Source organism: Moraxella cuniculi DSM 21768 (assembly GCF_900156515.1).
Lineage (GTDB): Bacteria > Pseudomonadota > Gammaproteobacteria > Pseudomonadales > Moraxellaceae > Moraxella > Moraxella cuniculi.
Map to the genome: position 1 here is coordinate 1 of NZ_FTNU01000003.1, position 57,671 is coordinate 57,671.

General features: G+C 44.5%; 51 protein-coding genes, 1 tRNA gene and 1 pseudogene (1 of these 53 running past the window's edge). 26 read left to right on the top strand and 27 right to left on the bottom strand.

Annotated features, from left to right (window positions below; translation table 11 throughout):
* Positions 1–600: 600 nt before the first annotated feature.
* From BW928_RS02765 to BW928_RS02780, 3 genes are all read right to left on the bottom strand, one after another.
* Entirely contained in the window at positions 601–2,184 is a 1,584-nt protein-coding gene (locus BW928_RS02765) for a PepSY-associated TM helix domain-containing protein (protein ID WP_076554724.1), read from the bottom strand.
* A 621-nt stretch (positions 2,185–2,805) separates the two neighbouring features.
* Positions 2,806–3,597 carry a CDP-diacylglycerol--serine O-phosphatidyltransferase gene (gene pssA / locus BW928_RS02775; RefSeq protein WP_076554726.1) on the bottom strand — a complete coding sequence of 264 codons (792 nt, stop codon included), beginning with the start codon at positions 3,595–3,597 and terminating at the stop codon, positions 2,806–2,808.
* Between the two features lie 178 nt (positions 3,598–3,775).
* A complete protein-coding gene (locus BW928_RS02780) occupies positions 3,776–4,654 on the bottom strand; it encodes a 23S rRNA (adenine(2030)-N(6))-methyltransferase RlmJ (protein WP_076554727.1) in 879 nt (292 codons plus the stop codon).
* Between the two features lie 334 nt (positions 4,655–4,988).
* Between BW928_RS02780 and BW928_RS02785 the strand changes: the two genes are divergently transcribed.
* The 3 genes from BW928_RS02785 to dapE all read left to right on the top strand — a co-directional run bounded on the left by BW928_RS02785 (position 4,989) and on the right by dapE (position 7,785).
* On the top strand, positions 4,989–5,588 hold the full coding sequence (locus BW928_RS02785) for a 2OG-Fe(II) oxygenase (protein ID WP_076554728.1): 600 nt from the start codon (positions 4,989–4,991) through the stop codon (positions 5,586–5,588).
* A gap of 34 nt (positions 5,589–5,622) precedes the next feature.
* The gene (locus tag BW928_RS02790; RefSeq protein ID WP_076554729.1) at positions 5,623–6,486 is read left to right on the top strand and encodes a DUF4300 family protein; all 864 of its coding nucleotides are present in this window, start codon (positions 5,623–5,625) and stop codon (positions 6,484–6,486) included.
* A gap of 120 nt (positions 6,487–6,606) precedes the next feature.
* A complete protein-coding gene (gene dapE / locus BW928_RS02795) occupies positions 6,607–7,785 on the top strand; it encodes a succinyl-diaminopimelate desuccinylase (RefSeq protein ID WP_076554730.1) in 1,179 nt (392 codons plus the stop codon).
* Positions 7,786–7,927: 142 nt separating this feature from the next.
* Here the strand turns inward: dapE and BW928_RS02800 are convergent, their stop codons facing one another.
* The gene (locus BW928_RS02800; protein WP_076554731.1) at positions 7,928–8,923 is read right to left on the bottom strand and encodes a Fe(3+) ABC transporter substrate-binding protein; all 996 of its coding nucleotides are present in this window, start codon (positions 8,921–8,923) and stop codon (positions 7,928–7,930) included.
* A gap of 364 nt (positions 8,924–9,287) precedes the next feature.
* On the opposite strand from BW928_RS02800, the gene BW928_RS02805 reads away from it, so the two are divergent.
* Positions 9,288–10,889: an ABC transporter permease gene (locus BW928_RS02805; RefSeq protein WP_143821514.1), complete on the top strand. Its 1,602-nt coding sequence runs from the start codon at positions 9,288–9,290 to the stop codon at positions 10,887–10,889.
* Between the two features lie 105 nt (positions 10,890–10,994).
* The gene (locus tag BW928_RS02810; RefSeq protein ID WP_076554733.1) at positions 10,995–12,005 is read left to right on the top strand and encodes an ABC transporter ATP-binding protein; all 1,011 of its coding nucleotides are present in this window, start codon (positions 10,995–10,997) and stop codon (positions 12,003–12,005) included.
* 211 nt (positions 12,006–12,216) lie between these two features.
* Here BW928_RS02810 and iscX read toward each other — a convergent pair whose 3' ends face one another.
* Complete coding sequence (gene iscX / locus BW928_RS02815) at positions 12,217–12,414, bottom strand: Fe-S cluster assembly protein IscX (RefSeq protein ID WP_076554734.1); 198 nt, start codon at positions 12,412–12,414, stop codon at positions 12,217–12,219.
* A 177-nt stretch (positions 12,415–12,591) separates the two neighbouring features.
* A complete protein-coding gene (gene ahpF / locus BW928_RS02820; RefSeq protein ID WP_076554735.1) occupies positions 12,592–14,148 on the bottom strand; it encodes an alkyl hydroperoxide reductase subunit F in 1,557 nt (518 codons plus the stop codon).
* A 275-nt stretch (positions 14,149–14,423) separates the two neighbouring features.
* Between ahpF and BW928_RS02830 the strand changes: the two genes are divergently transcribed.
* From BW928_RS02830 to BW928_RS02885, 15 genes and pseudogenes are all read left to right on the top strand, one after another.
* Positions 14,424–14,648: an HP1242/YdcH family protein gene (locus tag BW928_RS02830; protein ID WP_076554737.1), complete on the top strand. Its 225-nt coding sequence runs from the start codon at positions 14,424–14,426 to the stop codon at positions 14,646–14,648.
* 267 nt (positions 14,649–14,915) lie between these two features.
* A complete protein-coding gene (locus tag BW928_RS11600) occupies positions 14,916–15,068 on the top strand; it encodes a hypothetical protein (RefSeq protein WP_158078448.1) in 153 nt (50 codons plus the stop codon).
* Between the two features lie 55 nt (positions 15,069–15,123).
* Positions 15,124–15,231: pseudogene (locus BW928_RS12210) on the top strand (hypothetical protein); the annotation flags it as partial.
* 86 nt (positions 15,232–15,317) lie between these two features.
* On the top strand, positions 15,318–16,208 hold the full coding sequence (locus BW928_RS02835) for a 2OG-Fe dioxygenase family protein (protein WP_076554738.1): 891 nt from the start codon (positions 15,318–15,320) through the stop codon (positions 16,206–16,208).
* Between the two features lie 56 nt (positions 16,209–16,264).
* The gene (locus BW928_RS02840) at positions 16,265–17,128 is read left to right on the top strand and encodes a DMT family transporter (protein ID WP_076554856.1); all 864 of its coding nucleotides are present in this window, start codon (positions 16,265–16,267) and stop codon (positions 17,126–17,128) included.
* An 82-nt stretch (positions 17,129–17,210) separates the two neighbouring features.
* Entirely contained in the window at positions 17,211–18,089 is an 879-nt protein-coding gene (gene prpB / locus BW928_RS02845) for a methylisocitrate lyase (protein ID WP_076554739.1), read from the top strand.
* A gap of 27 nt (positions 18,090–18,116) precedes the next feature.
* Complete coding sequence (locus BW928_RS02850) at positions 18,117–18,890, top strand: sulfite exporter TauE/SafE family protein (protein ID WP_076554740.1); 774 nt, start codon at positions 18,117–18,119, stop codon at positions 18,888–18,890.
* A 55-nt stretch (positions 18,891–18,945) separates the two neighbouring features.
* Complete coding sequence (gene prpC / locus BW928_RS02855) at positions 18,946–20,100, top strand: bifunctional 2-methylcitrate synthase/citrate synthase (protein WP_076554741.1); 1,155 nt, start codon at positions 18,946–18,948, stop codon at positions 20,098–20,100.
* 74 nt (positions 20,101–20,174) lie between these two features.
* The gene (locus BW928_RS02860) at positions 20,175–20,582 is read left to right on the top strand and encodes a surface-adhesin E family protein (protein ID WP_076554742.1); all 408 of its coding nucleotides are present in this window, start codon (positions 20,175–20,177) and stop codon (positions 20,580–20,582) included.
* Positions 20,583–20,731: 149 nt separating this feature from the next.
* Positions 20,732–23,308: a Fe/S-dependent 2-methylisocitrate dehydratase AcnD gene (gene acnD, locus BW928_RS02865; protein ID WP_076554743.1), complete on the top strand. Its 2,577-nt coding sequence runs from the start codon at positions 20,732–20,734 to the stop codon at positions 23,306–23,308.
* A gap of 151 nt (positions 23,309–23,459) precedes the next feature.
* On the top strand, positions 23,460–24,443 hold the full coding sequence (locus BW928_RS02870; protein WP_076554744.1) for a hypothetical protein: 984 nt from the start codon (positions 23,460–23,462) through the stop codon (positions 24,441–24,443).
* Positions 24,436–25,317: a DNA-methyltransferase gene (locus tag BW928_RS02875; protein WP_076554745.1), complete on the top strand. Its 882-nt coding sequence runs from the start codon at positions 24,436–24,438 to the stop codon at positions 25,315–25,317. Before BW928_RS02870 ends, BW928_RS02875 begins: the two co-directional genes overlap by 8 nt.
* Before the next feature lie 22 nt (positions 25,318–25,339).
* The gene (gene prpF / locus BW928_RS02880; protein ID WP_076554746.1) at positions 25,340–26,512 is read left to right on the top strand and encodes a 2-methylaconitate cis-trans isomerase PrpF; all 1,173 of its coding nucleotides are present in this window, start codon (positions 25,340–25,342) and stop codon (positions 26,510–26,512) included.
* A 98-nt stretch (positions 26,513–26,610) separates the two neighbouring features.
* Positions 26,611–26,748 (top strand): hypothetical protein, encoded by a 138-nt coding sequence (locus BW928_RS11605; RefSeq protein WP_158078449.1) that lies wholly within the window; start codon positions 26,611–26,613, stop codon positions 26,746–26,748.
* 9 nt (positions 26,749–26,757) lie between these two features.
* Positions 26,758–27,099: a hypothetical protein gene (locus tag BW928_RS02885; protein WP_076554747.1), complete on the top strand. Its 342-nt coding sequence runs from the start codon at positions 26,758–26,760 to the stop codon at positions 27,097–27,099.
* Between the two features lie 145 nt (positions 27,100–27,244).
* Here the strand turns inward: BW928_RS02885 and ahpC are convergent, their stop codons facing one another.
* Entirely contained in the window at positions 27,245–27,811 is a 567-nt protein-coding gene (gene ahpC, locus BW928_RS02890) for an alkyl hydroperoxide reductase subunit C (RefSeq protein ID WP_076554748.1), read from the bottom strand.
* 237 nt (positions 27,812–28,048) lie between these two features.
* On the opposite strand from ahpC, the gene BW928_RS02895 reads away from it, so the two are divergent.
* A complete protein-coding gene (locus BW928_RS02895; protein ID WP_076554749.1) occupies positions 28,049–28,981 on the top strand; it encodes a hydrogen peroxide-inducible genes activator in 933 nt (310 codons plus the stop codon).
* Between the two features lie 16 nt (positions 28,982–28,997).
* Here BW928_RS02895 and BW928_RS02900 read toward each other — a convergent pair whose 3' ends face one another.
* From BW928_RS02900 to BW928_RS02945, 10 genes are all read right to left on the bottom strand, one after another.
* Complete coding sequence (locus BW928_RS02900) at positions 28,998–29,708, bottom strand: M48 family metallopeptidase (RefSeq protein ID WP_078310294.1); 711 nt, start codon at positions 29,706–29,708, stop codon at positions 28,998–29,000.
* On the bottom strand, positions 29,672–30,586 hold the full coding sequence (locus tag BW928_RS02905; RefSeq protein WP_076554750.1) for a D-alanine--D-alanine ligase: 915 nt from the start codon (positions 30,584–30,586) through the stop codon (positions 29,672–29,674). The genes BW928_RS02900 and BW928_RS02905 overlap by 37 nt, the downstream gene beginning before the upstream one ends.
* A 54-nt stretch (positions 30,587–30,640) precedes the next feature.
* Positions 30,641–32,095 (bottom strand): UDP-N-acetylmuramate--L-alanine ligase, encoded by a 1,455-nt coding sequence (gene murC / locus BW928_RS02910; RefSeq protein ID WP_076554751.1) that lies wholly within the window; start codon positions 32,093–32,095, stop codon positions 30,641–30,643.
* A gap of 87 nt (positions 32,096–32,182) precedes the next feature.
* Positions 32,183–33,271, bottom strand: a complete 1,089-nt coding sequence (murG, locus tag BW928_RS02915; protein ID WP_076554752.1) for an undecaprenyldiphospho-muramoylpentapeptide beta-N-acetylglucosaminyltransferase — start codon at positions 33,269–33,271, stop codon at positions 32,183–32,185.
* A 176-nt stretch (positions 33,272–33,447) separates the two neighbouring features.
* Positions 33,448–34,404 (bottom strand): glutathione synthase, encoded by a 957-nt coding sequence (gene gshB / locus BW928_RS02920; protein ID WP_076554858.1) that lies wholly within the window; start codon positions 34,402–34,404, stop codon positions 33,448–33,450.
* A gap of 16 nt (positions 34,405–34,420) precedes the next feature.
* Positions 34,421–35,068 (bottom strand): orotate phosphoribosyltransferase, encoded by a 648-nt coding sequence (pyrE, locus tag BW928_RS02925; RefSeq protein WP_076554753.1) that lies wholly within the window; start codon positions 35,066–35,068, stop codon positions 34,421–34,423.
* A 330-nt stretch (positions 35,069–35,398) separates the two neighbouring features.
* Complete coding sequence (gene tsf, locus BW928_RS02930; RefSeq protein ID WP_076554754.1) at positions 35,399–36,277, bottom strand: translation elongation factor Ts; 879 nt, start codon at positions 36,275–36,277, stop codon at positions 35,399–35,401.
* Positions 36,278–36,342: 65 nt separating this feature from the next.
* Complete coding sequence (gene rpsB, locus BW928_RS02935) at positions 36,343–37,158, bottom strand: 30S ribosomal protein S2 (protein WP_076554755.1); 816 nt, start codon at positions 37,156–37,158, stop codon at positions 36,343–36,345.
* A gap of 227 nt (positions 37,159–37,385) precedes the next feature.
* Positions 37,386–41,009: a chromosome segregation protein SMC gene (smc, locus tag BW928_RS02940; RefSeq protein ID WP_076554756.1), complete on the bottom strand. Its 3,624-nt coding sequence runs from the start codon at positions 41,007–41,009 to the stop codon at positions 37,386–37,388.
* A gap of 187 nt (positions 41,010–41,196) precedes the next feature.
* Positions 41,197–41,691, bottom strand: coding sequence for an RNA pyrophosphohydrolase (locus BW928_RS02945; RefSeq protein WP_076554757.1), 495 nt, complete (start codon positions 41,689–41,691; stop codon positions 41,197–41,199).
* A 259-nt stretch (positions 41,692–41,950) separates the two neighbouring features.
* On the opposite strand from BW928_RS02945, the gene BW928_RS02950 reads away from it, so the two are divergent.
* Positions 41,951–42,364 carry an OsmC family protein gene (locus BW928_RS02950; RefSeq protein ID WP_076554758.1) on the top strand — a complete coding sequence of 138 codons (414 nt, stop codon included), beginning with the start codon at positions 41,951–41,953 and terminating at the stop codon, positions 42,362–42,364.
* Entirely contained in the window at positions 42,361–42,783 is a 423-nt protein-coding gene (locus BW928_RS02955) for an MAPEG family protein (RefSeq protein ID WP_076554759.1), read from the top strand. The genes BW928_RS02950 and BW928_RS02955 overlap by 4 nt, the downstream gene beginning before the upstream one ends.
* Here BW928_RS02955 and BW928_RS02960 read toward each other — a convergent pair.
* Together BW928_RS02960 and BW928_RS02965 are read right to left on the bottom strand one after the other, a co-directional pair.
* Positions 42,780–43,535: a pantothenate kinase gene (locus BW928_RS02960; RefSeq protein WP_076554760.1), complete on the bottom strand. Its 756-nt coding sequence runs from the start codon at positions 43,533–43,535 to the stop codon at positions 42,780–42,782. The genes BW928_RS02955 and BW928_RS02960 overlap by 4 nt on opposite strands.
* Positions 43,536–43,541: 6 nt before the next feature.
* Complete coding sequence (locus BW928_RS02965) at positions 43,542–44,423, bottom strand: biotin--[acetyl-CoA-carboxylase] ligase (RefSeq protein ID WP_076554761.1); 882 nt, start codon at positions 44,421–44,423, stop codon at positions 43,542–43,544.
* A gap of 71 nt (positions 44,424–44,494) precedes the next feature.
* On the opposite strand from BW928_RS02965, the gene BW928_RS02970 reads away from it, so the two are divergent.
* Positions 44,495–45,295, top strand: coding sequence for a sulfite exporter TauE/SafE family protein (locus tag BW928_RS02970; RefSeq protein WP_076554762.1), 801 nt, complete (start codon positions 44,495–44,497; stop codon positions 45,293–45,295).
* 379 nt (positions 45,296–45,674) lie between these two features.
* On the opposite strand, the gene BW928_RS02975 is transcribed toward BW928_RS02970, so the two are convergent.
* Together BW928_RS02975 and BW928_RS02980 are read right to left on the bottom strand one after the other, a co-directional pair.
* Positions 45,675–45,750, bottom strand: a tRNA-Phe gene (locus tag BW928_RS02975).
* Between the two features lie 64 nt (positions 45,751–45,814).
* Positions 45,815–48,022: a carboxy terminal-processing peptidase gene (locus tag BW928_RS02980; protein ID WP_375537525.1), complete on the bottom strand. Its 2,208-nt coding sequence runs from the start codon at positions 48,020–48,022 to the stop codon at positions 45,815–45,817.
* Between the two features lie 305 nt (positions 48,023–48,327).
* On the opposite strand from BW928_RS02980, the gene nagZ reads away from it, so the two are divergent.
* The gene (gene nagZ, locus BW928_RS02985) at positions 48,328–49,404 is read left to right on the top strand and encodes a beta-N-acetylhexosaminidase (protein ID WP_076554763.1); all 1,077 of its coding nucleotides are present in this window, start codon (positions 48,328–48,330) and stop codon (positions 49,402–49,404) included.
* A 137-nt stretch (positions 49,405–49,541) separates the two neighbouring features.
* On the top strand, positions 49,542–50,498 hold the full coding sequence (locus tag BW928_RS02990; RefSeq protein ID WP_076554764.1) for an arginase family protein: 957 nt from the start codon (positions 49,542–49,544) through the stop codon (positions 50,496–50,498).
* Between the two features lie 106 nt (positions 50,499–50,604).
* Here the strand turns inward: BW928_RS02990 and BW928_RS02995 are convergent, their stop codons facing one another.
* The 6 genes from BW928_RS02995 to rpoC form a co-directional block, all read right to left on the bottom strand.
* A complete protein-coding gene (locus tag BW928_RS02995) occupies positions 50,605–50,949 on the bottom strand; it encodes an AzlD domain-containing protein (RefSeq protein ID WP_076554765.1) in 345 nt (114 codons plus the stop codon).
* The gene (locus tag BW928_RS03000) at positions 50,942–51,634 is read right to left on the bottom strand and encodes an AzlC family ABC transporter permease (protein WP_076554766.1); all 693 of its coding nucleotides are present in this window, start codon (positions 51,632–51,634) and stop codon (positions 50,942–50,944) included. Before BW928_RS03000 ends, BW928_RS02995 begins: the two co-directional genes overlap by 8 nt.
* Positions 51,631–52,608 (bottom strand): hypothetical protein, encoded by a 978-nt coding sequence (locus BW928_RS03005; RefSeq protein ID WP_076554767.1) that lies wholly within the window; start codon positions 52,606–52,608, stop codon positions 51,631–51,633. The genes BW928_RS03000 and BW928_RS03005 overlap by 4 nt, the downstream gene beginning before the upstream one ends.
* Positions 52,609–52,870: 262 nt before the next feature.
* The gene (gorA, locus tag BW928_RS03010) at positions 52,871–54,247 is read right to left on the bottom strand and encodes a glutathione-disulfide reductase (RefSeq protein WP_076554768.1); all 1,377 of its coding nucleotides are present in this window, start codon (positions 54,245–54,247) and stop codon (positions 52,871–52,873) included.
* A 161-nt stretch (positions 54,248–54,408) separates the two neighbouring features.
* The gene (gene serA, locus BW928_RS03015; protein ID WP_076554769.1) at positions 54,409–55,635 is read right to left on the bottom strand and encodes a phosphoglycerate dehydrogenase; all 1,227 of its coding nucleotides are present in this window, start codon (positions 55,633–55,635) and stop codon (positions 54,409–54,411) included.
* Positions 55,636–55,954: 319 nt separating this feature from the next.
* Positions 55,955–57,671, bottom strand: the final stretch of a protein-coding gene (gene rpoC / locus BW928_RS03020; RefSeq protein WP_076554770.1) for a DNA-directed RNA polymerase subunit beta'. The gene runs 2,507 nt beyond the window's last position; 1,717 of the gene's 4,224 nt are visible here — the last part of the coding sequence; its start codon lies beyond the right edge, outside the window — the gene reads right to left on this strand; its stop codon occupies positions 55,955–55,957.

Below are 57,671 nucleotides of genomic sequence, written 5' to 3' on the forward strand. Positions count from 1 at the left end.
GATAATAAATAAATGATTTATTTTTTAATTTATTTAAGTATCTTGTATTGACAAAAATCCACACAAGTTGTTCTTTAGTTTGGATTTTAAATAGTGTATAATACATCGTCTGTATTATTAATCAAGGCTGACTATTTTATCACAGGATTTTGTGTTGTCAAGACCTTTTTAATTTTTATTTCGACATTACGATTAAATTGTGTAACGCTGAAAACGAAATCTATTATAGCAGAAAAAAATTACCCGTCAATAACAAAATTCACAAATAATGTAAAAAATTATTCAACTTATTGATTTTTATATAAAAAATAAATCATGGTTTGATTTTAGTTCCATGATGATGGTCATAAATCACCAAACCAAGGTAGATTAATACGGCGGCCAAACTCAATAGCAAAAACCAAGCCATACCAAAATAAGCAGGTTGCTGCGTGATAAAAACGAAGCCAAAACTAACAACCATCATAATATAAGCCAATTTGCTTAATAATTGTGGCTTTGCTATGTGGAATTTTTTGGAATGTCGTTTGCTTATCATCATTAGTGCCAGCAAAGCCCAAAAATTTGCCATAAATATAACAAGATAAATCAGCCAATCACTCATAGCTGCTCCATTGCTGACCGTTTCTTTGGGCGTGTTGGTGGCTGATATTGCCAGATTTTGTGAGCGATATAACAAAACAACAAAGCAAATAGCACAAATAAAATATCTGCAATCACAAATAGCCAATCTTTGTTTATCCAGCTATCAACAAAACCCCTATCGGTCATCACCATGCTGACTACAGGCAGTAATAACAAAGCCAAAGCTGTGGCATAGCCCAAGAATGCCCATGCTAATTTTTTGGGCAAAATAAACGCCAACACCAAAGCGGCAGCCCATGTTATAAAAAATATCAAAATTTCGGCATTATCCCTGCCCAGATACTGGCTTGGTAAAATACGATTTGCCCACAAAAATACCACTGTTGCCAAGGGTAAGCCCATGATGGTTGCGATATTTAGTCCATCAACCAGCACAAAACCAAAACCTGCCTGCTGATGAGCTTTTAATTTTTCTTTTCTTTTTATTGTCCACAAAACAAGACCTGTGGCAATCATGCCAACGCCCAACGCCCCAAGTATAAATAAGATAACACGCAGCCAATAATCAGCAACCTTACCTTCATGCAAGCCAACCAATGCTGTCTGTGCCAGCACGCCAGATGGAATGGGTGGCGTCTGGCGAATCAAGGCAGACTGCTGATTATAAACATAAAAAGGACGAATGACTGAAAACTGCTTATCCACATCAGCTTCGATGGCAACAGTCATGTCGCTGGTATTGGGATAATTAATGCTGATTCTGGCAATTGCATAATCTGACTGGATTTTCCACGATTTTTTACTTTTGTCAATCAACTGATAAATATCAGGTGGCGGGCTAGGCTTGACACCCTCGCTGGGTTTTGCCCACCAATCAAACGCCAAAAATGGTGCTCTGGCATCACCAGATACGCCTGCAACTTTTTCTGAAAATGGCAAATACATACCAACCAGTGTAATAATCCCCGTAAAGGTGATAAAAAAATGAAACGGCAAAGGCAGAACCGACAAAGCATTGTGTGCATCAAGCCAAGAACGCTGACCTTTTTTGGCTCGAAAAGTGAAAAAATCAGCAAAAAACTTTTTGTGTATCACAACCCCTGTGATGATGGCAATCAGCATCATCATGGAGGCAAATCCCACCAAATATCTGGCATAACGAACAGGCATATAATGCAAATCAAAATGCAAACGGTAAAAAAATTCACCGCCCTGACTGTAATTGTCGGCACTGACAAACCTGCCGTCTTGACTGGCGACAAGTTGCAGCACATTGTTGCGATCATTGCTTGGTTGCACTCTGATTGTCAGCGGCGATCTGTCATCACCAGAATCAATAAACATCTGCTTGGCATCAGGATAGTTACGCACGGCATACTCGGCAGCGGCGGCCAATTGCCAATCCTGACTTTTGCCAATTTGCTGGTAAATGTGCGGCATTGACCAGATATTGATTTCATCTTTAAAATAACTTAAAGTCCCCATAAAAAATATCAAAAATAACAGCCAGCCCAAAATAAGCCCTGTCCATGTATGCACAGGGGCGAGAATCTGGCGAAAATTTGCCTTTTTGACAGCTTGTTTTGTCTTAGTATTCATCATAAATCCCACTCAAATCAAGCAAAAGCAGCAATGCTAAAGAAAATTGGGTATCATAAGCCAGCACAGCAAAAATAGCACAAAAATCATGGTCAAAATCATAAGCCACGCTTGGAACAAAGACCTAATCAAAAAAACCCAAAGCACAATCAAACAAGCAACCACAACAGCAATAATTCTCCCCCAAGTAATCGCAGATATCGTGGATATCGGTAACGCCAGTGGCAACAAAGCAATCAAACTTGCAATAATATAAGAGCCAACAATTGCAAGCAAGATACGGCTGGCAACTTTTAGATTTGTCCAGATTTTTTCACGCATAAACACGAGCATGACGGTCTACTCTGATGGGTTATTTATTGATTGATTTTGTTACATTATAATAAGTATTATTATCAAAATCAATTGATTATTATTTGATATATTAACTCATTTGATAATTATTATCATAATAAAAATGTGCTTTTATTCCATTTAAACAATTTTCCTTTATGGCTATAAAATTGGCACTGCAAATATTTGAGCAAAAACCGTGCGGAGTTACTTGATTGTTAGTAAAATAAAAACAGCTTTTTAATTTCTTAAAAAGCTGTGATTAATATTAATACAATGTATTTTTCGTTAAGATTTATAAAAAGTCGTTACCAGCCCTGATAACACATAGGCAACGCCAATCGCCAATAGCCCAACTGGCACATCATAAAGCACGATGCCAAAGAGCAATACAGCAAGCAATAACACCACAAATGGTACTTTTTGCTTATCAAATTCCTTAAAGGAATAGTATCTGATATTACTCACCATCAACAGACCGCAGGCAATCACCCAGCTGGCAAAAAACCAAGTGAGTGCATCGGCATGATGGTCGGCTTGCACATATTTTAACGACACCAACACCGCACAGGTCAAAAGCAAGGCAGCAAGCGGGCTGGCAAGTCCAATGAAGTATTTTTTGTCCACCGTGCCAATCTGCACATTAAAGCGTGCCAAGCGAAATGCTGCACACGCCACATAAACAAAAGCACACGCCACGCCAAACCGCCCCAAAGGCTGCAAAGCAAAACTATAAACCAGCATGGCTGGAGCCAGCCCGAATGCCACGCAGTCCGCCAAAGAGTCATACTGCTCGCCAAAGGGGCTTTGGGCGTTGAGCAAGCGTGCGGCACGGCCGTCCATACCGTCCAAAAATGCCGAAGCAAAAATCGCCAACGCTGCCCGATAAAACTCCCCATTGGCACTTAGGATAATCGAATAAAAACCTGCAAACAACGACAAGGTGGTGATAAGATTTGGAATCAAATACACCCCTTTGGTCAAGGTTGGTTTATCACCAGCAGGCTCAATCACCTCAAAGGTAATGCCGTCATGCTCTGGTGGGTTTTTTTGACTGTTTATGTGTTGGCGATCTGACATGATTTGCCTTTTTACTTTCAATAATCACAAAGCGGCAACTGCCGAAAAATAACAAGTCTGTGGCAAAAGCACTTCATCAAATTGCATACTGCATTTTGCTTTGTTGGCTGCATTACCCAAACAGCTGATGAATTTTGCCAAAAATTGTATAAATAATAACCAATTAATGCTTGCCAAGCTATTCGCCAACCAACCATTGAACCACTGCCATCTGCTCAATGGGCATTGCTGGAGCGTTGTCTGGCTGCAAAATCGGTGCCAAATACTGCAAAATCTCTTGGGCGTGTATATCAAACTGCCAAGGCGGATTGATAATGTGCAGTCCTGTGCCATTTAGCCCAACTGCGACATCATTGGGGTATAAATTCAACTCACAAATCAGCTGTTTTTTGATGCCTGTGCGTTTCATTTTTTTATAAAATAGCGTTACCGCTTCCAGATTTTTGATTGGATACCAAAGTACAAAAGTTCCTGTGGCAAACTTTTTGTGGCTGGCAACCAACAAATCCACCAAGCGACCAAAATCCTTATGCTCTTGCTCAAACGGCGGATCAAGCAAGACAATGCCTCGCTTTTCTTTGGGTGGCAAGACCGCAGGCACGCCCTCAAAAGCATCACGATGGTGGATACCGATTGGCAATTGGTACAACTGGTAATTAAGAGCATCGTACTCGTCTGCCACCGCCTCAAAGGCTTCGGCACGCACAGGAGCGTGTTCGCTGTGATTGCTGGCATGATTGGCAATCCACCACGGCGAACCGGGGTAAACATGCTTATCATAAATCTTGCGAGCGTGTGCCAAATCCATCAAATATTGACGCACCGCCTTTGGTGGGTTATCAGCACTTGCCCGCTCCAATGCTTTGATGCCCAGCTGTGCCTCGCCTGTCTTGGTCGCCTCAAGTGCCTCAAGCGAATACAATCCACGACCACCATAAGCATCAAGCACATAAAATGGCTTGCCTTTGGTGGAGAATTGAGCAAGCAACTGCAATAACAAAATATGCTTGGCAATATCAGCAAAGTTGCCAGCGTGGTAGGCGTGTTTATAGTTCATGATTTAACTGCTTAAAATAAATGCTATACTATCACAGATACGCTGGTTGTACAATTGACACGGTCAAATTAAAACGCATGGTCGTCAAGGATTAATATTGATTGGTTGATTATTATTTGTCATTACTATTAGCAATATCAAAAATCAACCAAATGATTTATAATAATGCCAGAGGTTAAGCGATAAGATTCTTGCTGTCTCTACGATATTTTTATGATGGCTTGGTGGTGGCAGTGCAGAATATAGCCATCACTTATTATCTGTTACTAATTTTTAACCAATAATTAATCCGTAATTACAACCAAACCCAAGATGATAATCACAAAGGAGCAATATGCCAGCATTTGATGTCAATTGGCAAAGCCTAATCGAGCCAAAACTTGACGACTTTATCAGCACAGGTGTTATGGTGCTTGATGAGGTATTTGACGAGGCTGATTTGGGCAAGTTGCAGGCAGAAAGTGGCTTTGTTGAGTATCGCGAGGCAACCTTGACACACGGTGAACGGCAGGCAAATATCCGTGGCGATAGCATTCGCTGGATTGATGACAACTGCCCTTTTGGCACGGCATATCTTGAATCAATCAATCAGCTGGGGCGATACTTTAACCAGACGCTCTATACAGGCATTCGCCGCAGCGAGGCTCATTATGCCTGCTATCCTGCTGGATTTGGTTATCAGTGGCATACCGACAATCCCAAAGGTCGTGATGAGCGAGTGATTTCGGCAGTTTTTTATCTAAATGACAATTGGCAGGCTTGTGATGGCGGTGCGATTTGTGTGATTGATAAGCAAGACAATACAGCCCAGCTGCTGCCACAACGCAATCGCCTAGTGCTGTTTGATAGCAATCTGTTGCACCAAGTCGCCATCACGCACCGCAGACGGTTTTCGATTGCAACTTGGTTGCGGCGTGATGAGCTGATTTGCTAATGTCCCACCAATTCACCACAACAGGTATCTGAATATGAAGCACGCCCTACTTGCCACCACCATCACCCTGATGCTGTTTGGTTGCACGCCTACCAAGATTGAATCTACCGACCAAACCACGAGCCAAGCCAGCACACAGCAGACCATCACGCTATCAAACCTAAGCGATGAAACAAGTCGCAAACAAATGCGTGATACGCTGGTGCAATACCTAGACCCAAGTTCGGTTGATACTGTCATGGCATGGATCCAAGACTATAACACCACCATCGAAAACACCAGCCTGACAGATGGCTTTGTCAATAGCGAGCAGCCTAACTATGATGTGGTGCAGATTGACAAGCTCTGGCAAGCAAAAAAGGGCTGGTTTATCGGCACCAACTGCCGCCTGAATACTTTTATGCTGCTAAAAAATACCATCAAAATCGGCACCAACACGCCAGCAGATGATCGCTTACTGTTCTTGGATCGTGAGGCTGTTGAGACTGGCAAGCTATTAAATGCCCAAGAATTACAACAGTTCAATCAACTATTTGCACGCGTGGCAACCGATGCCACCACCGATGTAACAGTACACGCCAAAAAAATGCAGGCACAATTTGCCAATATTCGCCTTGATGACACTGCCACCATGCTATCGGTAGTCATGCATGACAATCTGGACGGTGATTATCTATTTATCGGTCATGTTGGTGTCTTGGTGCCTGCCAAAACTGGCTATCTATTCCTTGAAAAACTCTCATTTCAAGAGCCCTATCAAGCGATACAGTTCGCCAGCAAAGACGCAGCCTATGACTATCTATTAAATAAATACGCCATCGATTATAATCAGCCCACCGCCCAGCCATTTATCATGGAAAATGACAAGCTGGTCAGATGGGTAAAAGACAGCACCTAGTCCGCCAGCTGTGCGACAACCAAGCCAATCAGCCTGCTGTATGAATCGTCAGCCTGTGGCGTGGCAATTGGTTACTTGGATTATTTATCAAAAATTTGTAAGAATTTATTGAGAGTTTTTATGACACCAACTTTACAATTAAGCATTGATTTGCTTCGTCTGCCGTCCATTACCCCTGATAACTCCAACTGCCTACAGCTGATTGCTGATTATTTGGACAAATTGGGTTTTGAATGCGAATTTATGCACTTTGGCGACCCAAGCGACACAGGCAAAAACGCACAGGTTAATAACCTATACGCCAAAAAAAGAGGAAGCAACCCCACCGCACCGCACCTATGCTTTGCAGGGCATACCGATGTCGTGCCTGTGGGAGATGAGAGCCTTTGGACTTATCCGCCCTTTTCGGCAACGATAGCAGATGGCAAGCTCTGGGGGCGTGGTGCCGCCGATATGAAAACCGCCATTGCCTGCTTTGTCGTGGCGTGCGAGCAGTTCATCGCCAAAAACCCCAATCACAAAGGGGATATTTCGCTGCTCATCACCGCTGACGAAGAAGGTGTGGCGATTAATGGCACACATAAGGTCGTACAAGCATTGGCACAGCGTGGCGAGCAAATGAATTATTGCTTGGTTGGCGAGCCATCAAGCACCAACACACTGGGCGATGTCATTAAAAATGGTCGCCGAGGCTCACTAAATGCCAAACTCACCGTTACTGGCAAACAAGGTCATATCGCCTATCCGCATTTGGCAATCAATCCCATGCACGCACTGGCACCTGCATTGGCAGAACTTGTGGCAACAGCATGGGATACGGGCAATGAATATTTCCCTGCCACCAGTATGCAAATCTCCAACATAAACAGCGGCACAGGTGCAACCAATGTCATCGCCCAAGATGCACAAGTCCTGTTTAACTTCCGCTATTGCACCGAAAATACCGCCGACAGCCTCAAGGCAAAGACCCATGAGATTTTTGACAAGCATTTCAATAACAGCAAAGCAAGCTATCAGATTGACTGGAGCCTCTCTGGTGAGCCATTTTTGACCAAAAAAGGTCAATTTGTCGATGCAGTGGTCTCCGCCATCAAGCAAGTAACAGGCACAACCGCCCAACTGTCCACTTCAGGTGGCACTTCTGATGGTCGTTTCATCGCCCCCATCATGAATGCCGAAGTGGTAGAACTGGGTGTAAAAAATGCCACCATTCATCAGATTGATGAATGTGTTGCGATTGATGATTTGGAAAATCTCACCAAAATTTATGAACAAATCCTAAGCCAGCTCATCGCCTGACAGGTTTGGTAAAGTAAAGCGGCACACCCTGCTTTTGTTCTTTTTATGCCTTGACAAGCAAGCACCGCTTCAATCAGCTCAAGCCACACCAAATAAAAACACCCTGAAAGCAGGGTGTTTTGTTTTCTCTAGGTTTGGCAGATTATTTATAACCTGCTTTTTTCATCAACATGATGGCTTTTTGTTGGTTTTTGCCAGCCACCGAGACATTGATAAAATCTTGCTTGAATGCACCCCAGCGAGCGACCGATGGAGCTGAGCCTACGCGTGGGCTTGCTGGATATTCAAAGTTGCGATCAGCATATAGGCGTTGGGCTTCGGCACTTGATAGCCACTCAATGAACTTTTGTGCCTCGACTGGATTGTCGCTATATTTTACCACGCCAGCACCAGAGACATTCACATGGGTGCCTTTGCCTTGTTGGTCAGGGAAGAAAATTTTGACCGTGTTTGCCAGTGCAGGTTTTTTGTCCAACAGGCGACCATAATAATAAGTGTTGGCAATGCCGACATCACAGCGACCAGCCTCAACCGCCTCAATCACCCCTGAGTCGTTAGCAATCGGTGCAGTTGCCAAATTATCCACCCAGCCTTTTAGGATTTTTTCGGTAGCGGCTTGACCGTTATTGGCAATCATTGTTGCTACCAGCGATTGGCTGTAGATATTGCTAGAGGTACGCAGACACAGTTTGCCTTTCCATTTTGGGCTGGCAAGGTCAGCATAGGTAGAAAGCTGGCTGGCATTGACTGTTTTTGGATTATAAAAAATCGTTCTTGCACGCACAGACAGACCAAACCATTGATTATTCGGGTCTCGTAGGTGCGATGGAATATTGGCTTTTAGCACGCTTGAGTTGATTGGGCGTAGCACGCCTGCTTGAGCTGCTTGCCACAGATTGCCACCATCAACGGTAATTAGCACATCGGCTTTGGTGTTTTTGCCTTCTGCTTTTAGTCTTTCGACCAGCGGCCCTGCTTTGTCGCTAACAACCGTTACTTTTACGCCTGTTTTGTTTTGATAGGCATCAACGATTGGCTTTAGCAATTCGTCAATGCGTGCCGAATAAACCACGATTTCGTTGGCAAATGCTGGCGTTGCCACCGCCAAAGCCAGTGATGCGGCAAATAACTTTTTCATAATCAATCCTTTTGTTGGTGAAAATTTGCAATTTTGTCATCATATCCACAAATGTGCGATATATTTCACAAAGATTGCATCATATTTGCAAGTTTTATAAAAATCCTGCCAATCTTGTGCTATTATAATAAAACAATTTTCAAATGAAAACAAGAATAATTGTCATTCAATCTTGATTGTTATACAAATTGCGTATTTGTATATTTTTGGTTATCATTTTATCAAGAATATCCAATCAAATGATGATGGCTTGTTGCCAAGGATTTTGCTGCATTTGTTAATCTTAATAAATAGCCAGCCAAGTCAATAAAGATAGCTTGCTGTTTATGATGGAAAATTAATCAAACTTATCATTTGGATTATGATGAATTTATCCTTATTTTTTGCTCGTATTTGGCTGATACTGTGTGCCTTGCTCGTTATCATTCCGCTTGCGGTGATTGCCGCTGCCTTGGGTGATTTTGATGCCGAGATTTGGCAATTTTTGTTGGAATATGAGCTGCCATTATTGCTAAAAAACACTCTGCTGCTGGTTGTTGGCGTGGGCATTGGCACGGCAATCTTGGGCACAACAGCTGCATGGCTTACGGCGATGACGCAATTTCCGCTTAGGCGATTTTTTGGCTGGGCAATGATGCTGCCATTGGCGGTGCCAGCTTATGTGCTTGCCTTTGTGCAACTTGGGATTTTTGATTATACAGGGCCGATTAGCAGCTACCTGCGTGCGGTTTGGGGCTTACAAAACGGACTTCCTGATGTCAGAAATGGTCTGGGATTGACGGTGGTGATGAGCTTGACGCTCTACCCTTATGTGTATCTGCTTGCCAAAAACGCCTTTGACAGCATGGGCAATCGTGCCTTAGAGGCAGGTGCGTCCTTGGGGCTGGGTTCTGCACAAGCCTTTGTCAAACTTGCCCTGCCAATGGCTCGCCCATGGATTGCAGGGGGTGTAATGCTGGCACTGATGGAGGTTTTGGCGGATTTTGGTGCGGTGAGTGTCTTTGGTTACGATACCTTTACCACGGCAATTTATCAGGCATGGTTTGGCTTTTTTTCTATTGACACTGCCAAGCAGCTGGCAAGCCTATTGATTGCCTTGGTGTTTATTTTTTTGGTGATGGAGCAATTAAGTCGTGGACGCCGCCGATTTGAGACGGCAGGACAGGCGAATTCCCATCGCCGTATCATATTGACAGGCAACAAAAAATGGCTCGCCAGTGCCTACTGTGGTGGTATTTTGCTGCTTGCCTTTGTCCTGCCTTTGGTGCAATTGACTATATGGGCGGTACAAAGCTGGCAAGAAGTGGTGGCAGCTGAGATATTTGCACAAATATGGCACTCGGTCAGTATTAGCCTGCTGACGGCAATCGCTGTTGCCATCATGGCATTGCTACTGTCAATCGCTGGACGCTCTGATGGCAGCCGCTTTGGTGTCATCGCCACAAAAATTTCAACACTTGGCTACACAATCCCCGGTGCGGTGCTGGCAGTTGGCGTATTTTTGCCTGTGGCGTGGCTTGATAATTGGCTCATCGACACTGTGCCTGCATTTGCCGAGAGCAATGCTATTTTTAAAGGTACAATTGCCGTGATGGTTGTTGCGTTGCTGATTCGTTTTTTGGCACTGGGCGTACAGTCAATTGACGCTGGCATGAAACGCATTAAGCACAGCCACATTGAAGCAGCTGCCTCACTGGGTGCCAAACCCATCCAAACCATCTGGCGGATATATCTGCCGCTGCTTAAAGGGTCGCTGGGCGTGGCACTGCTGATGGTGTTTGTTGATACCATGAAAGAGATGCCAATTACCTTAATGATGCGTCCATTTGACTGGGATACGCTGGCGGTGCGGATTTTTGCCTTTACCAGCGAAGGCTTGTATGACAAGGCTGCTCTGCCTGCACTGGCGATTGTACTGACAGGGCTGATTCCTGTGATACTATTTAGCAAAATTGGGCAAAAATAGCCAGCATACTTGATTTGACCTATGTCAATTAGAGTAAAACCCGCCCAGTTAAATGTGTATTATATTTAAAAAATATTAATTATTTAGCAAAACTTGAGAACAACCATGCTGCGTATTGATAATTTATCCATCAGCTTTGATAACAAGCCCATCTTGAATAATGTCAGTCTGCAATTACAAACTGGCGAAATCGCTTGTTTGCTCGGCAGGTCGGGCTGTGGCAAAACCACCCTGTTGCGTTGTATTGCAGGTTTTGAGAAGCCAGACAGTGGCAGCATCAGCATTCGTGGTGCAACTTTGTTTGATAAAAATACGCACACGCCTGCCCACAAGCGACAGATTGGCATGGTGTTTCAGGACTATGCTCTGTTTCCGCATTTGACTGTCGCGGATAATATCGCCTTTGGGCTAAAACTTGACAAAACCGCCACCAATCACCGCATTGACGAAATGCTGGAGCTTGTCAATATGCGTGAATATCGGCACAGCTATCCGCACGAATTATCAGGCGGTCAGCAGCAGCGTGTGGCACTGGTGCGAGCCTTGGCGTGTTCACCGAGTTTGATTTTGCTTGATGAGCCATTTTCCAATCTTGATGTTGAGCTGCGTGCCAGCCTGTCAAAAGAAGTGCGTCAGTTGCTCAAATCTCAGCAAGTCTGTGCCATCATGGTAACGCATGACCAAGCCGAGGCATTTGCCATGGCGGACAAGGTCGGTGTCATCAGCCAAGGCGTGCTACAACAATGGGATACCCCAGATGCTCTGTATCACACGCCTGCCAATCAAGCGGTGGCACAGTTTATTGGTGAAGGTGTGCTGATTGATATCCATCAGCTTGCAGCCCTGCCGCTTAATGAGCATCTAAAAGCAGCCCTCAATCCTGCCGTCAATACAGTGCTGGTTCGTCCACATGATGTCAGCCCAGCTAATACTGATGACAACCATACCATCAGCGGCACCATCTTGGACAAAGATTTTCGTGGTGGTTATTGGTTATACACACTCGGCACCCAGACAGGGCAGACGCTGCTGATGCAACTGTCATTGGCAGAGTCGCAATATGCACTTGGTGATACGCTGATGGTATCAATCAATAGATTCTGCACACTGTCGTAATTACCAAGACTGTCTCCATGTCGGGTCTCGCTCGCGTGAACTGCATGATGTCATGCCACCTGCGGTACGGCAGCTGGATATTGTAAAATTGCTAGATACTTGCTCTGTGCTGGGCTTTGATACTACCAAGCTCTTGGTGGCTTGGCAATCACCCAGTTAAAATAAGGCGGTCAGTCATCAATGAACCGCCTAAATTTATCACCTGCTAAGTTTACAACTCATCAAGCCATGCCATCTGAATGGCCTCCAAAATCCGCTCATTTGATTTGTTCGGATCGTCAGCGAAGCCTTCAAGCTGGCACACATAACTGTGCAAATCAGTAAAGCGAATGTACTGCACATCAACATCGGGATATTTCTCCGCCAAAGCAATGGCGATATCCAAAGTGTCTTGCCAAGTTAATTTCATTGTTGCCTCCTGTTTTATTTGTCTTATTGTAACAAAACCAAGACTTGTTTAGCAACTTAGCACAAGCCATCATACACCACCCAGCCCATTTAGCATTCAATCATCATCGACAGGTTGGCAAATCACCACTTACAATAAAATAAGCGTTCTGCCTAGACAAAACGCTTATATAAATCATTAACCATTCATCATCAGATATTCAAAGGCAGCCAGACCTGCTTTTGAGCCTTCGCCCATGGCGATATTAATCTGCTTATATGGCACAGTGGTTACATCACCACAAGCAAAAATCCCCTCACGGCTGGTGCGACATTTGGTATCAATCTCAATCTCGCCATGTGCTGTGGTTGCCACCAAGCCTTTGGCAAGCTCTGAATTTGGCACCAAGCCAATTTGTACAAATACCGCCGACAGTGGCAAAGTTTTGTTTTCACCAGAGGTTCTGTCCTGATAAATCAGACCATTGACCTTGCTGCCATCTGTGGTGATTTCGCTGGTGGCTGCTGATTTGATGATGGTGATATTCTCACGGCTTGTCGCCTTATCCACCAGCACCTGATCGGCACGCAAAGTATCGCCAAACTCCAGCACCGTTACATGGTTTACGATGCCTGCCAAGTCCAGTGCCGCTTCTACGCCAGAATTACCGCCACCGATGACAGCAACATCTTTGCCCTTAAAGAACGGACCATCACAATGTGGGCAATATGCCACGCCATTACCGATATTTTCATCCTCGCCCTTGACGCCAAGTTTTCGCCATTTGGCACCTGTTGCCAAAATAATAGTGCGTGATATCCAGCTTGCACCTGTGTTTAGCAAAACTTTATAACCACCCTCAACAGGCTCAATGGCAGAAACGCTGACATGCTCTTTGACTGTAATGTTATACTCTTTAATGTGCGTGGCAAGATTGGCTGCCAGCTGATTGCCATTGGTCAGCGGTGTTGAGATGAGATTCTCAATATCTTGCGTGTCTTTTACCTGACCGCCGATACGATCGGCAACGATCGCCACTGCCAAGCCCTTGCGAGCGGTATAAATCGCCGCTGCCGCCCCTGCAGGCCCACCCCCAATAACGGTAACATCTTGGGTATCAAGCATTGGTTCATCGGCAGCTGATAACAAATCAGGGTATTGCTCTTGTAGCTTTTCAATCAATTTGGCGGTGTCAATTTTGCCATTGGCAAATGGCTTACCATTTAAAAATACCGCAGGCACACCCTGCAAGCCTTTTTCGGCAACCAATTCAGGAAATACCCCGCCATCAATCATCTCGCTGTTAATATTATCATTAAGCAATGCAAACTGGTTTAATGCCTGCACCACATCAGGACAGTTGTGGCAAGACAGCGACACAAAGGTTTGGAACTGTAGCGGTGCTTGGATACGCTTAATCAGGCTTTGGATACCTTCATCAAGTTTTATCGTATGACCACCTGATTGTAGCACTGCCAGCACAAACGAGGTGAACTCATGACCCCCCGGCACACCACTAAACACAATGCCTGTATCACGCCCATTGGTTGTGATTTTAAAGCTCATCGGCGACAGTGTTGCATCGGTTTGGGTTGCATCAAAGTTGATTTTGTCGCTGGTTTGGGCGATTTTTTGCAAAAAATCCACCAGCTCGCCACGCTTATCATGCTCACCCTGACCGATAACCAGCTCTACAGGGCGGGTCATATTTTCGCTATAAGATTTGACAGCATCTAATAAATTTTGATCTAACATTTGCTCACCTTGTTATTTTAACAAAAATCATCATTGACAATCGCTTTGCAGCCTTGTTGTCAGTTGTGCCTATTATAGCCCAGTTACCGCACAAACCAAATTTTAGATTTTCAAACACCGTCATCACATTCACAAAACCATAAACAGCCACAATCTCGCCCCACCCAGCCGCCCGATTGACAACAATCATGGTTTGGCTTGATAATTGGCGACATTCTTGCTAATATAAGCACATAAACCATGCTGATTTTTCAGCCCAACCCAAGGAGAACCTCATGCTACCAGAATACAGAGAATTGATGAGTAAGCTAAAAGCCGAAGGCGATTTGCACTTTTTAAAACTGTTTGACGAGCATAATGAATTAGACACACAAATCGACAATCTAGAAAAAGACCCAGTTGCCTCTGTCAGTCGCAAAGCCGAAATTGACGAAATGAAGCACAAAAAACTTCACCTAAAAGACGAGCTGCGTGCCTATCTAGAAAGCCTAGAAAAATAAACCAGTTTATAAAAAAGCCAACATCTCTGCGTGTTGGCTTTTTTGTGGGCATTTATAAATGCAATATAGCCAAAATCACACCAAGATCCAAACACCGACCATGCAGTAAATTGTTTACAATGTTCGAAAAATAAGCAAAAATATCTTTTATTTTGCCTGTTTTTATGATAAATTGACAACAATGAATAAATATTGAGCAATTTTATACCCAGAAGGCACGATATTTATAAGCCAGTTTTTAAAATTCTTAATTATTAAAAGATGCTGATGCTTATTATCATTGCCATTGGTTTTTTGTTTGTTGGCATTTATTTACGCAACAAACTAAGCATTAGCACCTTTAAGGCACTGACTTATGGCGTGTTGCTATTGCTTGCCTTTAAAATCGGTCATGTTGGCATACAAGGATTATTCAGCTAACCCAACTGCTAAAATTGCAAAATTTTAGCCAACTTTGTCAAACAAGGAGTAGATTATGACAAATCAAGACAATCAAACCACCTTCAAAGCAAAAAAGAGCGTCGCCCTGTCAGGCGTGCCAGCTGGCAATACTGCTCTTTGTACGGTCGGTCGCAGTGGTAATGTTGTTACATGAAACCAGATACCTATTCATATTACAAAGACATTTAATCAATATCTTCACATAAAACAGTTTTTTGAGTTGATATTATGAATAACATCAAATTATTTCTAGGCGATATCAAACAAACCTATACCAAAAACAGATTTGTTTTTATAAATGGCAATGACATGGAATGTATTTTGCGATTTTTCGGTGCAACCAAAGATGATTTAGATTCCATAAAGATTGTTAGCAATTCTTTGGCAGATGATCCGACGCTACCTTTTAGAAAATCAAAAAATGGTAGATTTGAGATAAATTTTCAAGAAGATCAAGTTCACCGTTTAAAATTCCAGCCCTTTATTCTCTCCAAAGAGGAAGATTTTGTTCGCTATGACTCAGGAATGGTTAGAAAATTTCGTGGTATTGGAGATGACCTGCAACTAAATACCGCTTTTCAGGCTTTATTAAAGTTCAAATCCTTTATGATACAAGATGTATTGGTCAGGAAAAGACCAAATTTAGACTATTCAGCAAATCGCTACGTTTCCACTGTTTTTAATTTAAGAACAATCACAACGCCCAAATTATTAGGAGAGCCAGCCTTGGAAGGGGTGCATTCTGATGGTGTAGACCATACAATGACAGTATTACTTGATGCAAAAAACTTAACGCAAGATAGTGCGATAACTTTCGTGCACGACATCAGAGAACAAAATGGCTTACGCTATGATGAATGCAACCCAGATTATGTACTTAGCCAAGTTCGTCATACACACTTTTTGGATACATTATTGATTATAGACCACGAAAGAAAACATAGCCTATCGCCTGTTTTTCTAGAAAACGAAAATCATATTGCCACTAGAGATATGCTTATCTTTTTTACACGGAAGTCGACTTTATCAATGCACATATCCAACACTTATGATTCTTTTGATAAGCATCAAGAATTACCAATATCTTTTTTTCTACAAAATGAATTGGAGAAAAATTAATCATTGTAACAACAATGGGAAAATATTCCATTATTGTTTTTCATTGGTATAAAATCATGTCTAGCAAAAATTTATTTTTGACATCTGGTATCTTTGTATTTATCTGGTCATCTGGATTTATTGTGGGCAGATTGATTGTTGGTAGCGTATCGCCTAATATTTTTTTAGGCATTAGATTTTTTTGCACAGCCATTCTCTTTGCTTTTATAGCACATATGTTAAAAAAAACTTACCCAAAATATACAGAAATTCCAAAGCATATCATCATTGGCATTTTGTGTAATGGCATCTATTTAGGAGGAAGTTATTGGGCAATCAATAATGGCATGCCAGCAGGAATAATGGCTTTGCTTGGTGGTCTTCAGCCCTTATTCACCCTTATTTTTGCAAGTTTGTTCTTTGCAGAACCTTTTAGAATCAATTATACTTTTTGTATTATTCTTGGATTATTGGGCATTTATTTATCATTGCCTTTATCAATCAATAATAATTACAATTTTTTGGTTATTTTGATTTCTATACTCTCAATAATATCAATCACTCTTGGTTTATTGTTTCAAAAACACTACACTCAATCATCTGAACTCATACCATCACTGGTCATTCAAAATATATCAGGAGCTTTTATATCTTTATTGTTGGTAATATTTTTGCAAGAGAAAACTGTTATTTTAGGTTTTAACTTTTGGTTTTCATTATTTTGGGCTGTCATTGTTTTGTCAGGCTTAGGCATCTATCTTTTAATGAAATTAGCCCAAAATAATAATGCCGTAAAGGTAACTTCCTTAATGCTGCTATGCCCACCCTTGGCAGCCATACAAGCAAACTTGTTATTTAAAGAGCAATTGTCTTTGCTACAAATCTGTGGGTTTTTCCTTGCACTACTCGGAGTTGCCTTATGCCAAAAAGTCAAAACCTGATGTAAAAATTTACCATGTTGCACTTTGGGTAATTTTTTAATTTAACCATTTTTCACAACCAAACCAATCAACAGGAGTGCTTATGAATGCAGGATTAAAATTTCGCCAAGCCATCGCTGCCGAAAAACCCCTACAAGTGGTCGGCACCATCAATGCCAACCATGCCTTACTTGCCAAGCGAGCAGGCTTCAAGGCGATTTATTTGTCGGGTGGTGGCGTGGCGGCAGGCTCACTTGGACTGCCTGATTTGGGCATCAGCACGCTTGATGATGTGCTGACCGATGTACGGCGGATTACCGATGTCTGTGATTTGCCACTGCTTGTTGATGCCGATACAGGCTTTGGTTCATCGGCGTTTAACATCGCTCGCACCACCAAATCATTGAGCAAATTTGGGGCAGCTGCCATGCATATTGAGGATCAAATTGGTGCCAAACGCTGCGGTCATCGTCCCAACAAAGCCATCGTTTCCACCGCCGAAATGATTGACAGGATCAAAGCTGCCGTTGATGCCAGAGACAGTGATGACTTTGTGGTGATGGCTCGCACTGACGCATTGGCATCAGAAGGGTTGCAGGCGGCGATTGATCGTGCTTGTGCTTATGTTGAGGCTGGGGCAGATATGCTGTTTCCTGAGGCGATTACCGAACTTAATATGTATCGTGAATTTGCCGAAGCCACAGGCGTGCCAATTTTGGCAAATATCACCGAATTTGGGGCAACGCCTTTGTTTGACACCACCGAGCTTGCCTCTGCCGAAGTTAGCATTGCCCTGTATCCACTGTCGGCATTTCGTGCGATGAACAAAGCCGCCGAAAATGTATACCACGCCATTCGTACGGACGGCACACAAAAAAATGTCGTGGATATAATGCAAACTCGTGCCGAGCTGTATGAACGCATTAATTATCATCAATTTGAAGATTATTTGGATAAAACATTTAATAAATCCAAAACCTAGCCAAGCAGCAGTCAATAAGGAAAATCCATGCAAGAATTGCTACAGTCCATTGCCTTTGCCATCGCTGCCATCTTGCACGGCATTACTGGTATGGGCTTTCCCATGATTGGCACAACGGCACTGGCTTTTGTGATGCCGTTATCACAGGCGGTGGCAATGGTTGCCCTGCCCAGCCTTGTGATGAGCCTGTTTGTCATTATCGCCAACCGCAATCGATGGATAGCAAGTGAGATTTGGCATTATTGTTATACTTATCGTGTACTTGCCATCACAAGCATCATTGGCAGTATCATCGGCGTGGGGCTACTGATATCGCTGCCCAGCACGCTTTTGTATCTGATAATGGCGGCGGTTACGCTGTATTATGCCGCACAAGGCTTATTAAGCCTACAAGGCAAACTGCCCGAATTGCGTGTGCCGACAACAACGCTTAGCATGGCAATTTTTGGCTTGATGGCAGGCGTGGTTGGTGGGGCAACCAATGCCATGTCGCCAATTTTATTAATGTTTTTATTAAGTTATAGTAAAGATAAAAATGAAATCGCCAAAGCCAGCAATTTATGCTATCTGCTTGGCAAATTGGTACAGCTTATTTTGCTAAAAAATCAATTCATCGCCTTTGACCGTCAAGACTGGTTGATGATGCTGATGCTTATTATCATTGCCATTGGTTTTTTGTTTGTTGGCATTTATTTACGCAACAAACTAAGCATTAGCACCTTTAAGGCACTGACTTATGGCGTGTTGCTATTGCTTGCCTTTAAAATCGGTCATGTTGGCATACAAGGATTATTCAGCTAACCCAACTGCTAAAATTGCAAAATTTTAGCCAACTTTGTCAAACAAGGAGTAGATTATGACAAATCAAGACAATCAAACCACCTTCAAAGCAAAAAAGAGCGTCGCCCTGTCAGGCGTGCCAGCTGGCAATACTGCTCTTTGTACGGTCGGTCGCAGTGGTAATGATTTATCGTATCGCGGTTATGATATTTTGGATTTGGCGGATAAGTGCGAATTTGAGGAAGTGGCACATTTGCTCATTCATGGGCATTTGCCAGACTTTTTTGAATTAAAAGCCTACAAACAAAAGCTCAAGAGCTATCGCACCTTGCCCATGCGTGTCCGCCATGTATTAGAAAATCTGCCTGCTCACACGCACCCCATGGATGTGATGCGTACAGGTGTCTCGGCATTGGGCTGTACTTTGCCTGAGCGTGAAAGCCAACCAGCTTCGGAAGCTCGCGATATTGCCGATCGCTTACTTGCCTGCTTGGGTTCTATTTTGCTGTATTGGTATCAATACACTCAGCATGGCAAAGTGATTGATTTAGAAAATGACGAAGACAGCATCGGCGGACATTTTTTGCACCTATTATACGGCAAAGCCCCCACCAAAGAGCAAGTGCGTGCCATGCACATCTCGCTAATTTTGTATGCTGAACATGAATTTAATGCCTCTACCTTTACTGCTCGCGTCATCGCAGGCACAGGCTCGGATATTTATTCGTGCATTGCTGGAGCGATTGGTGCCTTAAAAGGTCCAAAGCATGGCGGTGCCAACGAAGTGGCTTATGATATCCAAAAACGCTATCGCAGTGCCGATGAAGCCGAAGCGGATATCCGTGAGCGTATCGCACGCAAGGAAATCATCATCGGCTTTGGTCATCCTGTTTATACCATTAGCGACCCACGCAATGCAATTATCAAAGAAGTGGCTCGCAAGCTGTCGCAAGAAAGTGGCGATATGTTGTTGTTTGATGTTGCCGAACGCCTAGAGACCCTCATGTGGCATGAGAAAAAAATGTTCCCAAACCTTGACTGGTTCTCTGCCGTTTCCTACCAAAAACTTGGCGTACCAACAGCAATGTTTACGCCGCTGTTTGTCATCGCTCGCACCACAGGTTGGTCGGCTCATATTTTGGAACAACGAGCGGACGGCAAAATTATCCGCCCAAGTGCCAATTACACAGGCCCTGAAAATTTGCCATTTGTGCCGATGGATGAGCGGTAATTAACATAACACAAGGCATATTTTTAATTGGGAAAATGTGCCTTGTTTTTAAGATTTTTTAATGAGGTATTTTTATGAAATTTCACAAAAAAATTGTCTTAATTTTATTCTTATTCCCTAATTTTGCCTTTTCTCAAAATTGGATGCAATTACCAGCGGAATATCCAGATGAAAAAGCAATTTATATTGATACAGACAATATTAAAAAGAGCAATCCAAATCAAGTAATTTATAATTTAAAAAGGGATTACAATAGCCCACAACAATTTGATGAACATCAGCAATACCATTCTCAAATTTTAACCATTAAAGTTAATTGCAAAACTAAAAAAATTGCCCCTTTACAAGTAAAATTCTACGATAAAAACAATTTGGTTATTTACCAACATCAAACCAAAAAAGCAGTATGGCAAGACATTGGCAAAGAACCCGCCATCAATGCACACTTTAATTTTGTTTGCAATTATGGCAAATCGTCGTAGGTTGAGTTAGCAATAGCGTAACCCAACATTTTAAATACGATATTAAATTTGTTGGGTTTCGCAGGCTCAACCTAACCTACGCCCCATTTTTCAATAAACCCATATTCACAACCCAAAATTTTTCACAGCCAAAGAAAGGAAACTTAGCAATGAAACACTATCAAAAACCCCTGCCAAGCACCAATCTGCATTATTTTGATGCAGAGCAGGCGATTAATGACATTCGCCCCAATGCCTATGAACGCTTGCCCTACACCACCAAAGTGCTTGCCGAGCAGTTAGTGCGAAACTGCCACGATGACCCACAATTGGGCGACTATTTGACACAACTCATTGATAACAAAAAAGAACTGGACTTTCCTTGGTACCCTGTCCGTGTGGTGTGCCATGATATTTTGGGTCAGACAGCATTGGTGGATTTGGCAGGACTGCGTGATGCGATTGCCAAGCAAGGCGGCGATCCCAGCCTTGTCAATCCTGTCGTACCGACACAGCTGATTGTCGATCATTCTTTGGCGGTGGAGCATGGCGGCGATGATTCTGATGCCTTTGCCAAAAACCGTGCCATCGAAGATCGCCGAAACGATGATCGTTTTGACTTTATTAACTGGACAAAAACCGCCTTTAAAAATGTCGAAGTCATCACAGCAGGCAACGGCATTATGCATCAAATCAATCTAGAAAAAATGTCGCCTGTGGTGCAGGTGCGTGATGGCGTGGCATTCCCTGATACCTGTGTTGGCACGGACAGCCACACGCCACACACTGATGCACTCGGTGTAATTTCGGTGGGTGTAGGCGGACTTGAAGCCGAATGTGTCATGCTGGGAATGCCATCAATGATGCGTACACCTGACATCGTGGGTGTGCATTTGACAGGTAAGCGACAGGCGGGCATTAGTGCGACCGATATTGTGCTGGCTTTGACCGAATTTTTACGCAATGAGCGAGTGGTCGGGGCATATTTGGAATTTTTTGGCGAAGGAGCAAATTCACTGTCGGTAGGCGACAGAGCAACCATTGCCAATATGACCCCTGAATATGGGGCAAGTGCAGGGCTGTTTTATATTGACCAAAACACACTGGATTATTTGACCTTAACAGGGCGAGAGCCAAGCCAAGTTAAATTGGTGGAAACTTATGCCAAAACCATTGGACTATGGGCGGATAAAATGACAAATGCCCATTATCCACGCGTTTTAGAATTTGACTTATCAAAGGTAACTCGCAACATCGCAGGCCCGAGCAATCCGCACGCACGAGTGGCAACGAGCGAACTTAAATCCAAGGGCATTGCAGGCATTGTAGAAAATCGCACAGACGGCTTGATGCCTGACGGAGCGGTGATTATCGCAGCGATAACCAGCTGTACCAATACCTCAAACCCAAGAAATACCGTAGCCGCTGGTCTTTTGGCAAAAAAGGCAAACGCACTTGGCTTGACTCGCAAACCATGGGTCAAATCGTCCTTTGCCCCAGGTTCTAAGGTTGCCCAATTATATTTAGCAGAGGCAGGACTGCTACATGAGCTGGAGAAATTGGGCTTTGGCATCGTTGGTTTTGCCTGCACCACTTGTAATGGCATGAGCGGTGCTTTACGACCAGAAATTGAACAAGAAATCATCAGTCGTGATTTATACACCACTGCCGTACTATCTGGCAATCGCAACTTTGACGGACGCATCCACCCCCATGCCAAGCAAGCATTTTTGGCAAGTCCGCCGCTGGTTGTGGCGTATGCCATCGCTGGGACGATTCGTTTTGACATTGAAAATGATCCGCTTGGCCATCATGATGGCAAGCCGATTTATCTAAAAGACATTTACCCCTCTGATGATGAAATTGATGAGATTGTCGCAAAATGCGTCAAGCCTTCCCAATTTCGTGAAATTTATATTCCAATGTTTGATTTGGACAAATCACAAACTGCCAAAAGCCCACTGTATGATTGGCGTGAAAAGTCCACTTATATCCGCCGTCCACCTTATTGGGAAGGAGCGTTGGCAAAGCCCTGTGAGCTTAAAAATTTACGACCACTTGCCATTTTGCCTGATAATATCACAACCGATCATTTATCGCCATCGAATGCAATTTTGGCAAACTCGGCGGCAGGTGAATATCTGCTCTCAATGGGCGTGCCTGAAGCGGATTTTAACAGCTATGCCACCCATCGAGGCGACCATTTGACCGCTCAACGAGCCACGCTTGCCAATCCCAAATTGTTTAATGAAATGGTATTAAATGATGATGGTTCGGTAAAACAAGGCTCGCTGGCTCGCATCGAGCCTGATGGGACAGTCGTACGAATGTGGGAAGCGATTGAGACTTATATGCAGCGTGGTCAGCCGTTAATCATCATTGCAGGGGCGGATTATGGACAAGGGTCAAGCCGAGACTGGGCAGCAAAAGGCGTGCGACTTGCTGGCGTGGAGGTGATTATTGCAGAAGGGTTTGAGCGTATTCACCGCACCAATCTTGTGGGCATGGGCGTGTTGCCACTGCAATTTATGAACGGTGAAAATCGTAAAACGCTGAATTTGGACGGTACAGAAATTTATTCGGTACAGGGGGAAATCTCGGCTCGCTGTACTTTGGATTTAATTATTGAACGCAAAAATGGCAATGTCCAAACCGTGCCTGTCTTATGTCGCCTAGACAGTGATAGTGATGTTAAGACCTATAAGGCAGGAGGCGTGTTAAGGGAGTTTGCAGGGAGGTTTTTTTAGGTGGGGGGGGTAGTTTCACCAAAACACACCAACATCACATTGGTGTGTTTTGTCAAGTAGTCAAATTACCAGAAGATCTGTGATGATATAATGACAATACTCTAGCTTATCTGTTATAATTCGAGAATTTTATTTGAATTTTAGGTGTGATATGCAAGACTATTTATTTTTGTATGATGTTGATTTTAATCATATTAGATTATTGGATTTAACCAAATTGGCGGATCAAGCTGAACCTTTTTATCAATGGGTAGAGAAAAAATTTCAAATCAATGCTCATAATGGTGGAAGTTTGGATTTTATCATCAAAAACTCGACTCAGCCTCAAATTGAGAAAGCCATTTTAAGTTGCTACCTTGATGACAATACTACTCAATTACCAAAATTATTTGATGGAGGTGGTATTCCATACAAACACAAAGATGCTTGTTATTTCTTCTTTGCTTGGCTTGCTAGAGATGCTGCTACACAGAGACTATCACCTTTAATTAGTAGTGCCTTTAAAAATACTAAAAATACAAATAATGGTTTAACCCGCATTGAGTTGGAAGCAGAAATCTTATCAAAAATTCTATTCGTTTATAGAGAAAATATAAAGTTTTTTGAATGGTCTGTTTTTAGAGAAGTTACTCTCAATAGATTAGAGGGCTCTCGAAGAGCCAAAAAAGGAAGTGCTATTGAAAATTTTATCAGAACAGCCTTGATTGAATCTTTTTCTTATTATTTTAAGACTAGAGGTAATTACGGTAAATACAAGGACTTTAAAATAATGGATAAGCCACTCAAGATTAAAAATAGAACTTATGATGTGGTTGCCATATTAAAAGATTTTAATAACAAGGAAGATATGGTTATTATTCCAGTTAAAACAAGAGAAACTCAAGGGGGCGGACATTCTCACCTATTTAGTAGAGATATTGAACAAGCAAATCAAGATATAAGGGAATATTATCCAAATGCTCATATTATTTCTGTTATTATAGCCCAGAATTGGTCTCAAACTGAAATTGACACTCATTCCAATAATTATGGGAATGTTTTTCATTTTAATACAAACCCAAATATGTTTAATGGATTTGATTATAAAAATCAAAGTAAATTAAACAAGGTGTTGGAGGAAATTTTGAATGGCTGAATACAGTGTAATTGTAGGAGATATTTTATCAAATGTAGATAAAATTAATGAAAATAGTATACAAGTTATTGTTACAAGCCCACCTTATTTTAAACTAAGAAAATATACCAACAATGAAAAATGTGAGATTGGTCAAGAGCAAAATATTGAATGCTATATTGAAAGATTGGTTTTAGTTTTTAATAAATTAAGAGATAAATTAAGAGATGATGGGGTTCTTTTTTTAAATCTAGGTGATACATATATCAACAATTCACTGATGGGGATTCCTTGGCGTGTTGCTTTAGCGTTAATAAATGATGGCTGGATTTTAAGGTCTGACATTATTTGGCATAAACCAAATGCAATGCCTTCTTCTGTTAAAAATAGACCTACAACAGATCACGAGTATGTTTTTATGTTTGTAAAAAATAAAAACTACAGTTATTATCAAGATGAAATCAGAGAACCTCATATTACCTTTAGTGAAAACTCTAAAATGAAAGGAGGGAGGAATCATTTCGGTAAAAGAAACGGTACGCCAGAGTTGGGGAAAAATGCAGGAAATAGCAATTTACATAATGGTAGATGGGATCAAGCTTTTCATCCTTTAGGTAGAAATAAGAGAACTGTTTGGAGTATCTCACTTGGAAAATATCGTGGAAATCATTTTGCTGTATTTCCAGAAAAATTAGTAGAAACCTGTATTAAAGCAGCAAGTCAAGTAGGCGACTTGGTATGTGATCCTTTTTTAGGCTCTGGCACATCTGGTGTTGTAGCGCTTAAATTGTCTCGTAATTTCATTGGTGTAGAGTTGGTGCCTGAGTATGCAGGTATCGCTATGGAGAGAATGGAGAAAATAGGTAGAGATAGCTCTCAAAATACATTATTTTAAAAATCAACAAGGAGCAACCCCAATGCAAATCCCCATCAAAGCCACTTATATGCGTGGCGGTACATCAAAAGGTGTGTTTTTTAAATTATCCGACCTGCCTATACCCTGCCAAGTGGCAGGTTCTGCTCGTGATAACTTTTTATTGCGTGTAGTGGGCAGTCCGGACCCTTACGGCAAGCAAATTGACGGACTGGGAGGCGGTTCATCAAGCACTTCCAAAGTTGCCATCATCTCACCTTGTACAGATGGCACGCATGATGTCAATTATCTGTTTGGGCAGGTGGCGATTGACAAGGCGATGATTGATTGGTCGGGCAACTGTGGCAATCTTACCGCAGCAGTGGGCAGTTTTGCGATTTTTAATGGTCTGATTAATAAAGACAAAATCCCCCAAAATGGCATTTGCACGGTCAAAATTTGGCAGCAAAATATTGGCAAAACCATCATCGCCCATGTACCGATGGTTGATGGTCAAGTGCAAGAAACAGGTGATTTTGAGCTTGATGGCGTAACATTTCCTGCCTCAGAAATTAAAATTGAATTTATTGACCCTGTGGACGATACAGGCGAAATGTTCCCAACGGGTAATTTAAAGGACAAATTAAGCGTGCCTGATGTGGGCGACTTTAGCGTTACGATGATCAACGCAGGCATTCCCACGATATTTTTACACGCTCATGAGCTTGGTTTTACAGGTACAGAAAGCCAAAAGGACATCAATGACAATGGTGAAATTTTGGCAAAACTTGAAAAAATCCGTAGCTTTGGTGCTGTCAAAATGGGGCTGATTGCCGATATTGCCGAGGCCAAAGCTCGCCAGCATACCCCAAAAATCGCTTGGGTTGCCAGCCCAACCGACTATATCGCCTCAAGTGGCAAGACAATCAAGACAAGCAAGATTGATTTGCTCGTTCGTGCCATGAGCATGGGGCAGCTACATCATGCGATGATGGGGACAGCATCAGTTGCCATTGCTACAGCAGCGACGATTGTCGGAACGGTGGTGAATGAAGCAGCAGGCGGTCAGGCACTGACAGAGGTTTGTTTTGGTCATCCATCAGGGACGCTGTTGGTGGGCGGTCAGTCCAAATTGGTTGATGGCAAATGGCTGGTTCATAAGGTAACAATGAGCCGCTCCGCTCGCCGTCTGATGACAGGTGAGGTGTGGGTGCCGCAGTTGGCACAACAAACATAACCGATGGTGTTACGCCATCAACATTGTACAATCAGGATTTCGGTTAAAGTTGGTAGGCTAATATGAGCACTATCGCACTTGCTCTTTTGGTTACCTGATTGGCAGGCTGTGTCAGTACACCGCCATCAGTCTTAACCCCTGCTTATATTGCCAAAAACGACACCCCTTTGGCGGACGAACAAGCAACCAAACTACTGCCATATGATGCCAATCCTTATCACATGGGCAGTCGATAGCTGTGGTATATGGTGCATTTTTGGGGCGAGGGTTGTATTTATCTTCTGCAAAAAAATAAGAAATACACCGCCTCTTTCCCAAAACTGCCAGAAGGTGGCGTATTATGGAATGAAAAGGACAATATTCTAACACTAAAAGATGCCGATGATTTGCCACAAGTGTTTGAATCTAAGATGGGCGATACCATTAGCACCAATGGGCATTACATCGATTACAATCCCGACATTACCTTCAATCAAGGCAACAGTATCAAAAAATGCCTCGCCAAAGACGGAGTTGCCTTTGTGGATGATGAGTATGCACAATCTAAGCAAAGAGCTTGCCGAAAGCCTAACCTACGGCGACTTTGACAATTCCCAAATAACAAACAGGATATCAAGCCCCAAAGCCAATAAATATTGGCAAATGATTAGCACTTCTTAAGCTGTTTATCAAACAACATAAAAAACCAAGCCCATCAGAGCTTGGTTTTTTGGTTTAAGGAGGTAGTTTGGCTTAGATTTTACCAACCAAATCTAGGCTTGGTTTTAGCGTTTCTTGACCTTGTTCCCATGCTGCTGGGCAAACTTCGCCATCATTTTCACGCACATATTGAGCAGCTTTCACCTTGCGAACCATGTCTTTGGCAGAGCGACCAATGCCCAAGTCGTGGATTTCAGCAACTTTGATGAAGCCATCTGGATCTACCAAGAAAGTACCACGCAATGCAGCGTTGTCTTCTTCGATCATTACATTAAAGCCACGAGTGATTTTGCCAGTACCATCGCCAAGCATTGGGTATTTTACTTTGCTAATCGCTGGTGATGCGTCATGCCATGCTTTGTGAACAAAATGAGTATCTGTTGAAACTGCATACACTTCTACGCCTAGGGCTTTTAGCTCGTCATAATGAGCTGCCATGTCTTCAAGCTCGGTTGGGCAAACAAAAGTAAAGTCGTGTGGGTAGAATAGGAAAATTGCCCAGCTGCCTTTAACATCTTCAGAAGTGATGGTTTTAAATTCGCCATTAACAAAGGCTTGGGTTGAGAATTCTGGGATTTGTTGATTGATGATTGCTGCCATAATGGACACCTTTTTGTTTGTTAAAAATTAATTCTCACCAAATCAAATGCAGTATTTGCTCTGGCTTCGTTAATTATCATACCAAAAATTGTCAATTTATACAGTTAAAACTTTCAAAGATGCTGTTTTATTTTATAAAACTTCGGTACAATAGTAGTGCAATTTATCAAACATCACCACGCCAAGATGATTTGGCAATAACGACCGCTGTTATTTTACAATTTAAAAAGGAAAACTATGATTACACTGCGTCAATTGGAATTTGCTTTGGCAGTTGCCAAACATCGGCATTTTAAGCGCGCTGCCGAAGAATGCAACATCTCACAATCGGCTCTAAGCCTTGGTATTACTGAGCTTGAAAAGCAACTAGATACCCAAATTTTCGAAAGAAATAACAAACAAGTACTCATCACGCCCATCGGTGAAGAGCTGCTTGAGCGTGCCCAACGCATCAAAAGCGAGGTCAGCGATTTGATGACTCGTGCTCATAGCCACCAGACACCGCTTGCCTACCCGATGACCATTGGCATTATCCCAACGGTTGCACCTTATCTGTTGCCAAAAGTACTGCCCGTGCTAAAATCCAGCCAGCCGCATTTTGAGCTGTCTGTCATCGAAAAACAAACCGAGCGACTCATCGATCAGGTGCGTTATGGGCATATTGATACCGCCATCATCGCCCTGCCCTATCCACTGGACGGTTTGCACGCTTTTGAGTTCTGGGCGGAGAATTTTTTTGCCATCTTGCCAAATGGTGACACGCCAATTCATGCTGACAAAATCAGCAGTGATGATTTGTCCAAAACCAATTTATTACTGCTTGGCGAAGGGCATTGCTTAACCGATCATGTGCTGTCTGTCTGTGCCTTGAGCAAGAGTGAAATCCACTCAAGTTTTTCTGATGCCAGCCTAAATACACTGATTCAGATGAGCTTGGCGGGCATGGGGACAACCTTGGTGCCAAAAATGGCTTTGGATCAAATTAGTACCACCAAATCAGTACACGCCCTGCCACTGGCAGAAGCTGGTCCGCATCGGCGGTTGGCATTTATTACACGGCTCAATTATGCTCGTGTCAATGATGTACGCCTATTGAGTGAAATTTTTGGTCAGGCATTGGCACAAGGCGAACAGCAAACAGCCAGCACATCGCCCACCCATACGGCATGACAATGACATGGCGGTGCTAACCTTTTAATCTATCATGCCACAGGCGATATTCTGGCATAAAAGATGCAACGCACGCCCAAAACTCTGCACTGTGATTGGCATGATACAAATGGCACAATTCATGCACCAACACATAACTTAGGCACTCGGCAGGATAAGCAGCAAGACGGCTATTGATGGTGATTTTGGCGGTGCGTGTGTTGCAGCTTCCCCAGCGGCTTTTCATGGCTTTAATACTGACCGTGCTTGCAAATTTGCCAACTTTGGGTTGCCACTTTTGCAACAGCTCTGGCAATTTTTGGGCGACTTGTTGCCGATAAATCCAAGCAATCAGCTCATCATCAGGCATGGCTTGCAATCGCCGATAACTGCGTGTGTGCAAGTTATCCTGCTGCATGGCAAGCCAAGCTCGTGCATCAAACGGCTCGCCCCATAGACAAGTCGGCTGCCGCCCCCGTGCCAAAATCCGCTCATGACCTTGTATTGCCCAATCTATTCGCTGCTCAATGGCTTGTGCCAGCAATGCTTGCGAAATATGAATGGGCGTACTGACCACAAACTGCCCCGCTTTTATGCGAAAGTTGATATTTTTAATGCGTTTTTTATTAATAATTAACAAAATGCCATGACTTGCCAAGCGATTGCTTAGCGAAATCATGGCTGGTGCTTGTGGCGATACAGGTGCCAAAATTATGCCGTCAGTGTCTGTGCCAAGATTTGTACGCACAAATCAGCAAAGCCAACACCGCGAGCCTGAGCTGCCATTGGTACAAGGCTATGATCGGTCATGCCGGGAACTGTGTTAATCTCAAGCAAATACAGCGTGCCGTCATCACTCTTTAAAAAATCAACCCTTGCCCAGCCACGCCCACCCAGAGCATCAAAGGCTTTTTTGGCAAGCTCACCCATTTCACGCTCTTGTTCACTCGTCAAGTCAGACGGGCATTGATAAGTCGTATCATCACGCAAATATTTGGCCTCATAATCATAAAACTTGCCCGTTGGGATAATGCGAATGCTTGGTAATGCCTCGCCACCAACCAAAGCACAGGCGTACTCGCCACCTGTGATGGCTTTTTCGGCCAAAATTGCACCATGATACTGCTTAAGCGTTGGGTAAATTTTTGCCAAATCGCCTGCATTTTCAACCATGGTTACGCCAACGCTTGAGCCTTCGGCGGCAGGCTTGACAAATAGTGGCAGACCAAACTGCTGCTCCACCGCAGCAAAATCGCTGTCATCATGCAAGACAACATAAGGCACATTGGGCAAATTAAACCCCTGCCAAATCAAACGACAACGAAATTTATCCATCGCAATCGCCGATGCCAGCACGCCGCTGCCTGTGTAAGGGATATTAAACCCATCAAGCACGCCCTGCAAACCACCGTCCTCACCAAAAGTGCCATGCAATACATTAAACACACGGTCAAATTCACGCAGCTTAGAAATATCGGTTTGTTTTGGGTCAAACTGGTGTGCATCCACGCCTTTTGAGAGCAAAGCATTTAGCACGGCTTTACCACTGTTTAGCGATACTTCACGCTCTGTGCTAAAGCCACCACAAACAACGGCAACTTTACCAAATTTTGTTACATCAATCATGATATTCTCCACATATTTGTTATTTTTTAATTACTTTTTAATCAGTGCAGCTTATCAATCACGCTCTGATAAATACAAGCCATGTTCTTTTAGCTCTTGGCACAATTGCCCCACATTGCCCGCCCCTTGGGTGATGAGCAAATCGTTTGGTTTTAGGGCGGCTTTTAGCACCTGACTGATCTGCTCCTTGTCATTAACATTTAGTACAATCGGCTCAACCTGTCCTCGTTCACGCAATGAGCGTGCCAAATCATCGCTGGTCGCACCCTTAATCTGCTCTTCGCCAGCACCATAAACATCAAGCAAGATCAGCTTGTCCACTTGCGAGAGCGTTGCCACAAAATCATTAAAACAATCTCTGGTGCGGCTATAACGATGCGGCTGGAACATCACCACTAGGCGGCGATCAGGATAGCTTTGGCGAGCAGCCTTGATGGTGGCAGCAACCTCTGTTGGGTGATGACCATAATCATCTATCAATAGCACATCACCATCGCCCAACGCATAGCTACCATTATGCTCAAAACGCCGCCCTACGCCTGCAAATTTCTCAACAGCACGACAGATTGCCTCATCGCTCACTCCTTCATCTGTCGCCATCGTAATGGCTGCCAACGCATTATATACATTATGCTCGCCCGGCACATTTAGCACCATAGGCAACGGCTTATGGTCTTTACGCAGTACGGTAAAATGTGTTTTTGCCCCTTCAACACGCAAATCCACCGCCTGCACATCATTATGTGGCTTAAGCCCAAAGGTAAGCACGGGGCGGGCAATATCATCAAGCATGCCCAGCAGCACTTCATCATCGCCACAAATCGCCGCCAAACCATAAAACGGCATATTGTGCAAAAACTGGATATAAGCAGCTTTTAATTTCTCAAAACTGCCCTCATAGGTATCCATGTGGTCTTCGTCAATATTGGTTACAATGGTTGCCATCGGTCGCAAACTTAAAAATGACGCATCGGACTCATCTGCCTCCGCCACCAGATAGCGACTGCCTCCAAGTGAGGCATTTTTGCCAGAGGCGTTTAATTTACCGCCAATCACATAGGTTGGATCCAGCCCTGCTTCGGTTAGCATCATCGTCAATAAACTTGTGGTTGTCGTCTTGCCGTGTGCACCTGCTACCGCAATGCCATGCCGATAACGCATCAGCTCACCGAGCATATCAGCGCGGCGAACCACAGGAATATGACCGCTTAGAGCAGCAACAATCTCAGGATTGCTCTTGTCAATGGCACTTGACACCACCACAACATCAGCATTGGCAATGTTTTTACTGTCATGCCCAATGAATATCTGCACGCCCAAGCTCTGTAGCCGTGCCGTAACAGTGCTTTGTTTAATATCCGAGCCAGAGATGGTATAACCCTGATTAAGCAGCACTTCGGCAATGCCACACATACCAGCACCGCCAATGCCAACAAAATGAATGGTCTGAATGCGTCGCATTTCTGGGATTTCAATTAAGCGTTTGGGTAATGATTGCTTGCTTGGCATGGCAAATTTCCTTGATAATCAATTTAAAATTGGGTCGCCGTTTAACATAGTTGTTGTCATCTGATACTTGTTGCACCGATGGCGATTTTATTGCACAGTTTTCTCGATAATATCGGCAACGACCACATCGGCATCAACACAAGCCTGCGCGCGAGCAATGCTTGCCATTTGCTTGCACTGATTACGATCCAAGCCATCAAGCACCTCTGCCAACGATTTGCCGTCAAGTTCGGTTTGTGGCATCAAAATTGCCGCCCCAGCCTCAACCAGTACTTTGGCATTGGCGGTTTGATGGTCATCAACTGCGTGTGGCAATGGCACAAAAATCGCCGCCACGCCTGCATTACTGATTTCGCTAACAGTCAAAGCCCCAGCACGGCATACGATAATATCCGCCCATGCATACGCTGCCGCCATGTCATCAATAAACGGCTTTAGCTCGATGATATGCTTAGTGGTGTCAATGCCTGCCTGCGAATAAGCCACCAGCATCTGCTCGTGATTGTCTTTGCCGCACTGATGCTGTACCGACAACGGACAATTGATTGACTGCAACATCTCAACCACTGCCTGATTGATTGCCATCGCTCCCAATGAGCCACCAACCACCAGCAGTTTTAGCGGTGAATTATCCTCAGCATACCGCACACTTGGATCGGCGATATTGCTAATGGCTCGGCGTACAGGGTTGCCGACCGTCAGCAGCTTTTGGCTATCTTGGGCAAATGCCCCTGAAAATGCCTGCAAAATCACATCGGCATGACGAGCCAAGTTCTTGTTACTCATGCCAGCGATGGCGTTTTGTTCATGAATCACCAGTGGCAATTTGCATAATTTTGCAGCCAGCCCGCCCGGTGCTGTTACATAACCACCAAAGCCAACCACCACATCAATATTCTGACTTTGTAAAATATGCCGCACCGCCAGCACGGATTTAAATAGCATAAATGGCAATTTTACCATGCGTGCCAAACCCTTACCACGCAAGCCCTGCATGGCGATGGTATGCATCTGGTACCCATGCTTTGCGACCAAGTCATTTTCCATGCCTGTTGGTGTGCCAAGCCAATGAATATTTGCACCACGGCGTGCCAATTCATCAGCCACTGCCAAGGCAGGAAATACATGACCACCCGTGCCTGCCGCCATCATCAGTACATTAAGTTGTTTTATCATCGTTATATCCGTTGTTTAATTAATCTTTACAATTTCACCAATTGCTTTTGTTATCAAAATATCAATAAATCAAGCAAATATTCATATTGACACTTACTGATTGCTACTTATCAATCACTATGTTTACTGATCGATTATCAGTCATTATCAATTAAATTAACTAAAATTTATCTTGTTCAATACTTATCAATATTATGCTCAATAAACGCAATAAAATCGGTTGCAATATCCGTGCCACATTGCTCATCAATCTGCCTGATGCAAGTTGGACTGGTTACATTAATCTCGGTAATCAAGCCACCAATGATATCCAAGCCAACAAAATACAAGCCTTTTTCTAACAAAATCGGTGCAACGGCTTCGGCAACAGCTCGCTCCGCTTGCGACAACGGCATTGCCACGCCACGACCACCTGCCGCCAAATTACCACGCGTCTCGCCCTCGCTTGGAATGCGTGCCAAGCAATAATCCACAGGCTTGCCACCAACTATCAACACCCGCTTATCACCCTCCTTGATGGCAGGAATGTACTTTTGTGCCATGACGGGCAAACTGCCAAGCTCGGTCAGCATCTCAAGCGTTGCACCGATATTATGCCCTGTATCAGTCAGCCGAAAAATACCCATACCACCCATACCATCAAGCGGCTTGACAATCACATCTTTATGCTTGGCGATAAAGCTGCGGATATGCGATTGCTTATTGCTAACGATGGTTGGCGACATCAGATGGCTAAATTGTGTAGCGAATAGCTTTTCATTGCAATCTTTGACGCTTTGTGGGTCGTTCACCACCCAGACACCTTCTCGCTTGGCATAGTCAAGCAAATGCAATGCGTATAAAAATTTCATGTCAAACGGCGGATCTTTACGCATCAAAATCACATCAAATTGCGAAGATGGCACGCTTGTTATATCGCCCAATTCATAAAAATGCTCAGGGTCTTGATAAACGCTCAATGCCTGTGCATCAACCTGCAACCTACCCTCATCAAGCCACAAATCCTGAATCTGACAATAGCTTAATTGATGCCCCCGCTTGGCAATTGCCCACATCATCGCAAGCGTTGAATCTTTGTGATAATTAATGGTTGCAATATCGTCCATCACGATTAGGAAATTTAGCCGTTTCATCTTGCCCTCATTTGTCTTAATCACAGCCATACTGGTTGCGATAATCAATCATCTGTGCAAGCTGTTGTGGCGTGCCTTGATTGGCAACATACTCAATAATATCGTCCATCGTAACCAACGCCAGCACAGGCACTTGTAATGATTGGGCAAGCTCGGCAATGGCGGATTGCTCACCCTGACCTTTTTCTTTGCGATCAAGAGCAACAACCACGCCTGCAACTTTTGCCCCTGCATTGTCAAGCAATGCCACCACTTCACGCATTGCCGTCCCTGCGGTCATGACATCGTCTATTACCCAAACCGACTTGCCAGCCAAGTCTGCACCAACCAACACGCCGCCTTCGCCATGATCTTTGGCTTCTTTGCGATTATAGCCCCATTCGGCGTTGATGCCATGAGCTTGCCATAGCTGCTGTGCGGTCGCCGCCACAAATGGTATGCCCTTGTACGCCGCCCCAAAAATCACCAAATCATCTGTGGCGTTTTTTGCCAAAGTTTCGGCATAACCTTTTGCCAATAAACTCAACAACTCGCCTGTCGCCAATAATCCTGCATTAAAAAAATATGGGCTGATTCGACCTGATTTTAGGGTAAATTCCCCAAAACGCAATACATTATTCTTTAGTGCAGCTTCAATAAACTGCTGAGGGCTAAATGCTGACATAATATTCCTTAGCTTGACAACAACCCCACGGCAATGCCTGTGGGATTTTTATAAACTGATGACTATTGTACTCTGTATGCCACGCTTTTACAATGAAATCAACAGGATAAATACAAATAAACACAACCGCGACAATTGGCAATCCGCCAAAGAAGGACAGACGGCATCATTGCCCAAAATGGTGCGAATGTTTATGATATCATTCCTAAATAAAATTTATAATAAATTTAATAAAATCATAGACTTAATTCAAAGATCAATCACAATCCCATCATCAGGCTGATAAAAAAGCCCAGCAAAATACTGGGCTTTTTGCAAAGATTGCAAAACTTAGGCTTTTGCAGCCGCTTGAGCAGCAGCAACTTCGGCAGCGAAGTCTTCTTGCTTTTTCTCGATACCTTCACCCACTTCTAGGCGTTTGAAGCTAACAACGGTTGCACCTTCTGATTTTAGTACATCGCCAACTTTTTTGTCATTGTCCATGACATATGGTTGGTTTACCAAAGTTACTTCGTTTAGGTATTTTTGGATACCGCCAGTGATCATCTTCTCTACCACTGCCTCTGGCTTGCCAGATTCTTTGGCTTTGGCTTCAATGATGTCTTTTTCGCGAGCCAAAATGTCTGCTGGTACATCGGCTTCGTTCACTGCCAATGGGTTAAATGCCGCCACTTGCATCGCAACAGCTTTACCAACTTCTTCTGAACCGCCTTCATAAGACACCACCACGCCAATGCGTAGACCATGACGATAGGCAGCCAAATTAGCACCTTCGATAATTTCGGCACGGCGTACTTGAATGTTTTCACCAATTTTTTGCACCAGTGCTACGCGAGCCTCTTCAACGGTTGCACCGTCGCCATATGGCAATGCAGAAATTGCAGCAACATCGGTTGTGTTGTTTGCCAAAGCAAGCTCGGCAACTTGGTTGGCAAATGCAGTGAAGTTGTCATCTTTTGCCACAAAGTCAGTTTGGCAGTTTACTTCCAATAGCAGTGCCTTGCCAGCAGTCTGGGCAATGATAATCGCACCATCAGCGGCGATATTGCCTGCTTTTTTGGCAGCTTTTGCTTGACCTGATTTACGCAGGTTGTCAATGGCAAGCTCGATATCGCCATTTGCTTCTTCTAGTGCTTTTTTGCACTCCATCATACCAAGACCAGTACGGTCTCTTAGCTCTTTTACCAGCTTTGCAGAAACTTGAGTCATGTAGTTTACCTTAAAAACTTAAATTCAGCGATGGCCGAACGCTTGGCATTCGGCCGCTTGAGTGATTAGTAGTTATTAACCACTTGACCAGCTTGGTCGACTTTGTCTTCAACTGGTGCAGTTGCATTATCACGGCTTGCTTGCTTATCAGCATCAGCTGCATCAGCACCACCTTGAGTTTTGGCGTACTCTTTACCAGCGATAATCGCATCAGCCATTGCAGTTACATACAAGCTAACGGCACGGATTGCGTCATCATTGGCAGCGATAACATAATCAACATTGTCTGGGTTTGAGTTGGTATCTACGATACCGATGACTGGAATACCAAGGTTTTTTGCCTCTTTGATGGCGATGGCTTCGTGATCAACATCAACCACGAACAACGCATCTGGCAAGCCGCCCATGTCTTTGATACCGCCCAAGGCACGCTCTAGCTTTTCCATTTGGCGAGTACGCTCTAGTGCTTCACGCTTGGTTAGCTTGGCAAAAGTGCCGTCTTCGGCTTGCTTTTCTAGCTCTTTTAGGCGAGTGATTGACTGACGCAGAGTCTTCCAGTTGGTTAGCATACCACCCAACCAGCGATGATCTACATAAGGCATACCAGCACGAGTTGCCTGCTCACGAATGACAGCACTGGCAGCACGCTTAGTGCCAACAAACAAAATTTTGTTGCGAGCAGCTGCTTGCTTATTTGCAAAGGTCAAAGCCTCATTGAACTGCTTAACAGTATGCTCAAGGTTGATGATATGAATGCGGTTGCGAGCACCAAAGATGTATTGGCTCATTTTTGGGTTCCAAAAACGAGTTTGGTGGCCAAAGTGAGCACCTGCTTCTAGCAAATCACGCATTGAGATTTGGGTTGGGTTTTTGTCTGACATAAAAAATCCTAAAAGTTGGGTTACGCCTCCACGAAAACAAAATATCAAATCTGCCAGCACGCATTCATTATAGTGCTAATGAATTAATCAAACCGACAAACACCCTGATATTTCAAAGACTCTCGTGTGTGTAGTGTTAATGAAAAATACGCCCATAAAAAATGGACGCATTATTATAGCAAAAATTTTTGGCAATGACAAGCAATCAAACAGCCAACGCCACAAGCCTATACTGCTGGTTCAAGGTATTTTTCGGCCTCCTGCAAATCAACCGTAACCAAACTTGAAATGCCAGCTGTCGGCATGGTGATGCCTTTTAGTTCATCGGCAATCTGCATGGCAAGTTTATTGTGGCTAATAAAAATAAACTGCACATCACAAGCCAGCTCACGAATCAGCCCTGTAAATCGTGCCACATTGGCATCATCAAGCGGTGCGTCCACTTCATCAAGCACACAAAACGGTGCAGGGTGCTGCTTGAAAATCGCAAAAATCAAACTAAGTGCCGTCAGTGTTTTTTCGCCGCCCGATAGCACTGCAAGCCGAGAGTTTTTCTTACCCTTGGGCTGTGCCATCAAGACCAAACCTGCTCGCCACTTGTCTGCTTTTGGCAAGCTGTCATCTTCCATCAAGCTCAAACTTGCCTGACCGCCACCAAAAACTTTGGAAAATAAGGCATTAAGCTGCTCATTGACCGCAGACAATGCACCCAAAAATAGCGATTTTGTTTTCTCGTCAATGGTGCGAATGGCATCTTCAAGCTTTGTCATGCTCTTTGTAATGTCAGCAATTTGCTCGTCCATTGGCGATACTCTCGCCTCAAGCTCGGCAAGCTCAGCGGCGGCGGCAAGGTTTACCGCCCCAAGTTTGGCAATCTGCTCTTTTAACCGCTCACGCTCGGCAAAATTATCCACAAATTGCCTGTTGGGATTGGCACGAAAATCCGCCAACATTGCAGGCAAGTTAAACGCCTCATCAAAGCGGGTCAGCTCATCGGCCAAATCTTGCAGGCGACTCTCACCAACCGCAGTATCAGCACTGACTTGAGCGGCGGCTGTTTGGGCGGCGGTAAATTGGTTGTGGCAATCGGTCAGCTCTTCTTGCAATTTTGCCTGCCCAAGCTGCAAAACCTTAGTGGCAGCTTCGTACTCATCGCTTGCCACTTTTAGCTCATGGCTTGTCGCCTGTGCTTGCTTGAATGTCGCCAAAAGCTCTGGCAATTTGTCATGCAGTTCATCTTGGCTGCGTTTGGTCGCCTCACTATCAGCCTGTGTCTTTGCAAGGCTTGTCTTTGCCATCTCAAGCAAGCGTTCGGCATGCGTCTTATTTTGACTAAGCGTGTTGATTTGTAGCTGCAACTGATTGTGCGTTTCGCTGCGTTGTTTTAGCAGTGCATTGACCTCATCGATACGCAGCGTTTGCACACTCATGCTCTGATTGGCAAGTGTGATAAGCGGAGCAAATTCAGCCAACTTTTCTTGGCACTGTTGCTGCTGTGCCTGTAGTTGCTGCAGCTCTAGCGACAATGCCTTTTTTTCTTCGGTCAGCTGCTCATGCTGAGCCAACAAGCTCTCACGGCGGATTTGCTCATTGTCAATCTTTGCCGTCAAAGTCGCAATCATCTTCTCGGCATGATGCAGTTGTACTGTGGCTGCGTTTTTTTGGGCGAGCAGCTCTTCGAGCTCAACTTTTGCCGTTTGTAGCTGACCACTTGTCTGCTTGAGCAGTTTTTGTTCCTTGCCAAGCACTTCTTCGAGTGCATTTAGCTCATCGTCCAGTTCAGCAAGTCGCTGCAAATGCTTGTTTCGCTGCACCAAAAACTCACCACTTTCATCGCCAAGTTTACTGATGTGCATCATGCCAAAACTGCCAAGCAGCCAGCCTGTCTTGGTCAAAATCATCACCCCAACCAATGCCGTACAATCAAGCTCATCAGGCAGCGTATCGCCAAGGTATAAATAGCAGCGGGTGAATATCTCAAGCGTCGGCGTTGCAATCAGCTCATCGAGTCTGACAAGATGACTGCTGACAGATTGTGGTAATTTTGCAAGCAAATCACTGGCATACAATGCCGAAGCAATCACGCCTTTGTCGCTTTTTTTGCCTGATTTTAGTATCAGTTTCACACTTTGGGCATCGTTTTGGCAAATGGCAACAGAAGGGTTATCGGCAAGTCTCGCCCCCAGCCAAAAACCCAAAAATTTATCCAGCACTCCAGCCAAATCTCTGCCCTTTGCCGTCAATGACAAAGCTGTCTGTAGAACTGGCAAGCTCTCCAATTCTTGCACCATGTCAGCATTAACCGCCGTATCTTGCTTGGCTTTTGGTGCTGGCGTATGTACAAGTTTGTGCAAAATCTCATACTCACCCATCAAACTGGCGTGCTGCTTATCTTGGGCGGTGGTGGCTGCTTGGTGTTGATTGACAAGCTGCTGCAATTTATCCACGCCAGCTTTTAATTCTTGCTCATCACCAAAACCATCAAGCCGCTGCCTAAGCGACTGTGCCACCGCTTGCTGTTTTTTTAGTTCAGAGGCTTCCGTGTCGGTATTGGCAAGGTTTTGTAACGCTGTCGCAAGCTGCTCTTCACGGTGCCGAGATTTCTCAAGACTCTCCTGCACTCGTGCCACCTGTGTCTGTAGCAACTTTTGCTCGGTTTGCAGTGCGTTTTTTTGTTGCATAAGAGCATTTAGCTCATCACGCTGTGTCTGCCAAGCGTTTTGGGCATCATTTTGGGTATCTTTGGCAAGCTCAAGCTCACGCTGTGCCTGCTGTGCCTGTGGCAACAATTCGTCCAATTGCTGGGTTAATTGCTCAAGCTCACTTTTTGTATGCTCAATATTTGCCATCGCTTCGGCGTGCGTGTTCTTTAGGCGGGCGATTTTTTCATCATTTTGGGCAATGCTGTTATTAACCGTCAAAAAATTATGCTGAGCGGTTTGTTCAGCCATTTGGGCGTTATGATATTTGTCTCGTGCATCATCTTTTAGCCACTGGGCTTCTAGGACGCGTGCAGAATGCTCATCGAGCCGTTTGCGTGCTTGCCCAACTTGTGCCTCAAGAGCTGCCAAAACTTCCGCCGATTTGCCCTGCTCGCCCTTTTTTAGCTCATGATATTGCCAAGCCTCAAACAATCGCCGCAACAAATCCTCATGGTGCAAAATGTGCAATTTGTCATTTAGCTGATTGTACTGCTTGGCGGACTCTGCTTGGCGAGCCAGCGTTTTTTGTTGCTTTTTTAACTCGCCTTGCAAATCGGACAATCGCTGCAAATTCTCACGCGTCTCGGCAAGTTTTTTCTCGGTATCAACTCGGCGTGCCTGATAGCGAGATACGCCAGCTCCCTCTTCGATAAACTCTCGCAGCTGCATGGGGCTAGAATCAACAATGCGGCCAATCATGCCCTGCTCAATCACCGCATAGCTGCGAGCACCCAAGCCTGTTCCCAAAAACACATCAACCACATCACGCCGCCGCACTTGCTGACCGTTGATAAAATAAGTTGACTTGCCGTCTTTGGTTACTTGGCGACGCAATGACAATTCTTGATATAGATTCAGCTCATGGCGAATGCCGTGCTTTTCGTCTTGGGTATGCTCAAACACCAGCTCCACACTGGCAAGGCTCTTGGCGGCACGACCTTCCACGCCTGCAAAAATCACATCGCTCATCGCCCCACCACGCAGCTGCTTGGCTGAAGTTTCGCCCAATACCCAGCGAATGGCATCAATCACATTGGATTTGCCACAGCCATTTGGACCGACAATGGCGGTGATGTCATGCTTGAAAGTGAAAGTCGTTGGGTTGGCAAAGGATTTAAACCCTGCCAGCTTTAGGGATTTTAATCGCATGGTAATTACGCCAAACAAGTCCGCTGGCACTTTGTACTACAACAAAGACCAAGCGATAACACAGACCCTGCCATCAGACAGGGCAAACAAAAGTTGCCATTTTAACAAATTTTGGCAAGCGGTGCATGATTAGATTATCAGCAACGACAAGACACGCCTGCCAGCTGCTGACATTTATATTTTTTGACTAACGCCCAGCGGCTTGGCGATGAACTGGTACAGCTTCGATCAGCTCGCTTAATGCCCGCTGATATACATTGCGTTTGAAGGGAACAACCGCCGTCAATGGAAACCAGTAGCTGACCCATTGCCAATCATCAAACTCTGGAATACTGGTATCAAAACGAATGTGCTTGGTATCTGCCTCATCAAGGTATAACAAAAACCACTTTTGTTTTTGTCCAATGCACAACGGCTCCTGACCCGCTCGCACGAAGCGTTTGGGCAAGCGATAACGCAACCAATCTCGTGTAACCGCCAACACTTTGACATGCTCAGGATACAACCCAAGCTCTTCGTACAGTTCACGATACATCGCCTCAAGCGGTGTTTCGCCATAGCCAATCCCCCCTTGGGGAAATTGCCAACTGTCATGCCCTATGCGTTTGGCCCAAAGCAGCTGCCCATGTGCATTTACCAAGATGATGCCGACATTTGGACGAAAACCGTCTGCATCAATCATAACTAAACTCTTTTTATAAATAAATTTTACCGAAAATCATCGGCATTTCCTGACTGCCTATTAAACCAAAAAACCGCCCAAAAGTGTAATGTTTTTTTGAAACAAAATTACATTCGGCGAAATTTTCACCAACATTATCCCATATCTTTGACCAACTCATGGCAATTGGGCAGTAGGCACAGCACAAAACAACAAATCATTTGCCAAAATCCATCAAAGCAAGTAAAATTAAGCCTAAATTTATCATAAAAGGTGGCTTATGGCAGAGTTAAACGCAGAACTCGTATGGCAAGATGGTGTGCATTTTACAGGCACTTCACCTTCTGGTCATCGTGTCGAAATTGACGGCGACAAGACCGCTGGTGCCAGTCCAATGGAGCTGATTTTGTTGGGTCTGGGTGGTTGTGCCAGCTATGATGTTGTCAGCATCATGAAAAAATCTCGCCAAGAGATTCACGATGTGCGTTGTCAGATGCGTGCTGTGCGTGCCGATGGCATACCAGCAGTTTATACCGATATTCACCTGCATTTTGTGGTAACTGGCAAAGACATCAAAGAAAACCAGCTTGCCAAAGCCATTGAGCTGTCTGCCCAAAAATACTGCTCCGCCTCACAAATGCTCTCCGCTGGCGGTGTGAACATTACCCACGATTATCAGATTGTTGCCGCATGATTGTCTCGTTATTTGCCACAACAAGCATCAAGCTTACCATCGTGCTGATGATCATCGCTGTCTTATTGCCCTATGTCTGCACCATACTGTGCAAGGCTTTGGGCGGTTTTCGTGCCAAAGACAATCAATCCCCCAGAGAGTTTTTGGCAAAAACCACAGGGGCAGCAGCACGCCTAAATTATGCTCAGCTGAACAGTTTTGAGAGCTTGCCGATTTTTTTGGCAAGCGTCATCATCGCCCTGTATACCTTTGTGCCTGTTGAGATTATCAATATGCTTGCGACAGGCTTTGTGCTGTTTCGCCTGTGTTATATTTATAGTTACGCGGCCAATTTATCACTGTTTCGCTCGGTGTCTTGGTTTTGTTCATTGAGCTGCTGCCTGATGTTGCTTATCCTGTCTTATCGGATTGGCATTTAGGCATTCTCGGTGTGGCTTGACAGCTTTGATTTGCCACAAAAATACCGCTGCAAACCCTTTAATAGCAGCTCTGCGTCAGTTTGTACGCCATCAAGATGGGCGGATAACATATTAGCACCGCCACCTGTTAGAATAACTTCATAATCTGGGTACTGCTGCTGAATATTTTTGACCGCTGACACCACGCCAAACAGCACCCCATGATTGACCGCATCATCAGTACTTAAGCCCAAAGACAGCTCATCAAATCGCCCTTTTTTCACGCCGATTTGTTGTGTGCCAGCATACAATGCGTGCCGCTGCATATAGACATTTGGCAAGATATAACCGCCCAAATGCACGCCTTTATCAATCACATCAATGGTTAGTGCCGTACCGCAGCCAATCACGCACTGCTGCTTATTGGCATCAACCACGCCAAGCATTTGTAGCCAGCGATCCACACCCAGTTGCTTGGGGTGATAGTGGCTTTTTAGCATTGGGTGGTTGTCATTGACTTTGGCAAATTCAAACGCCCTGCCGAACTCTGTCAGCGTATTGGCAAGCGTCTCATTAATCCGCTCTCCCAAGACGCTCGAAATACCGATAAATGCAGGGTCAAACTGTGCAAAACTACCAAGCAACCCCAAAAGCAGCTCATTGGGTGCTTTTAGATGCTCTTTGGCATCTGATAAGATTATTTTATCATGCTCAATCAGCCAATATTTGAGCCTCGTATTACCCAAGTCCAACCACAATACGCCTTGCTTCATACACCCTCACTTAGCCAGCTGAACCATGCCTGCAAATACCGCTTGCACGCCATCGGTCGTATCAATCAACAACGCCCCCTGCTCATCAATGCCCAGACAGCGACCTGCCTGATGAACCGTTGTCATATCATCACGCACATAAATGGCAATTTGCCGATTCGTCAGCACATGACAACGATTAAACTGACGGACAAAATCCGCCCTCGCTTGACTGCCATCGCACAATCGGTTGTGGTGCATGATCGCCTGATAAACGCCGTGACAGATGGGCTGATACCACTCATGTGCTTGTGGCAACTTGCCAAGTGATGACTGCCAAATATCAGCCATGCTGGCCGCTTGATACAGGCCATCGGCAATCACAGGGCTGTTGGCAACATTTAGCCCAATGCCTATCACCACGCCTGTCAACGCCACTGGTTGTTTGGCAAAAACAGGTTCAATCAAAATACCAGCCAACTTCTGAAACAGCTGCCGATTATCATCATAAAACCCCACATCGTTTGCCCACTTTACGCCAATAAGTGGCAAATGCTCTTTTGTCCGCTCATGATTGATTTGTTCAATCACTGGCAAGTTGGCAAGATAAAAACCCACAAGCAGCGACAACAAGCCCGTCAAACGCCCCAGCCCAAATCGTGCATGGCGAGTGTGCATCGGCACATACAAAGACAAAAACACATTGCCCTGCCCACTGAGCCAGCTGCGTCCATGTTGCCCACGCCCAGCACTCTGGCTGTCTGCGGTGAACAGCACAAATTTATCATTATCAACCCTGCCCTCTACAACAGCATCAATAAGCTGCGTATTGGTGCTGTCGGTCAAAGGCTTATGGTGATGGTTTTGGCAAATCTGCTGCCACAAGTCATCAAAATCACTGTCTGCCATAAAGGTTATTGCATCGTTCGGATAAATTTGCGTTATAATACCACAAATGTTAAAAAATAACGGAAAATAGCATGATTTATCTATGGTTTGTACTGGCAGGCAGTATTGCTGGACTGTGTGCTGGCTTGTTTGGTGTCGGTGGCGGCATGGTAATTGTGCCTGCGTTGATTTGGATTTTGGCGTATTATGGCATACCCAATGACATCGTGCCGCACATTGCTGTCGGTACGGCACTTGCAACCATTATTCTAACCTCCATCAGCTCAATGACCGCTCACCACAAGCGAGGCGGAGTTCGTTGGGAAATTTTTCGCCACATGGCTAAGGGCTTGGTGCTTGGCAGTCTGGTCGGTGCATGGGTGGCAACACTCATCAGCGGCGAAGCACTACAGGCGGTATTGGGTGCTGGTGCTGTACTTATGGCGATAAAAATGCTCTTTTTCCCCAATCAAGAAAAAAGCACCGCCAGCCCACAAGCTCCCTACCAGCAAGGCTTTGCAGGCATTATCATTGGTATGCTTTCGGCGATTTTTGGCATCGGCGGTGGTAGCCTAACCGTGCCATACCTAAGCCATAACGGCATTGCAATGAAACAAGCAGTCGGTACCTCTGCTGCTTGTGGCTTGCCGATTGCCATCGCAGGTGCGTTGGGTTTTATTTGGTTCGGTCAAGCTGGTGGCACCACCACAGGCATTGACGGCTTGATTGGTTTTGTGCATATTGGTGCATTTGTCAGCATCAGCATTGCAAGTTTTATTATGGCAAAAGTCGGTGCAAAACTGGCTCATATTTTGCCTGCACAAACACTCAAGCGGGCATTTGGGGCATTGCTCATGATCGTTGGTGTACAATTAATCGTCAGTGGCTTGTAATACGCCCCAATACAGCAAAACCAAGCGACACGCAAACGCCGCTTGGTTTTGTTTTTTAATGAACAATAAGCAATCTATCGTTATTAATGATAAAATATCGTAAGACAAACTGAACTTATAGATTAAATAGTTTAAAAAACTTAAAAATTAACAAAGTTTTGTCAATTAAGCTCATGGCTTGTAGTTTATATTTACCATGACACACCCAAATCACAAACCTGCATAAACGCCTCCCAACTGATTTATCTCTTAATCAGCCGATTGCCAAATCTGCCTTCGTCCATGCCGCACGGATAACGGTGAATTTGACATACGGCAATGATGGGCAAAAACAGACAAATTAAAAACCCTCAAAGCAGCCGCCTTGAGGGTCTTGATATGGTGGCGAGAGGCAGGATCGAACTGCCGACACACGGATTTTCAATCCGTTGCTCTACCAACTGAGCTATCACGCCAAAGTGGGCATATTAAACCAAAATTTTATCCGCCTGTCAAGCAAATTTATAGAAAATTTTTCAATTACTGCGACAGATTTTTGTTGGCATCAAACATCAACCGTGCCGCCTCCAGCACATAGGCCTCACTTTCGGGCAATTTTGGACGCTCATTTTCTTTCATCGCCACTCGCTCTTCCGCCAATGCCTCCAGATGAGCCTGATAGGTCGTCCAGTTGGCAAATGGTTGCTCTCCTGTCGCTTGACGGCGGGCATTTTCGGCAAGCAAAGTACGGTTCTCTATTTGCTGCATTTTGGCACGGCGTTTGTCCAGATTGATTTCTGATGGCTTTTTGTCATCATCTAAGGCACGAATGGCGTTTAGCTCTGATAAGTACACAAATTGCGGGTCAGTTTTTTGGCGTGCTTTGGATTGCTCGCTAAGAGAGCTGATGGTCGCCTGCGAATACTTACCTGCTGCAGTATAGTTGGTCGGCTCAATGGTATCCCACGGCAATGGGTTTTTGTACTCTCGTTCGCCAAACTCAATGCCTTCATAGATATTCACCAGTTCAATATCAGGCACCACGCCCTTGTTTTGGGTGCTGCCGCCATTGACGCGATAAAACTTACGCTGTGTCAAAGTGGTTGAACCAAGTGCAATATCATCACGCTGCGACTGTGCCGAGCCTTTGCCTGTGGTGGTGTTGCCAATCACCAACCCCAAGCCATAATCTTGAATCGCTGCTGCAAAAATCTCACTGGCAGATGCCGAACCCAGATTAATCAGCACCGCCAAATTGCCATCGTACAACTGCCGCCCACCATCTTTGTCGGTGAATACCTGCACATTGCCACGATTATCACGAATCTGCACCAACGGGCCTTCTTTGACAAACATTGCCAGCATTTTTGCCACTTCATCAAGCGAACCACCCGGATTGTTACGCAAGTCCACCACCAAGCCATCAATGCCTTGTTCGGTCAATGCCTTGAGTGCTTTTGCGGTGTCATTGCTAACGCTGCGATACTCACTGCTATCCATGCCTTGTCGGCGTGCCTTGAAGTTCAAATAAAAACTTGGGATTTCAATCACACCCACACGCTTAAGCCCACCCTCATAAGGCAGCTCAATAACTCGATGTTGTACGCCTGACTCATCTTGGCGAATGATATCTCGTGTCAGCGTTACTGTGCGTGCTTGGGAATCTGGCGTGTTTGGCTGCTTTACCTTGACGGTAACTTCGGTGCCACGCGTGCCACGAATCAGCCCAACAATCTCTCGTGTGGTATAGCCAACGGTATCAACCATCTCGCCTTCGGCTTGGGCAACGCCGATGATTAAATCATTGGCATAAATCTGCCCTGACTTGGCAGCAGGCCCACCATCAACCAAGCTGACAATGCGAATATAATCTGGATTCTTGCGGTCAGGTCGAATCGACACGCCAATACCCTCAAGCTGCAAGCTGGTCTGCACCTGCATATCTTGTGCTTGCACAGGGGCATAATAATTGCTGTGCGGATCATAGGCACTGGTTGCAGCGTCAAGCACCATTTCCATGATTTCGTCATTTTTTAGGCGTGCCAACTGTTCTTGTTGGCGTTTGAGGCGATTTAGCAAAATCTCCGTTGGTGTGCGTTGTTCCGCCTTGATCAAATCCTGACCCCTTGCCAACTCTGGATTGTCCAGATAGGCTTGGTCTTTTGCTTTGTCGTCCTCTTGCGACAGCGTCAAGCCAATCAGCGACAAGGCGGTCTGATTTTGCCAATAAGCCAGCTGTTCTTGCTTGTTGGTGAATCTTGGTGCGTCCTCCCTGTCTAGCACAATGCTCTTATCGGTGTACAAATCCACCTTAGTGCCAAGATAGTCGGTGGCGGTTTTGTAATATTCCATAGAACGCGTGCGATACCGCTCAAAAATCTCAATCCCAGCCGTCAAGTCGCCACGCAGCAACATAGCAGCATAACTATCGGCATATTTTTGGGTAAATTCATCAACATCCGATTGCAAAAACAGCGTGCGATTTGGGTCTAGTTTGTCAAAATACATTGCCAAAATCTTTTGCCCCATCTGCTTATCGAGTCGCTGATCTGTATAATGGGCTCTATCAAGCAAAACCGCCACTTGGCGTGCCGTCAGACGCTGCTCTGGCGTTTGCTCAAATACCTTACGATCTGCCGCCTGTGCCAATGACGAAAAACTGCTGGCAAACAAAGCAGCAGAAAGTGCAACCGCCAGTGATGACGCAACATACTGTTTTGGGATTGGTTTTGAGATGATTTTTGGCATAATTCTTTCCTGAGTTGTTATCAAACCGCAAAGCGGTATCTTAAATTTATCAAGCGTTGCTATATTAACACAAAAATGCCGAAAGTTTTTTGCACAAGTGATGGTTTTTGTACCAAAGACCCTAAGGCTTGGTTACAAAGCACATAAATTTGCCAAAAAATGATAGCAAATGATCGCTTTTTAAGATGCCATCACCATTGGCTAGAGCATAAAGACTGGCTTATTCGCCCAAAATACAAATCTTATCACAACCACACACAAATTCATGGCATAATATACAATCATCTCAATCCAAAGGAAATAAAATGGCAACAGGTATTATTATGGCAGATGTTGCTGGCACTGTGCTTGATGATGGCGACAAAGCCCTGCTGGCAAACCAACAAATCGGTGGCATGATTTTGTTCGCTCGCAATGTCGAATCAGCAGCACAGGTACGCACACTGACCGACCAAATGCGTGCAATCAACAATAATGTGCTTATCGCTGTCGATCAAGAAGGTGGACGCGTGGCTCGCTTTCGTGAAGGATTCTCGCCACTGCCTGCAATGGGTAGGCTTGGCAAGCTCTACGACGCCGACCTAGCTCATGCACTGTCGGTTGCCTACGACTGTGGCTATCTGATGGCAGCAGAAGTGCTGGCGGTGGGGGTTGATTTTAGTTTTGCACCTGTGTTGGACATTGATGGGTGCAGCCAAGTCATTCAAGATCGTGCCTTTCACCAAAACCCTGATATTGTCGTGGCACTCTCCAGCCGATTTATGGACGGCATGAAAGCTGCAGGCATGGCGACCACAGGCAAGCATTTCCCAGGTCATGGCTCTGTCGCCCCTGATTCGCACATCGCTGATGCGATTGACGAACGCAGCTTTGATGAAATCATCAGCATGGACACTCAGACCTTTATTAAGACGCTTGATAAACTCGATGCTCTGATGCCTGCCCATGTGATTTTTCGCCAAGTTGATGATAAGCCAGCAGGTTTTTCGCAGATTTGGATTGAGCAAATCATTCGCAAGCAACTTGCCTTTGACGGTGTGATATTTTCGGACGATTTGTGCATGAAAGCCGCCCACATTGCAGGCGATGTTGATGCACGCGTGATTGCCGCCATCAATGCAGGCTGTGATATGGCATTGGTATGTAACAACCGTGCAGGTACGCTACTTGCCATTGAGGCTGCCAAAAACCTAGCGGACAAACCGCACAATCGCTTTGCTCGCATGAAGGGTAATATCCCTCCGTGGCAGGGTAGCCTTGAGGCGACTTGTCAGCAATTTGAGCATTGGCAGACAGCCAGACAGCGGGTGCAAGAGACTTTTTTTGCTGACAAGCCTACCAAGCCCAGCCATGATCCGACCAGTTATCAAATTAGCAATTAATGCCACAAGATACCCTCTCGCCCAGCGGTATGCAGTGTGCTACAATAAGCAACTTGGCAGGATAACAAATACCCAATCAGCAAGGTTGGGTTGCTATTTTTGACAAATATAACACAACTAACTATTAAGGATTGATAATGAATATTGAGTTTATTGAAGTGTATTCTGACATTGGTGCAGGCAAGCACGGCACAGTACATGGGGTGGATTTGATAAGCAAGCACGCCAAGCGATTTGCCCACGATACGCACCGTATCATCGCCGACAAAATCACCCAGCCACCAGCCCACCCTGCTGCCAAATATATCGAGCATTTGTTGCCGTTTTTTCGTGATAAGCTCGTCCCTTTATCGCACAAATTGCTTGGCAACATTGAACAAAATGGCAACTTCCCTGTCATCATCAGTGGCGATCATTCCAACGCAATGGGCAATTTGTCAGCATTCATGAATCATCATCACGATGCTCGTGTTGGCGTGGTGTGGATTGATGCTCATGCCGATTTGCATTCGGTATTCACCACACCATCAGGCAATATGCACGGAATGCCACTGGCTGCGGTGCTGCGTCTGGATAATACCGACTGTCAAACACAGACGATTGATACCCACACACAGCAAAAATGGCAAGCACTCAAGCAGCTATCCACGCACCAAGGCATCATGTCAAGCGATGTGTTTTTCTTGGGTTTGCGTAGCTATGAAGCACCCGAGCGACACCTGCTAGCAACCCAACAAATGTTCGCCTATGATGCACAGGATCAGGCAGTGATTGGTGGCGACAAACTGCCACTTGGTCAGATACTCAGCCAGCTTATTGACAAACTTAGCCAACTTGACGCTGTCTATGTCAGCTTTGATGTGGACGCTTTGGACAGCTCGCTCATCGCTGCCACAGGCACGCCTGAACCGAACGGCTATCAGCCTGATGACTTGCGTTTGATTTTTGACAAATTGCTTGGCTTGCCAGTGGTAAAGGCCTTTGAAATCACCGAATTTAACCCAACACTTGATGATGACAGCGACAAATACCACACCGTATTTGATTTATTCACACACGCTTTGGGCGTAATCGCCAATCGTCAAGCAAGCTAACACTTGCCAATCAGACACACAAAAAGCACCATTGTCCATCAAGGTGCTTTTTATATTTAGCCACAATTTGAAGACCGCGATTTGGTAGCTGTTTTTGCTGCAACAATCAGCCCAAAAAATACACAATCAAACCATACACCACCAAGAAAAATAAGAAACTTGGTATGATTTTTTTGGTTTTGATGGTGATAACAAAGGTTAAAATCAAAAACAACAGCTTGATTAGATCTTTAACATCGGCAGTTTCAACCAATTGTGTTAAATTCTTGCCTGAAAACGCACTGTTAAAAACAATCAAGCCAATCATCGCTTGAGCAGAATAACTGATTGATTTATAAAGAAAACTGTCTTTATCATTCAGATATTTATTATTTTTAAATAAAAATGGAAAAACCCGAAAAATAAAAATCGTTATCGCAGAAAACACCAGCAAAAAAGTAAAATTAGCCATTTTTTCTCCCCAGCTTGTCAAATAGTGCAATTGAGATACCAATCGCAAAAGGGGCTATCAGCATTGTGTACTCTTTTAACAATAACAAAAACACAGGGGCAAGAATCAAGCCAATCCAATAAGCACTGACATCAAAATAATCCGGCCAATGCTTGGCAGCAAGAGCGGTAAATTGTAGCGGCAACACGATTTTTATCACTTCATAAAAAAGCGGCGAGGCGATACTGGCTCCGAGGTAATAACCGATAAGCGTTGATAAAATGGACGCAAGATAAATGGGAATGCCAACGCCCAAAAAATACACAAAATAATCCTCTTGTTGATTTTTAAAGCGAGAAATGCTTGCCGAAAAAACCGATGGCACGATTAAGATGCTTGATGCCATGATTTTTTTGATTGAGGTTTGTTTTAGGTACAACGAAAGAGCAGAGGACATTAAAATAAAACGAGAGTTCAACGCCAAAATCATCGGCAACAAAGTCAATCCAGCCTCATAGCTTTGCACCAAGACAAACTGTAGCGGCGTTGAGAAAATCAGCAAACTGGTTGCCATCACCTCCATAAGACTTAAGTTTTGACTTGCCCCCAATGCCCCAATCGGAATGTACAAAAAAATAAAAGCAAGCCCAAAAGAAATCGAATCCTTAAGCCCCGCTTGAAATGAATTGTTTTGTAACAGGCTCACCAAAAATACCTCGCATTACTGGCATCAAAAAACTGCTTTCTCGGACCTTTACTTCTGTAAAGAAGTCGAAACGCATCTTTTGGACAATCATACCCTTCACTAGGATAATATTTAATATTGCTTCTAGCGTGCAAAACTTTATAATTGTCAATAATTAAAAATGAACCTAAGCCATTATCAACCGTGTTATGACTGATTGCTTTTGATATGGTGAATAGTTTATCAAAAACATCAATCTCCGCCTTTGATGGATTTTCATTCGCAATCGTCATTCTTTGACCATTAAAATCATCGATACGAAAATCCAGCCTGCAAAGAAATCCTCGTTGCTCACAAAACTCTAAAATCTTATGCTTTTTAATCTTTAAGCCATTAACATTTTTTCCCGAAATAAAGTTTGCTTCAATATTTAGCAAAATATTCAGCTCATCATCAGTTAGACAATTCAAAATATCTTTGGCTAGTGCATAAGAGGTTGGTGTATTGCTTAAGTCCCTGCAAGTGGTAAGTGCCAAATAATCAGCACTGATGTCTTCATACAAGTCATCGGAGTGCAACGAAATATCTCCAGATCCATTACCCCATTCCCCAACTTGTTTTTTGGATTTTTTTAAATATAAAGCCTTATGATCTTCATATGGATATTTAATATCAATTAAATTAAAAATATCAGCTAAAGATTTATGAACCAACAAAGCCAAATCTGAGCTGTCTATCTTAAATAAATTATGTAAAACAATACCAGAAACAAATTTATTAGCCCTGCTCAAATTATTAAATATCGTGTAATCTGATGGGGTTATTTTAGTAAGTAGCAAATGGGTTAGTGATATTTTCTTAGCAAAAAATCCACTATCTATCTTAACTTCTTTATTCCACCAGCTTTCAATATCATCAGACAGATAAGACAAATCCAAAGAAATAATTTGCTCTGAATTGAAATGCTGTCTAAAATCAGCACTGTTTTTAAACATAGGCACTCCCTAATAAATAGCGTTGTCAAGATATTACAAAAAGCACAGCCAAGCAATCACTTTTACAATTTCTTACAAATTACTACTGATTTGTAAAATTATGTAATTAGTGATAATAAACAATCACCGATAGTGAGTTTGTAGTTTTTAAGTGTTTGACAAAATCCCCACCGCTCGATGAATTCTAGATTTTTGGGCGATGGGGATTGCTTCGACTGCCAAGGATTTTGTGGCATATCGTTGATTAATTATTAAATTACACTTAACGCATGGTAACAAATTCCTCCGCCCCTGTTGGGTGAATGGCGACCGTATTATCAAAATCAGCCTTTGTTGCCCCCATCTTAATGGCAACAGCAAAGCCCTGAATCATCTCATCAACCCCAAACCCAATGCCGTGCAGACCGATGATTTTCTCATCATCGCCCAGACAGATGAGTTTCATGCGGCATGGTTCACGGTGCTGCGTTACCGCACTGTACATTGGCGTAAAATTGGCGGTATACACCTTGATATTTTCGGCACCGTACTGGCTTTCGGCATCTTTTTGACTAAGTCCAACCGTACCAATCGGCGGGTGACTAAATATCACGCTTGGCACAAGATGATATTGCAAATGCTCATCAGGCTTATTATTGAACAATCGCTCTGCCAATCTACGCCCAGCCGCCACCGCCACAGGGGTCAGTTCAATGCCCCCTTCGATAATATCGCCAACGGCATAAATCTGCTTGGCTGTGGTATTTTGGAATTTATCAACCTTGATTTGACCTCGGCTATTAACCGCTACACCAACTTTATCCAAGTTCAAATCCGCCGTTGCAGGCACACGCCCTGTTGCCCAAATCACGCACGCCACCGTCTGACTGCGACCATCTTTTAGCACGACGGTATAGCTGTCGTCATGATTCTTGTCAATGCGCGCCACATCAGAATCAGTATGCAGCACAATGCCCTGCTGGCTCATGGTCTGCGTTAGCACCTCAACAATATCCCCATCAAAGCGTCTAAGCGGTCGCTTGCCACGCACAAATAAATGCGTCTTTGCCCCAAGTGCGTTCAGCACACCTGCAATCTCCACCGCCACATAGCCCGCTCCGATGACCGCAACCGATTCTGGCAGCTCATCAAGCTCAAAAAACCCATCAGAATCAATGCCATATTCACTACCCGCAACATCGGCTCGCACAGGCTTGCCACCTGTCGCAATCAAAATATGCTCAGCGGTAATCGTGCTAACTTTGCCATCACCATCGGTAACTTGCACGGTATGCTCATCAACAAAGCGTGCAAAACCGTCAATCAGCTCAACTTGGTTTTTTGCAAAACCATTCTTGTACGACTGATGGATTCTGTCAATGTAGCTTTGACGAGATTGGATTAATTTGGCAAAATCAAACTGATACTCACCAACCCCAAAGCCATAATCGGCAGCATATTTGCCCAAAGCCTCGGCAATGTGTGCGGCATACCACATGACTTTTTTTGGCACGCAGCCAACATTGACACAAGTGCCGCCCACATGGCGTGCCTCGATGATGGCACATTTTTTACCATAACTGGCTGCACGATTGGCAGAAGCAATGCCGCCACTGCCGCCACCGATGGCAAGATAGTCATAATCGTATTGTTTGCTCATTATTACCTCTTTTATTGTTCGTTCACAGCATTTTATCACAAAGATATTGGCAAATAACACGCTTAAAGCACAAAGCCATGCAAAAAACAAAGCCGCCAGTAACCCAGCAGCTTGTCAATCATGGCAAATTGTCCATACAGACGGTCATTTATGCCAGTTTATCAAAACAACACACGCACACGAATGGTTTCAGCCACAGCACGCAAACGCTGCAATGCCTTGTCCGAATCGTTATCATCAACATCCATCACCAAATAACCAATATCACCCTTGGTCATCAGCGATTGGGCTGCAATGTTGATCCCTGCATCGGCAAAAGAGGCGTTAATCTGCGACAGCACACCAGGGACATTGCGGTGAATATGCAATAAGCGGTGCGTACCTTCGGCAAAAGGAATGGCAACATTGGGGAAATTCACCGCACTGGTGGTATCGCCTTGATCTGAATAGCGAACAAATTTCTCCGCAACCTCCAAGCCGATATTGGCTTGTGCCTCTTGGGTAGAGCCACCAACATGTGGGGTTAGGATAACATTATCAAAGGCACGCAATGGCGACTCAAACTCCTCATCGGCAGATTTTGGCTCTTTTGGAAAAACATCAATCGCCGCTCCCAGCAGTTTTTTGCTTGCCAGTGCATCAGCCAATGCATCAATATCCACACAACCACCACGAGCAGCATTAATAAAAAACGCACCGTCTTTCATTTGGGCAAATTCTTTGGCGGTCATCATATTGCGAGTGCTTGGCAAATCAGGCACATGCAAAGTTACCACATCTGCCTTCGCCAGCAGCTCATCTAGGCTGCCCACTTGTACAGCATTGCCCAGCGGCAATTTGGTTACAGCATCATGATAAATAACTCTCATGCCCAGACTTTCAGCCAGCACCGACAATTGTGAGCCGATTGAGCCATAGCCCACGATACCCATCGTTTTGCCACGCACTTCGTAACTGTCTTTGGCAGACTTATTCCAGCCACCACGATGCACAACGGCATTTTTCTCAGGTACACCACGCATTAACATGATGGTCTCAGCCAGCACCAATTCGGCAACCGAGCGAGTATTTGAAAATGGTGCATTAAACACTGGAATGCCAAGCTCCAACGCCGCCTCAAGATCAACTTGGTTCGTGCCAATACAATAGCAACCGATACAAATCAGCTTCTGGGCAGCCTCCAGCACCTTGCGTGTCAGCTGCGTGCGAGAGCGGATACCAATAAAGTGAGCATCTTTGATTTTTTCAATCAATTCTGCCTCATCAAGTGCAGATTTGATGTATTCAATGTTGGTATAACCTGCTTCGTTTAATACCTTCAGTGCATTTTCGTGTACGCCCTCAAGCAACAAAAAACGAATCTTGTCTTTATTGAGAGATAAAGTCATGGTAAATCCTTCGGTGAAAAAATTAATGTTATACACGCATTGGCTAAATTTTGCAATAGACAAATGCCACTATCAATATGAAATCTTGGAATACTGGCTCTTGCCAATGGTTTGCCAACCATCACTCAATCAAATACCAAGTAGCAAATTTCTGGCAAAGCCCAACACGATCATAATAATCACGCCATCTGTCAAGGTAAATTTCGCCAAACCCTGCCACCTTGTCTGTAGCTCAGACCAGCTTTTGGCGGACTAAATTTATCAAGCTCAAAAAAAACAAAAGCCCGTTATCAAACGAGCTTTTGTTATGATGGCAGGTTTACTCTTGTGAACCAAGTTCGTCAGCAAATGCCTTGGCAAAGCTGTCCTCAACGCTGCCAGCGGTATCGCCAAGCAATGTCTCTGCCAGCAGATCATCTGCCTGAACCTGACTGTCAGCAACATTTTGTGCTTTGCGTTGGCGGTTTTGATGATAAGCCAATCCTGTACCTGCTGGAATCAAACGACCCACCACGACATTTTCTTTTAGACCGCTCAAATCATCAACCTTGCCCATGACCGCAGCGGCAGTCAAGACGCGTGTGGTTTCTTGGAATGATGCTGCCGAAATAAAGCTTTCGGTTGCCAGACTTGCTTTGGTGATGCCCAGCAATTGGCGTTCGTACTGCACAGGGAATTTGTTATTCTCCTGCAATTCGGCATTCAATGCACGGATTTTTGAGTACTCTGCTTGGTCGCCCTTAAAGTAGCTCGAATCACCGCCATCAATCACCTCAACCTTGCGTAACATCTGACGCACAATCACTTCAATGTGCTTATCATTGATTTTTACGCCCTGCAAGCGATATACCTCTTGCACTTCATTGACAATATAATTGGCAAGTGCTGTTTCGCCTTTTAGACGCAAAATATCATGCGGGTTTTGTGGTCCATCTGACACAACTTCACCACGCTCGACCGTTTCACCCTCAAAGACATTGATTTGACGCCATTTTGGAATTAATTCCTCATGGACAGTGCCATCTTCGGCAGTGATGATAAAGCGGTTTTTGCCTTTGGTTTCTTTACCAAAACTCACTACACCGCTAATCTCTGCCATGATGGCATGATCTTTTGGACGGCGAGCTTCGAACAAATCAGCCACGCGTGGCAGACCGCCCGTAATATCCTTGGTACCTGAGGTTGCTTGCGGTACACGACCCAAGACCGAACCTGCTGCAACTTGTTCACCATCTGCCACACGGATAATGGTATCGTTTGGCAAGAAATACACCACTTCTTTGCCAGAATCGGTATCAAGAATAATCGCTGGGCGTAAATCTTTGGCAATACCGGGGCGATCTTTGCTTGGCAGAATCTCAAAAGAGCTAACGCCTGTTATTTCATCAACCTTGACCGTTGCAGTCATGCCATCGGTAATATCACTAAAGCGAGCCGTACCAGAGAATTCGGTGATGATTGGGTGGGTATGCGGATCCCATTTGGCAATCACCTGACCTGCCTCTACTGCATCGCCATCACGCACCAAGACGCTTGAGCCATAAGGCACTTTGTAGCGTTCACGCTCACGGCCTTGGCTGTCCGCCACGCCAATCTCCGCAGAACGAGATACGATGACCAAATGCCCATCGGTATGCTCTACCGTTTTCATGTTGTGGAAACGAACCGAACCTGCATTACCAACAGAGACGCTGTTGTCCACCGAGGCTGCCGAAGCGGCACCACCCACGTGGAAAGTACGCATGGTCAGCTGTGTACCCGGTTCACCGATTGACTGGGCAGCCATAACGCCGACAGATTCGCCGATATTTACCAAATGACCTCGTGCCAAATCACGGCCATAGCATTTTGCACATACGCCTTGAGCAGCTTCACAAGTGATGACCGAACGCACATACACTTCATCAATGGCATTGGTGTCAAGTTTTTCGACCAGACGCTCATCAATCAAAGTGCCAGCTGCAACAACCACCTCACCATCGGCATTGACAACATCGGATGCTGCCACACGACCCAATACACGATCGCCCAAACGC

Coding starts and splice junctions, on each gene's coding strand:
- BW928_RS02765 (WP_076554724.1), bottom strand. CDS start 2,184: ATGAATACTAAGACAAAACAAGCTGTCAAAAAGGCAAATTTTCGCCAG.
- pssA (WP_076554726.1), bottom strand. CDS start 3,597: ATGTCAGATCGCCAACACATAAACAGTCAAAAAAACCCACCAGAGCAT.
- BW928_RS02780 (WP_076554727.1), bottom strand. CDS start 4,654: ATGAACTATAAACACGCCTACCACGCTGGCAACTTTGCTGATATTGCC.
- BW928_RS02785 (WP_076554728.1), top strand. CDS start 4,989: ATGCCAGCATTTGATGTCAATTGGCAAAGCCTAATCGAGCCAAAACTT.
- BW928_RS02790 (WP_076554729.1), top strand. CDS start 5,623: ATGAAGCACGCCCTACTTGCCACCACCATCACCCTGATGCTGTTTGGT.
- dapE (WP_076554730.1), top strand. CDS start 6,607: ATGACACCAACTTTACAATTAAGCATTGATTTGCTTCGTCTGCCGTCC.
- BW928_RS02800 (WP_076554731.1), bottom strand. CDS start 8,923: ATGAAAAAGTTATTTGCCGCATCACTGGCTTTGGCGGTGGCAACGCCA.
- BW928_RS02805 (WP_143821514.1), top strand. CDS start 9,288: ATGAATTTATCCTTATTTTTTGCTCGTATTTGGCTGATACTGTGTGCC.
- BW928_RS02810 (WP_076554733.1), top strand. CDS start 10,995: ATGCTGCGTATTGATAATTTATCCATCAGCTTTGATAACAAGCCCATC.
- iscX (WP_076554734.1), bottom strand. CDS start 12,414: ATGAAATTAACTTGGCAAGACACTTTGGATATCGCCATTGCTTTGGCG.
- ahpF (WP_076554735.1), bottom strand. CDS start 14,148: ATGTTAGATCAAAATTTATTAGATGCTGTCAAATCTTATAGCGAAAAT.
- BW928_RS02830 (WP_076554737.1), top strand. CDS start 14,424: ATGCTACCAGAATACAGAGAATTGATGAGTAAGCTAAAAGCCGAAGGC.
- BW928_RS11600 (WP_158078448.1), top strand. CDS start 14,916: ATGCTTATTATCATTGCCATTGGTTTTTTGTTTGTTGGCATTTATTTA.
- BW928_RS02835 (WP_076554738.1), top strand. CDS start 15,318: ATGAATAACATCAAATTATTTCTAGGCGATATCAAACAAACCTATACC.
- BW928_RS02840 (WP_076554856.1), top strand. CDS start 16,265: ATGTCTAGCAAAAATTTATTTTTGACATCTGGTATCTTTGTATTTATC.
- prpB (WP_076554739.1), top strand. CDS start 17,211: ATGAATGCAGGATTAAAATTTCGCCAAGCCATCGCTGCCGAAAAACCC.
- BW928_RS02850 (WP_076554740.1), top strand. CDS start 18,117: ATGCAAGAATTGCTACAGTCCATTGCCTTTGCCATCGCTGCCATCTTG.
- prpC (WP_076554741.1), top strand. CDS start 18,946: ATGACAAATCAAGACAATCAAACCACCTTCAAAGCAAAAAAGAGCGTC.
- BW928_RS02860 (WP_076554742.1), top strand. CDS start 20,175: ATGAAATTTCACAAAAAAATTGTCTTAATTTTATTCTTATTCCCTAAT.
- acnD (WP_076554743.1), top strand. CDS start 20,732: ATGAAACACTATCAAAAACCCCTGCCAAGCACCAATCTGCATTATTTT.
- BW928_RS02870 (WP_076554744.1), top strand. CDS start 23,460: ATGCAAGACTATTTATTTTTGTATGATGTTGATTTTAATCATATTAGA.
- BW928_RS02875 (WP_076554745.1), top strand. CDS start 24,436: ATGGCTGAATACAGTGTAATTGTAGGAGATATTTTATCAAATGTAGAT.
- prpF (WP_076554746.1), top strand. CDS start 25,340: ATGCAAATCCCCATCAAAGCCACTTATATGCGTGGCGGTACATCAAAA.
- BW928_RS02885 (WP_076554747.1), top strand. CDS start 26,758: ATGGTGCATTTTTGGGGCGAGGGTTGTATTTATCTTCTGCAAAAAAAT.
- ahpC (WP_076554748.1), bottom strand. CDS start 27,811: ATGGCAGCAATCATCAATCAACAAATCCCAGAATTCTCAACCCAAGCC.
- BW928_RS02895 (WP_076554749.1), top strand. CDS start 28,049: ATGATTACACTGCGTCAATTGGAATTTGCTTTGGCAGTTGCCAAACAT.
- BW928_RS02905 (WP_076554750.1), bottom strand. CDS start 30,586: ATGATTGATGTAACAAAATTTGGTAAAGTTGCCGTTGTTTGTGGTGGC.
- murC (WP_076554751.1), bottom strand. CDS start 32,095: ATGCCAAGCAAGCAATCATTACCCAAACGCTTAATTGAAATCCCAGAA.
- murG (WP_076554752.1), bottom strand. CDS start 33,271: ATGATAAAACAACTTAATGTACTGATGATGGCGGCAGGCACGGGTGGT.
- gshB (WP_076554858.1), bottom strand. CDS start 34,404: ATGAAACGGCTAAATTTCCTAATCGTGATGGACGATATTGCAACCATT.
- pyrE (WP_076554753.1), bottom strand. CDS start 35,068: ATGTCAGCATTTAGCCCTCAGCAGTTTATTGAAGCTGCACTAAAGAAT.
- tsf (WP_076554754.1), bottom strand. CDS start 36,277: ATGACTCAAGTTTCTGCAAAGCTGGTAAAAGAGCTAAGAGACCGTACT.
- rpsB (WP_076554755.1), bottom strand. CDS start 37,158: ATGTCAGACAAAAACCCAACCCAAATCTCAATGCGTGATTTGCTAGAA.
- smc (WP_076554756.1), bottom strand. CDS start 41,009: ATGCGATTAAAATCCCTAAAGCTGGCAGGGTTTAAATCCTTTGCCAAC.
- BW928_RS02945 (WP_076554757.1), bottom strand. CDS start 41,691: ATGATTGATGCAGACGGTTTTCGTCCAAATGTCGGCATCATCTTGGTA.
- BW928_RS02950 (WP_076554758.1), top strand. CDS start 41,951: ATGGCAGAGTTAAACGCAGAACTCGTATGGCAAGATGGTGTGCATTTT.
- BW928_RS02955 (WP_076554759.1), top strand. CDS start 42,361: ATGATTGTCTCGTTATTTGCCACAACAAGCATCAAGCTTACCATCGTG.
- BW928_RS02960 (WP_076554760.1), bottom strand. CDS start 43,535: ATGAAGCAAGGCGTATTGTGGTTGGACTTGGGTAATACGAGGCTCAAA.
- BW928_RS02965 (WP_076554761.1), bottom strand. CDS start 44,423: ATGGCAGACAGTGATTTTGATGACTTGTGGCAGCAGATTTGCCAAAAC.
- BW928_RS02970 (WP_076554762.1), top strand. CDS start 44,495: ATGATTTATCTATGGTTTGTACTGGCAGGCAGTATTGCTGGACTGTGT.
- BW928_RS02980 (WP_375537525.1), bottom strand. CDS start 48,022: ATGCCAAAAATCATCTCAAAACCAATCCCAAAACAGTATGTTGCGTCA.
- nagZ (WP_076554763.1), top strand. CDS start 48,328: ATGGCAACAGGTATTATTATGGCAGATGTTGCTGGCACTGTGCTTGAT.
- BW928_RS02990 (WP_076554764.1), top strand. CDS start 49,542: ATGAATATTGAGTTTATTGAAGTGTATTCTGACATTGGTGCAGGCAAG.
- BW928_RS02995 (WP_076554765.1), bottom strand. CDS start 50,949: ATGGCTAATTTTACTTTTTTGCTGGTGTTTTCTGCGATAACGATTTTT.
- BW928_RS03005 (WP_076554767.1), bottom strand. CDS start 52,608: ATGTTTAAAAACAGTGCTGATTTTAGACAGCATTTCAATTCAGAGCAA.
- gorA (WP_076554768.1), bottom strand. CDS start 54,247: ATGAGCAAACAATACGATTATGACTATCTTGCCATCGGTGGCGGCAGT.
- serA (WP_076554769.1), bottom strand. CDS start 55,635: ATGACTTTATCTCTCAATAAAGACAAGATTCGTTTTTTGTTGCTTGAG.